The organism is Pseudopontixanthobacter vadosimaris (assembly GCF_012979275.1).
In the GTDB taxonomy this organism is placed as follows: domain Bacteria; phylum Pseudomonadota; class Alphaproteobacteria; order Sphingomonadales; family Sphingomonadaceae; genus Pseudopontixanthobacter; species Pseudopontixanthobacter vadosimaris.
This window is the reverse complement of the sequence record NZ_JABASZ010000003.1, coordinates 1-54,549: the sequence shown is the minus strand read 5'-3', so window position 1 is coordinate 54,549 and position 54,549 is coordinate 1. Positions and strand designations below refer to the sequence as shown.

Annotated in this window: 57 protein-coding genes and 2 tRNA genes (1 of these 59 only partly in view); 27 read left to right on the top strand and 32 right to left on the bottom strand. The window is 63.0% G+C overall.

The features are described from left to right. A protein-coding gene (locus HG250_RS00805) for an aspartate kinase (RefSeq protein WP_420821299.1) crosses the window boundary here: on the top strand, positions 1-1,275 show its 3' portion. 6 nt of this gene lie to the left of the window's left edge; 1,275 of the gene's 1,281 nt are visible here — the last part of the coding sequence; its start codon lies off the left edge, out of view; it ends in the stop codon at positions 1,273-1,275. A 33-nt stretch (positions 1,276-1,308) separates the two neighbouring features. Here HG250_RS00805 and HG250_RS00800 read toward each other — a convergent pair whose 3' ends face one another. After that, complete coding sequence (locus HG250_RS00800) at positions 1,309-1,761, bottom strand: hypothetical protein (protein ID WP_170001868.1); 453 nt, start codon at positions 1,759-1,761, stop codon at positions 1,309-1,311. A 166-nt stretch (positions 1,762-1,927) separates the two neighbouring features. Between HG250_RS00800 and HG250_RS00795 the strand changes: the two genes are divergently transcribed. Next, entirely contained in the window at positions 1,928-2,953 is a 1,026-nt protein-coding gene (locus tag HG250_RS00795) for an NAD(P)H-dependent flavin oxidoreductase (protein ID WP_240956828.1), read from the top strand. Between the two features lie 22 nt (positions 2,954-2,975). On the opposite strand, the gene HG250_RS13065 is transcribed toward HG250_RS00795, so the two are convergent. After that, entirely contained in the window at positions 2,976-4,595 is a 1,620-nt protein-coding gene (locus HG250_RS13065; RefSeq protein ID WP_170001866.1) for an AIM24 family protein, read from the bottom strand. Positions 4,596-4,768: 173 nt separating this feature from the next. Between HG250_RS13065 and HG250_RS00785 the strand changes: the two genes are divergently transcribed. The 4 genes from HG250_RS00785 to HG250_RS00770 all read left to right on the top strand — a co-directional run bounded on the left by HG250_RS00785 (position 4,769) and on the right by HG250_RS00770 (position 7,669). Continuing rightward, positions 4,769-5,653 (top strand): dienelactone hydrolase family protein, encoded by an 885-nt coding sequence (locus HG250_RS00785; RefSeq protein ID WP_170001864.1) that lies wholly within the window; start codon positions 4,769-4,771, stop codon positions 5,651-5,653. A gap of 129 nt (positions 5,654-5,782) precedes the next feature. After that, positions 5,783-6,022 (top strand): hypothetical protein, encoded by a 240-nt coding sequence (locus HG250_RS00780; RefSeq protein WP_170001862.1) that lies wholly within the window; start codon positions 5,783-5,785, stop codon positions 6,020-6,022. Between the two features lie 139 nt (positions 6,023-6,161). Then, the gene (locus tag HG250_RS00775; RefSeq protein ID WP_170001861.1) at positions 6,162-7,187 is read left to right on the top strand and encodes an SPFH domain-containing protein; all 1,026 of its coding nucleotides are present in this window, start codon (positions 6,162-6,164) and stop codon (positions 7,185-7,187) included. Further along, positions 7,187-7,669 carry an NfeD family protein gene (locus HG250_RS00770; protein WP_170001859.1) on the top strand — a complete coding sequence of 161 codons (483 nt, stop codon included), beginning with the start codon at positions 7,187-7,189 and terminating at the stop codon, positions 7,667-7,669. Before HG250_RS00775 ends, HG250_RS00770 begins: the two co-directional genes overlap by 1 nt. Before the next feature lie 33 nt (positions 7,670-7,702). On the opposite strand, the gene HG250_RS00765 is transcribed toward HG250_RS00770, so the two are convergent. Next, positions 7,703-8,653, bottom strand: coding sequence for a complex I NDUFA9 subunit family protein (locus HG250_RS00765; protein WP_170001858.1), 951 nt, complete (start codon positions 8,651-8,653; stop codon positions 7,703-7,705). 217 nt (positions 8,654-8,870) lie between these two features. Here HG250_RS00765 and HG250_RS00760 point away from each other — a divergent pair. Further along, positions 8,871-8,957 (top strand) — tRNA-Leu (locus HG250_RS00760). Between the two features lie 584 nt (positions 8,958-9,541). Beyond that, positions 9,542-10,057, top strand: coding sequence for a lactoylglutathione lyase (gene gloA / locus HG250_RS00755; RefSeq protein WP_170001857.1), 516 nt, complete (start codon positions 9,542-9,544; stop codon positions 10,055-10,057). Between the two features lie 86 nt (positions 10,058-10,143). On the opposite strand, the gene HG250_RS00750 is transcribed toward gloA, so the two are convergent. The 9 genes from HG250_RS00750 to HG250_RS00710 all read right to left on the bottom strand — a co-directional run bounded on the left by HG250_RS00750 (position 10,144) and on the right by HG250_RS00710 (position 20,067). After that, complete coding sequence (locus tag HG250_RS00750; RefSeq protein ID WP_170001856.1) at positions 10,144-10,938, bottom strand: MipA/OmpV family protein; 795 nt, start codon at positions 10,936-10,938, stop codon at positions 10,144-10,146. Positions 10,939-11,083: 145 nt separating this feature from the next. Beyond that, positions 11,084-11,746: a serine hydrolase domain-containing protein gene (locus HG250_RS00745; protein WP_170001854.1), complete on the bottom strand. Its 663-nt coding sequence runs from the start codon at positions 11,744-11,746 to the stop codon at positions 11,084-11,086. 50 nt (positions 11,747-11,796) lie between these two features. Further along, positions 11,797-12,777: an NAD(P)H-dependent flavin oxidoreductase gene (locus HG250_RS00740; protein ID WP_170001852.1), complete on the bottom strand. Its 981-nt coding sequence runs from the start codon at positions 12,775-12,777 to the stop codon at positions 11,797-11,799. Between the two features lie 16 nt (positions 12,778-12,793). Beyond that, the gene (locus HG250_RS00735) at positions 12,794-14,452 is read right to left on the bottom strand and encodes an acyl-CoA dehydrogenase family protein (RefSeq protein WP_170001906.1); all 1,659 of its coding nucleotides are present in this window, start codon (positions 14,450-14,452) and stop codon (positions 12,794-12,796) included. A gap of 8 nt (positions 14,453-14,460) precedes the next feature. Next, a complete protein-coding gene (locus HG250_RS00730) occupies positions 14,461-15,645 on the bottom strand; it encodes an acyl-CoA dehydrogenase family protein (protein WP_240956827.1) in 1,185 nt (394 codons plus the stop codon). Further along, positions 15,638-16,843, bottom strand: coding sequence for an acetyl-CoA acetyltransferase (locus tag HG250_RS00725; protein ID WP_170001850.1), 1,206 nt, complete (start codon positions 16,841-16,843; stop codon positions 15,638-15,640). Before HG250_RS00725 ends, HG250_RS00730 begins: the two co-directional genes overlap by 8 nt. A gap of 26 nt (positions 16,844-16,869) precedes the next feature. Next, positions 16,870-18,315: an OB-fold domain-containing protein gene (locus tag HG250_RS00720; protein ID WP_240956826.1), complete on the bottom strand. Its 1,446-nt coding sequence runs from the start codon at positions 18,313-18,315 to the stop codon at positions 16,870-16,872. Further along, a complete protein-coding gene (locus HG250_RS00715) occupies positions 18,312-19,151 on the bottom strand; it encodes a MaoC family dehydratase (protein ID WP_170001848.1) in 840 nt (279 codons plus the stop codon). The genes HG250_RS00720 and HG250_RS00715 overlap by 4 nt, the downstream gene beginning before the upstream one ends. 4 nt (positions 19,152-19,155) lie before the next feature. Further along, positions 19,156-20,067 carry an SDR family NAD(P)-dependent oxidoreductase gene (locus HG250_RS00710; protein ID WP_170001846.1) on the bottom strand — a complete coding sequence of 304 codons (912 nt, stop codon included), beginning with the start codon at positions 20,065-20,067 and terminating at the stop codon, positions 19,156-19,158. 108 nt (positions 20,068-20,175) lie between these two features. Here HG250_RS00710 and HG250_RS00705 point away from each other — a divergent pair, with 108 nt between their 5' ends. Further along, complete coding sequence (locus HG250_RS00705; protein ID WP_170001844.1) at positions 20,176-20,907, top strand: IclR family transcriptional regulator; 732 nt, start codon at positions 20,176-20,178, stop codon at positions 20,905-20,907. A gap of 181 nt (positions 20,908-21,088) precedes the next feature. Here the strand turns inward: HG250_RS00705 and HG250_RS00700 are convergent, their stop codons facing one another. From HG250_RS00700 to HG250_RS00685, 4 genes are read right to left on the bottom strand one after another with little or no spacing between them, the layout of a single operon-like run. Then, positions 21,089-23,320 (bottom strand): xanthine dehydrogenase family protein molybdopterin-binding subunit, encoded by a 2,232-nt coding sequence (locus HG250_RS00700; RefSeq protein WP_170001842.1) that lies wholly within the window; start codon positions 23,318-23,320, stop codon positions 21,089-21,091. A gap of 10 nt (positions 23,321-23,330) precedes the next feature. Next, entirely contained in the window at positions 23,331-24,347 is a 1,017-nt protein-coding gene (locus HG250_RS00695; protein WP_170001840.1) for an FAD binding domain-containing protein, read from the bottom strand. Beyond that, positions 24,344-24,868, bottom strand: coding sequence for a (2Fe-2S)-binding protein (locus tag HG250_RS00690; RefSeq protein WP_170001838.1), 525 nt, complete (start codon positions 24,866-24,868; stop codon positions 24,344-24,346). Before HG250_RS00690 ends, HG250_RS00695 begins: the two co-directional genes overlap by 4 nt. 10 nt (positions 24,869-24,878) lie before the next feature. After that, positions 24,879-25,046, bottom strand: a complete 168-nt coding sequence (locus HG250_RS00685) for a hypothetical protein (RefSeq protein WP_170001836.1) — start codon at positions 25,044-25,046, stop codon at positions 24,879-24,881. Between the two features lie 568 nt (positions 25,047-25,614). Here HG250_RS00685 and HG250_RS00680 point away from each other — a divergent pair. Then, complete coding sequence (locus HG250_RS00680; RefSeq protein WP_205763478.1) at positions 25,615-25,956, top strand: hypothetical protein; 342 nt, start codon at positions 25,615-25,617, stop codon at positions 25,954-25,956. Between the two features lie 149 nt (positions 25,957-26,105). Here the strand turns inward: HG250_RS00680 and HG250_RS00675 are convergent, their stop codons facing one another. Continuing rightward, on the bottom strand, positions 26,106-27,215 hold the full coding sequence (locus HG250_RS00675) for a hypothetical protein (protein WP_170001834.1): 1,110 nt from the start codon (positions 27,213-27,215) through the stop codon (positions 26,106-26,108). Continuing rightward, the gene (locus tag HG250_RS00670) at positions 27,212-27,952 is read right to left on the bottom strand and encodes a hypothetical protein (RefSeq protein WP_170001832.1); all 741 of its coding nucleotides are present in this window, start codon (positions 27,950-27,952) and stop codon (positions 27,212-27,214) included. Before HG250_RS00670 ends, HG250_RS00675 begins: the two co-directional genes overlap by 4 nt. A 58-nt stretch (positions 27,953-28,010) precedes the next feature. Here HG250_RS00670 and HG250_RS00665 point away from each other — a divergent pair, with 58 nt between their 5' ends. From HG250_RS00665 to HG250_RS00645, 5 genes are all read left to right on the top strand, one after another. Beyond that, complete coding sequence (locus HG250_RS00665; protein ID WP_170001830.1) at positions 28,011-28,745, top strand: hypothetical protein; 735 nt, start codon at positions 28,011-28,013, stop codon at positions 28,743-28,745. Positions 28,746-29,086: 341 nt separating this feature from the next. Next, positions 29,087-31,201 carry a TonB-dependent siderophore receptor gene (locus HG250_RS00660; protein WP_170001828.1) on the top strand — a complete coding sequence of 705 codons (2,115 nt, stop codon included), beginning with the start codon at positions 29,087-29,089 and terminating at the stop codon, positions 31,199-31,201. Then, on the top strand, positions 31,201-31,776 hold the full coding sequence (locus HG250_RS00655) for a hypothetical protein (protein ID WP_170001826.1): 576 nt from the start codon (positions 31,201-31,203) through the stop codon (positions 31,774-31,776). Before HG250_RS00660 ends, HG250_RS00655 begins: the two co-directional genes overlap by 1 nt. A gap of 11 nt (positions 31,777-31,787) precedes the next feature. Next, complete coding sequence (locus tag HG250_RS00650) at positions 31,788-33,065, top strand: PepSY-associated TM helix domain-containing protein (RefSeq protein WP_240956825.1); 1,278 nt, start codon at positions 31,788-31,790, stop codon at positions 33,063-33,065. Between the two features lie 548 nt (positions 33,066-33,613). After that, positions 33,614-33,907 carry a hypothetical protein gene (locus HG250_RS00645; protein WP_170001822.1) on the top strand — a complete coding sequence of 98 codons (294 nt, stop codon included), beginning with the start codon at positions 33,614-33,616 and terminating at the stop codon, positions 33,905-33,907. 354 nt (positions 33,908-34,261) lie between these two features. Here the strand turns inward: HG250_RS00645 and HG250_RS00640 are convergent, their stop codons facing one another. Together HG250_RS00640 and HG250_RS00635 are read right to left on the bottom strand one after the other, a co-directional pair. After that, complete coding sequence (locus HG250_RS00640) at positions 34,262-34,483, bottom strand: hypothetical protein (protein ID WP_170001820.1); 222 nt, start codon at positions 34,481-34,483, stop codon at positions 34,262-34,264. Continuing rightward, positions 34,480-34,653, bottom strand: a complete 174-nt coding sequence (locus tag HG250_RS00635) for a hypothetical protein (protein WP_170001782.1) — start codon at positions 34,651-34,653, stop codon at positions 34,480-34,482. The genes HG250_RS00640 and HG250_RS00635 overlap by 4 nt, the downstream gene beginning before the upstream one ends. Between HG250_RS00635 and HG250_RS12795 the strand changes: the two genes are divergently transcribed. Further along, positions 34,652-34,981 (top strand): HoxN/HupN/NixA family nickel/cobalt transporter, encoded by a 330-nt coding sequence (locus tag HG250_RS12795; protein ID WP_205763479.1) that lies wholly within the window; start codon positions 34,652-34,654, stop codon positions 34,979-34,981. The two genes, HG250_RS00635 and HG250_RS12795, sit on opposite strands and share 2 nt — an antisense overlap. Positions 34,982-35,067: 86 nt before the next feature. Here HG250_RS12795 and HG250_RS00620 read toward each other — a convergent pair. Further along, positions 35,068-35,159 (bottom strand) — tRNA-Ser (locus tag HG250_RS00620). A gap of 158 nt (positions 35,160-35,317) precedes the next feature. Between HG250_RS00620 and HG250_RS00615 the strand changes: the two genes are divergently transcribed. Further along, a complete protein-coding gene (locus tag HG250_RS00615; protein WP_420821298.1) occupies positions 35,318-36,157 on the top strand; it encodes a DUF1134 domain-containing protein in 840 nt (279 codons plus the stop codon). A gap of 72 nt (positions 36,158-36,229) precedes the next feature. Further along, positions 36,230-37,405, top strand: coding sequence for an amino acid aminotransferase (locus tag HG250_RS00610; protein ID WP_170001818.1), 1,176 nt, complete (start codon positions 36,230-36,232; stop codon positions 37,403-37,405). A 25-nt stretch (positions 37,406-37,430) separates the two neighbouring features. Here HG250_RS00610 and HG250_RS00605 read toward each other — a convergent pair whose 3' ends face one another. Genes HG250_RS00605 through HG250_RS00575 form a run of 7 tightly spaced genes read right to left on the bottom strand, consistent with a single transcriptional unit; the run spans position 37,431 to position 42,024 of the window. Then, the gene (locus HG250_RS00605) at positions 37,431-38,054 is read right to left on the bottom strand and encodes a riboflavin synthase (RefSeq protein WP_170001816.1); all 624 of its coding nucleotides are present in this window, start codon (positions 38,052-38,054) and stop codon (positions 37,431-37,433) included. A 48-nt stretch (positions 38,055-38,102) separates the two neighbouring features. Beyond that, entirely contained in the window at positions 38,103-39,080 is a 978-nt protein-coding gene (gene ribD / locus HG250_RS00600) for a bifunctional diaminohydroxyphosphoribosylaminopyrimidine deaminase/5-amino-6-(5-phosphoribosylamino)uracil reductase RibD (protein ID WP_170001898.1), read from the bottom strand. Then, the gene (locus HG250_RS00595) at positions 39,080-39,544 is read right to left on the bottom strand and encodes a hypothetical protein (protein ID WP_170001814.1); all 465 of its coding nucleotides are present in this window, start codon (positions 39,542-39,544) and stop codon (positions 39,080-39,082) included. Before HG250_RS00595 ends, ribD begins: the two co-directional genes overlap by 1 nt. 49 nt (positions 39,545-39,593) lie before the next feature. After that, positions 39,594-40,136 (bottom strand): DUF4402 domain-containing protein, encoded by a 543-nt coding sequence (locus HG250_RS00590; protein ID WP_170001812.1) that lies wholly within the window; start codon positions 40,134-40,136, stop codon positions 39,594-39,596. A 49-nt stretch (positions 40,137-40,185) separates the two neighbouring features. Further along, the gene (locus HG250_RS00585) at positions 40,186-40,908 is read right to left on the bottom strand and encodes a M48 family metallopeptidase (RefSeq protein WP_170001810.1); all 723 of its coding nucleotides are present in this window, start codon (positions 40,906-40,908) and stop codon (positions 40,186-40,188) included. Further along, complete coding sequence (locus HG250_RS00580) at positions 40,901-41,404, bottom strand: YcgN family cysteine cluster protein (protein WP_170001808.1); 504 nt, start codon at positions 41,402-41,404, stop codon at positions 40,901-40,903. The genes HG250_RS00585 and HG250_RS00580 overlap by 8 nt, the downstream gene beginning before the upstream one ends. Then, positions 41,392-42,024: an SCO family protein gene (locus tag HG250_RS00575; protein WP_170001806.1), complete on the bottom strand. Its 633-nt coding sequence runs from the start codon at positions 42,022-42,024 to the stop codon at positions 41,392-41,394. Before HG250_RS00575 ends, HG250_RS00580 begins: the two co-directional genes overlap by 13 nt. Positions 42,025-42,167: 143 nt before the next feature. On the opposite strand from HG250_RS00575, the gene HG250_RS00570 reads away from it, so the two are divergent. The 5 genes from HG250_RS00570 (at position 42,168) to ssb (ending at position 46,218) form a co-directional block, all read left to right on the top strand. Next, complete coding sequence (locus HG250_RS00570) at positions 42,168-42,794, top strand: ankyrin repeat domain-containing protein (protein ID WP_170001804.1); 627 nt, start codon at positions 42,168-42,170, stop codon at positions 42,792-42,794. After that, positions 42,791-43,474 carry a COQ9 family protein gene (locus tag HG250_RS00565; RefSeq protein ID WP_170001802.1) on the top strand — a complete coding sequence of 228 codons (684 nt, stop codon included), beginning with the start codon at positions 42,791-42,793 and terminating at the stop codon, positions 43,472-43,474. The genes HG250_RS00570 and HG250_RS00565 overlap by 4 nt, the downstream gene beginning before the upstream one ends. Positions 43,475-43,564: 90 nt before the next feature. Then, positions 43,565-43,804 carry a FeoA family protein gene (locus HG250_RS00560; protein ID WP_170001800.1) on the top strand — a complete coding sequence of 80 codons (240 nt, stop codon included), beginning with the start codon at positions 43,565-43,567 and terminating at the stop codon, positions 43,802-43,804. Beyond that, positions 43,801-45,657 carry a ferrous iron transporter B gene (feoB, locus tag HG250_RS00555; protein ID WP_170001798.1) on the top strand — a complete coding sequence of 619 codons (1,857 nt, stop codon included), beginning with the start codon at positions 43,801-43,803 and terminating at the stop codon, positions 45,655-45,657. Before HG250_RS00560 ends, feoB begins: the two co-directional genes overlap by 4 nt. A gap of 15 nt (positions 45,658-45,672) precedes the next feature. Then, positions 45,673-46,218: a single-stranded DNA-binding protein gene (gene ssb, locus HG250_RS00550; protein WP_170001796.1), complete on the top strand. Its 546-nt coding sequence runs from the start codon at positions 45,673-45,675 to the stop codon at positions 46,216-46,218. 38 nt (positions 46,219-46,256) lie between these two features. Here ssb and HG250_RS00545 read toward each other — a convergent pair whose 3' ends face one another. After that, the gene (locus tag HG250_RS00545; protein WP_170001794.1) at positions 46,257-46,775 is read right to left on the bottom strand and encodes a YceD family protein; all 519 of its coding nucleotides are present in this window, start codon (positions 46,773-46,775) and stop codon (positions 46,257-46,259) included. Further along, positions 46,772-47,284 (bottom strand): ubiquinol-cytochrome C chaperone family protein, encoded by a 513-nt coding sequence (locus HG250_RS00540; RefSeq protein ID WP_170001792.1) that lies wholly within the window; start codon positions 47,282-47,284, stop codon positions 46,772-46,774. The genes HG250_RS00545 and HG250_RS00540 overlap by 4 nt, the downstream gene beginning before the upstream one ends. 233 nt (positions 47,285-47,517) lie before the next feature. Here HG250_RS00540 and HG250_RS00535 point away from each other — a divergent pair, with 233 nt between their 5' ends. From HG250_RS00535 to hslU, 3 genes are all read left to right on the top strand, one after another. Beyond that, positions 47,518-47,982 carry an outer membrane protein assembly factor BamE gene (locus HG250_RS00535; protein WP_240956824.1) on the top strand — a complete coding sequence of 155 codons (465 nt, stop codon included), beginning with the start codon at positions 47,518-47,520 and terminating at the stop codon, positions 47,980-47,982. Between the two features lie 70 nt (positions 47,983-48,052). Further along, positions 48,053-48,637: an ATP-dependent protease subunit HslV gene (gene hslV / locus HG250_RS00530; RefSeq protein WP_170001790.1), complete on the top strand. Its 585-nt coding sequence runs from the start codon at positions 48,053-48,055 to the stop codon at positions 48,635-48,637. A gap of 16 nt (positions 48,638-48,653) precedes the next feature. After that, a complete protein-coding gene (gene hslU, locus HG250_RS00525) occupies positions 48,654-49,955 on the top strand; it encodes an ATP-dependent protease ATPase subunit HslU (RefSeq protein ID WP_170001788.1) in 1,302 nt (433 codons plus the stop codon). A 10-nt stretch (positions 49,956-49,965) separates the two neighbouring features. On the opposite strand, the gene HG250_RS00520 is transcribed toward hslU, so the two are convergent. Continuing rightward, positions 49,966-51,792 carry an ABCB family ABC transporter ATP-binding protein/permease gene (locus HG250_RS00520; protein WP_170001786.1) on the bottom strand — a complete coding sequence of 609 codons (1,827 nt, stop codon included), beginning with the start codon at positions 51,790-51,792 and terminating at the stop codon, positions 49,966-49,968. Between the two features lie 92 nt (positions 51,793-51,884). Here HG250_RS00520 and HG250_RS00515 point away from each other — a divergent pair, with 92 nt between their 5' ends. Beyond that, a complete protein-coding gene (locus HG250_RS00515) occupies positions 51,885-52,796 on the top strand; it encodes a glycosyltransferase family A protein (protein ID WP_170001784.1) in 912 nt (303 codons plus the stop codon). Here the strand turns inward: HG250_RS00515 and HG250_RS00510 are convergent. Further along, on the bottom strand, positions 52,702-54,237 hold the full coding sequence (locus HG250_RS00510; protein WP_240956823.1) for a lipopolysaccharide biosynthesis protein: 1,536 nt from the start codon (positions 54,235-54,237) through the stop codon (positions 52,702-52,704). The two genes, HG250_RS00515 and HG250_RS00510, sit on opposite strands and share 95 nt — an antisense overlap. Positions 54,238-54,549: the final 312 nt, after the last annotated feature.

The following is a 54,549-nucleotide window of genomic DNA, read 5'->3' as shown; positions in this document are numbered from 1 at the left end:
CGCATCGTGATGAAATTCGGCGGCACGTCGATGGCCGGAACGGAACGGATCCGCCGCGTGGCCAATATCGTCCGCCGCCAGGCCGCGAACGGCAATCAGGTGGCGGTCGTGGTCAGCGCCATGGCGGGCGAGACGGACCGGCTGGTGAATTTCTGCCGCGAGGCGAACGCCCTTTACGACCCCGCCGAATATGATGTGGTGGTGGCCAGCGGCGAACAGGTCACATCGGGCCTGCTGGCGCTGACGCTGCAATCGCTGGGCTGCAAGGCGCGCAGCTGGCTCGGCTGGCAGATGCCGATGAAGACCGTGTCCGCCCATGCCAGCGCGCGCGTCGCCAGTATCGATGCCGCGTCCATGATCTCCGCGATGGAGCGGGGCGAGATCGCCGTCATTCCGGGGTTTCAGGGCGTGTCCGAGGAAGGCCGCGTCACCACGCTGGGGCGGGGCGGATCGGATACCTCCGCCGTCGCCGTCGCTGCCGCCCTGAAGGCGGATCGCTGTGATATCTACACCGATGTCGACGGGGTCTACACCACCGACCCGCGCATCGTTGCCAAGGCCCGCAAGCTGAAGGCGGTGACGTATGAGGAGATGCTGGAACTCGCCAGCGTCGGCGCGAAAGTGTTGCAGACCCGCTCGGTCGGCCTTGCCATGAAGGAAGGCGTGCGGGTGCAGGTCCTGTCCTCCTTCGTCGATGACGATGCCACCCCTGCCGACGATCTGCCCGGCACGCTGATCGTGTCGGACGAGGAAATGACCCGAATTCTGGAGGATGGCCACATGGAACGCCAGCACGTAACCGGCATCGCGCATGACAAGAACGAGGCGAAGATCATCCTCACCCGCGTTCCGGACAAACCCGGCGCGGTGGCGCATATCTTCGAACCGCTGGCCAATGCCTCGATCAATGTCGACATGATCATCCAGAACGTCGGCCGCGACAAGGGCGAGACCGACGTCACCTTCACCGTGCCGCAGTCCGACCTCGCGCGGGCGCAGGCCCTGCTGGAGGACAAGCGCGGCAATATCGGGTTCAACCGCATCATCACCGACAGCCATATCGCCAAGATCAGCGTCGTGGGCGTCGGCATGAAGAGCCATGCGGGCGTCGCCGCCACCATGTTCCAGGCGCTGGCCGATCGCGGCATCAACATTCAGGCGATCACCACCAGCGAGATCAAGGTCAGCGTGATGATCGACGAGGACGAAACCGAACTCGCCGTTCGCGTGCTGCACACCGCCTATGGGCTGGATGCTGCGGACGAGGCTGCCTGAGCGCGTCGTCGGACGCTTTTGGCCGCAGGCCGGTCAGACCTCCCCGCCGACCGGCGCCGCCTGCCGCAGGGTGACGACGATCGCCTGCGCCGCGGCCCGCCGAGCCTGTTCGTCATTCGCCTGATGGGCGGCGACGAGGGCGTCGAGTTCCGGCATCAGGCGCGCGGCGAGGCCGTCCGGCAAGTCTGCGGCCCTGTTCCGCACCAGGTCCTGCAATTCGGCGATCCATTCGCCTTCGTCGTTCAGCGGGGCGGGCTGGCTCAATTGCTGCGCCAGCACCCCGGCGCGCGAGATGATCTGGTTTGCCTCCAGCGCTTCGGCAGTGATGCCGGTCGCCGCATCGGGAGCATCGGCAGGCTGGACGGCATCCACCTCCGTCTCGCCAAGCTCCTGCCCGCTGTCGCAGGCCGCCAGCGCGAGACTGCCGGCGGCGAGTGCCGCGAGGGCGATGAAGGGGGCGGGGCGGTTGATGGTGGTTCGGGCCATATCGATATCATCCTCTGACGGGTGTTTCGTCTTGCCAACGCATGGCGGCGGGTGAGTTTCCGCAAAAAGCGGCGCGCTTGCAGGCCGGGGTGGCTTTGCCTAAGCGCCGGAACCAAGAATCCCGCGCCTTCATGCGCCGGACGGAACGCAGGACGGTACCGGACAGATGAGCGATCAGGCGACACAGGATTTTGCGAAGAGCAAGGCGTTGATGCGGCGCGGTGCCGAATTTCTCGGCAGCAAGTATGCGATCATGTGCGGGGCGATGAGCTGGGTGTCGGAACGTAATCTCGTGTCCGCCATCAGCAATGCGGGCGGCTTCGGCATCATCGCCTGCGGAGCGATGACGCCCGATCTGCTCGACCGCGAGATCGCGGCGACGCGTGCGCTGACCGACAAGCCCTTCGGCGTGAATCTTATCACCATGCACCCCGATTTGACCGACCTGATCGCTGTCTGCGCGAAGCATGACGTGACGCATGTCGTGCTGGCCGGCGGTATTCCGCCCAAGGGCAGTGTCGAGGCGATCAAGGCTTTCGGCGCGAAGGTCATCGTGTTCGCCCCCACGCTGGCGCTGGCGAAGAAATTACTGCGTTCCGGCGGCGATGCGCTGGTGATCGAAGGCATGGAGGCGGGCGGGCACATCGGCCCCGTCTCCACCAGCGTGCTGGCGCAGGAATTCCTGCCCGAGATCGGCGAAGACCACCTCGTCTTCGTTGCCGGCGGCATCGGCCGGGGCGAGGCGATTGCCGGATATCTGGAAATGGGTGCGGTGGGCGTGCAGCTTGGCACCCGCTTCGCCTGCGCGACGGAAAGCATCGCCCATCCCGATTTCAAGAAGGCGTTTTTCCGCGCCAATGCCCGCGATGCTGTCGCCAGCGTGCAGGTCGATGCCCGGCTGCCGGTGATCCCCGTCCGCGCCCTGAAGAACAAGGGAACGGAAGCCTTCACCGGCAAGCAGCGCGACGTGGCCGGTGTCCTCGACCGCAAGGAAATCGAGATGGCCGAGGCGCAATTGCAGATCGAACATTACTGGGCAGGTGCCTTGCGCCGCGCGGTCATCGACGGCGATGTCGAGAATGGCAGCCTGATGGCCGGCCAGTCGGTCGGCATGGTCAAGGCGGAGGAACCCGTCGCCACGATTATCGCCGATCTGATGGGCCAGTGCGAAGAGGCTCTGCAGCGGCACTGAGGCCCGGATCGGGAGCGCGGAACTAGAGGCCGAAAGCCTTCAACCCGGCATCCACCATGCCTTCCAGCCCGCCGCGAACCCCGCCGCGCTGGGAGGCCAAGGGCGATTCCTCGACGATCAACACGCCTTCGCCGCCGCGAACCCTGTCTTTCAACAAGCTCTCCTTGCCGAGAAAATAGGGCCAGAAGGTCTCGTTGCGAGTGACGGAATAGGCAAGATCGGCAGAAAAGCCGACCATCTGCTCCTGCCCAAGGATGCGCCCTTCCGCCGCCGGCTCCACCCGCACGCCGCGTCCGCCTTTCAGCACCAGCCGCGCGGGGCCGTGGAACACCAGGAAGCGCAATTGCATGGTCAGCCAGGCGTTGAGCGAAAACAGCCGCCAATGGCTGGTGATCCGCATCGGTGCATTCCGCTGCTGCACCACCGCCGCCAGCGCGCGCGGCTGCAATACGCAGGCGGAACCGGCGGGCAGGTCGATGATGGCCACCTCGGCAAAGGCGTTCTGCGTATCCGAGACGGTCAGTTCCTGCCCGTCGCCTCTGATCCGGGTGAGGAACATCATGCCGCTCGCCATGCTGGACAGCGGGTGTCTTGCATCCAGCAGCCATTTCGTGCGGCTTTCCACCGCTTCGGACAGGGTCTGCAGATAATTCTGCCGTACCAGCAATTCCTCGCCGGGCTGGAGGACGATCGCGGTCGACACGGCGGAAGGTGTGCTCTGCCTGACAGGCGGCCCGCGCCCGCCGGGCACTGCGACGCGGATGGCACCCCTGCGCATCGCCATGGGTGCAAGCACGAACCAGAACAGCAGCCGGATAGCATAGGGCGCCAGTAATATGCCGATCAGCAGCAGCGCCGCTTTCTCCATAAGATCGCGCAGGGTGGCCTGGCCTGCGCCCGAATTCACCTGCCGCAGCGCATCGGCGGATTGCGCCGCCAGGGCATCGTAGCGGGCATTTGCCTGCATGAGAGTACGCGCCGCAGCGATCCCAGCCTCGCGCCGCGAGGACAGCGTTTCGGCCAGCCTGCATTGATCGTCGCGCCGTTCTTCCAGCTGCGGGCCCTGACCGTAAATCCAGTCCCGCGCCGTACGATCCACCGGGTTGCGGCGATTGTGATTCTGCAAATCCCTGGCGGCACGGGTGCAGCGCGCCTCTGCCGTGGCGATCGCCCGCTGCGTAGGTACCTGCGCCAGCGGAGCCAGCGCCGCGCTGGCTGCCTGGCGGCTGCGCGCCGCCTGCAGCAGGCCGATTTCCCGTGTCAGCAGGCCGATCTGCAATTTGCGCCGATAGTTGTCGACAATGCGGCTGGGGCGAACCGAGTCCAGCCAGCCGCCGCCCTCCCTGTCCTCCGCCTGCAAACGATCCAGATCGGATTGCGCTGCCTTCAGGCGAGCGGCGACGGCATCGCCCGGCAGGGTTTCGATATTCTCGCCCAGCGCTTCCCAGCGGCTGACGGAAGCGGCCAGCGCGCTCCGCGTCTGCGCGCCCAGGCTCTCGCCCGATGCGATGTCCTGCCGGAGCGATCCCTGGCCCACATAGGTCGAGGCCGTGGGCCAGACGAGGACGTAGAAACCCAGCGCCGCGACGATGGCCAAATAGAGCAGGGTCCGCCGGCCAAGCCAGCCCAGAACAGATTTCACCCGGTCACCTTCTTGTTCGGCATGCCTTACAGACTCGCAAATGCCGCGGGTCGGGGCAAGCGAAACCGCAGCGGACGAACCATCGCCGAAGCCGCTGCTGGACGCTGCCGGCCAGCCTGCTACCATCCGCAGCAGCCATGCAAACCGGAATGGTGGCGGAGGGAGCAGCGACGATGTGCGATGAACAGGATCTGGCGGGTTTCGACTGGAAGGCGCTGAACCGCAGGCAATTCGCCGGTTTTGGCGTGGCCGGAGCCGCGGCTTCGCTGACCGCCTGTTCCGCGACCGGCACGATGCTGGATGGCGACGAAGCGACTGGCAGGCTGACCGAAAGCACGGTGGCCTTCGCCACGCCCGACGGGCAGATGGATGCCTTCTTCGTCCATCCTGCCGGCGAACGGCACCCCGGCGTGCTCCTGTGGCCCGACATCGCCGGCCTGCGCGAAGCCTTCATGGTCATGGCGCGGCGGCTTGCGAGTGAAGGCTATGCCGTTCTGGTCGTAAACCAGTATTATCGCAGCCGGCGCGCGCCGCTATGGAACGATTTCGCGGCCTTTCAGCGCGACGACGGGTTTGGGAAGGCGGGCGCCTTGCGCAAGATGCTCGGCCCGCAGGCGATCATGCGCGATGCCACCGCGGCCATCGCCTGGATGGACGGGCAGGAGGCGGTGGACACCACGCGCGGCATCGGAACGCAGGGCTATTGCATGGGCGGGCCGTTCACCGTCTATACCGCCGCTGCCGTTCCGTCCCGCGTAAGAGCGGCGGCGTCGCTGCATGGCGGCGGGCTGGTGCGAGAGGGCGAGATGAGCCCGCACCGGCTGCTGGACGACAGCAAGGCCGCGTATCTTTTCGCCATCGCGCAGAATGACGATGCCAAGGATCCGCAGGTCAAGACCGCGCTGCGGCAGGCGGCGCAGGCAGCGGGCGTTCCGGCCGAGATCGAAGTCTATCCCGCCGATCACGGCTGGACGGTGCTGGATTCCCCCGCCTATGACGAAGCGGCGGCGGAGCGGGCGTACGGCCGTATTCTGGCGCTTAACCGATCGCAGCTTTGAGCATGCGGCGCATTGCCAGCCGGCCATCGAGGCATTGACAAATGCACCTTGCCAGCAGCATTGCGGGCCGATGACGCAGGGAACGATTCTGCAAAACCAAAAACACTGCATAGGGTTCAGGAGATTATCATGAAATTTGCCGGTCATTCTGCCATCGCCGCCGCTGTCGCGCTTGCTGTAGCCCCGGTTGCTGCACAGGCAGCATCGATCGACCGCGTGGCTGCGCCCGTCGGCGAATCGATCGTTTCGCAGATGGGCGGCGATGACAGTTCCGCTCGCGTGGTTGTTCTCGTCGGTTTCGCTGCGCTCATCCTCGGCCTGCTGACCATTATCGACGATGATGACGATGACGACGCAATCAGCGTCTGAATCTTTTAGCCTAAGCTAACTTGCAAGAAGGGTCGCACGCTGGTGCGGCCCTTTTTGTTTTGCTCGCTTTTCGGCATCGCTTTTCCTTGGTCGGCGCCCCTGCCTGATGTAGGCTGACGGTCGAGAGAGGGTGTAATCAATGCTATATGTAATCCTTGGCCTGTTCGTTCTGCTGCTGCTCATCTTCCTGCTGATGGCGGTGCGGGTGGTGAAGCAGGGTTTCGTCTATACGATCGAACGGCTGGGCAAATTCACTCTCGCGGCCGAACCCGGACTCCATCTGATCTTTCCCTTCATTGACAGGGTGGGGCACAAGATCAACATGATGGAACAGGTGCTCGACATTCCGGGGCAGGAGATCATCACCAAGGATAACGCCATGGTCGGTGTGGATGCCGTGGTGTTCTTCCAGGTCCTCGACGCCGGCAAGGCTGCCTACGAGGTTTCGGGCCTGCAAAATGCGATCCTCGCCCTCACCACCACGAATCTGCGGACCGTAATGGGCAGCATGGACCTGGACGAAACCCTGTCCAAGCGCGACGAGATCAATGCCCGCCTGCTGTCGGTGGTCGATCATGCCACCTCGCCCTGGGGCATCAAGATCACCCGCGTCGAGATCAAGGATATCCGCCCGCCGATCGACATTTCAGAAGCGATGGCACGGCAGATGAAGGCCGAACGCCTGAAACGTGCCGAGATCCTGGAGGCGGAAGGCGACCGGGCCAGCCGCATCCTGCGCGCCGAGGGCGAGAAGCAGAGCGCCATCCTGTCAGCCGAGGGCAAGCGCGAGGCGGCGTTTCGCGATGCCGAGGCGCGCGAACGCGCTGCCGATGCCGAAGCGCAGGCCACCCGCTCCGTTTCCGAAGCCATCGCGCAAAACGGCAATCAGGCGATCAACTATTTCATCGCGCAGGAATACACCAAGGCGCTGGGCAAATTCGCCACATCACCCAATGCCAAGACGATCCTGTTCCCGGTCGAGGCGACGCAACTGATCGGTTCGCTGGGCGGGATCGGCGAATTGGTGCGCGACATCGCCAGGCCCGACGGGGCGCAGACCGGCGAAGTGGCAGGCACGCCGATTCCCGAACGGCCCCGCGTCACGGTGCCCCGTACGGATTTGCGGACCGACGGGCGCAGCGGCCACCGGACGGATCGTAGCTGATGGATTTCACCGGCATCGAAGCCTGGCATATCTGGATTGCGCTGGGGCTGGTCCTGGCCGGCCTGGAGCTGGTGGTGCCGGGCGTCTACTTCCTCTGGCTCGCGGTCGCCGCACTGGCGACCGGCGTTCTGGTCTGGTCGATCGATCCCGGCCTGATCATGCAGATCGTCGATTTCGTGTTCCTTGCCCTCATCGCGGTATTTTCAGCCAAGCGGTTCCTGCGCGACCGGCCGATCCAGAGTTCGGACCCGCTGCTGAACAACAGGATGGGGCGATTGGTCGGTCAGACCGCAGTGGTTACGCAGCCGATCAGGAACGGTTCGGGCCGGGTCAAGCAGGGCGACAGCGAATGGATGGCGATGGGGCCAGATCTGGGTGCGGGCACATATGTGCGCGTCACCGGCAATGATGGTGGAACCCTGCTGGTCGAACCGCTCTCCCTGACAGGCGATGAAGGGACGCTGCCGGCCGGGTCTGCCTGAGCAGATTTTGCGGCGCCGATCAGCCAGCGCCGGTCAAATCGTGTCGCGGGTCTTGTCGGCAAAGCGCCCGTTCTTGCGGTAGCGTACCATCCAACGATCCAGAAACAGGCTAAGCGGCCTTGCCTCGATCCCCATGTCCTCAAGGCCGGGATATTTGCCTGACGGCATGTTCCCTTCCTTCAGCATCAGCCACTGATCGGTGCCCATGGGCGAGCCCGGCAGCTTGGCGAAGAACCCCGCAATTCCGTCGGGCACAGGCACGAAGCTGCGGCTGCGGTCCTGGGCCTTCGCTATCCTGCGGTTCAGTTCCATCATCGTGATCGGTTCCGGTCCCGCGATCTCGTAGAGCTTGCCGCCGTGGCGCGCAGGGTCCGACAGGGCGGCGGCGACGGCATCGGCGGCATCGTCGACATACAGCATCTGCAGCGGAGCATCCGGCGCGAAAACCGGCATGACGGGGAAGGCCTGGATCAAACCAGCAAACATCGTGATGAATTCGTCGTCTTCGGCAAACAGGATCGGCGGGCGCAGGATAGTCGCACCGGGAAAGGTTTCGCGAACCCTCCTTTCGCCCAGCGCCTTGGCGCGGGCATAGCCCGAGGCACTGCCGGCGTCGGCACCGATAGCGCTGATCTGCACGAGCGCGCTCGCCCCTGCCTCATGCGCCGCCTGCGCGACATGGCCGGCACCTTCTCCCATCAGGCGGTCGAGATTGCCGGAGAATGCGCCGACCAGATTTACGGCGGCGTCGGCACCATGCATGCTGGCCCGCACGCTCTGCAGGTCGGTAATGTCGCAGCGGGCAAATTGAAGCTGACCCAGATTGGCGAGGGGCTTCAGGGTAAACGCCTTTTCCGGGTTGCGACTGGCTATCCGCAGGCGCGCCCCGCATTCCAGCAGCGCCTGCGCGATATGGGTGCCGAAAAACCCGCTGCCCCCGAACAGGGTGACCAGCTTTCCATCCAGAGTATCGCGTTTGGCCATAATGATCGTTCGACATCCGCTAGCGTTCTGATCGGCGCGCAGGGGCGCAGCACCCGTAATCGGACCGGAGGCCCTTGGCAGCGCCATGCCGCAATGACCGGTAAGTCGCAACAGTTGAGGCAAGATTGCACGATGTATGATTGACAGGACCGCCGATGCTAAGCTATCGGCCCGTTCCTACCCGCGGACCGGCGCCCTAGGCCCGATCCGCTCCGGTGCCCAGATGGCGGAATTGGTAGACGCACCAGCTTCAGGTGCTGGCGCTCGCAAGGGCGTGGAGGTTCGAGTCCTCTTCTGGGCACCATTTCTCTAAAGCTATTGAATAAGCTGCCATTATCGAGGTCTTTCAGGGCGTGTTTGCTGCGATCACTGCTGCGGTTCGGTGCCCGTGGGTCCGGCGCGAGCAAGATAAATGCAAGTAGAAATGGTTCGCGCGGCCATTACGGTTCAATTCCGGTTTCACGTCCAGAGGCATGACGCTTCGTGGTGATCGTTCCTATGTTCATCGATATTCCCGGTCGAAATCCGGCCGCTCGTCGGTCGCACCGAGGTATGGCACTCCGATTGATCCGACGCTGCTTGACGGATGAGGGTGATCTGGCCACTTCGGTTTTTGGTGAGGCTTTGGCACCAATATCGAGATGAACGAGGTGCTGACCCTTGTGCGTGCCTACTCCCTCTACATCGACACTTCCGGTCCAATGCGGCATCATATCGTAGCATCGATATCGTCGTCGGCCCTTGGTGCGACTTGCCAGGCGGTTGTGCGAAATAGAAGCTGCTACGGAACTTCTCATGCTGATCGCCAGTAGGTCAGCCATACGGGCTGCACGGGCATCGCACGGATCGTTCGGTCAGGCGCTCGATCATCAATAGAAAGGCTGCACCATGAAACGACCCGCCGGCACTGAACATTTCGTGCTCAATCAGACCATGCTCCGGGTCCGCGATCCTGACGCTTCGATCGCCTTTTATCGTGACATACTGGGCATGACATTGTTGCAGCGGCTCGATTCTCAGGAGATGCAATTCTCGCTCTTCTTCCTCGCCTATCTTGCTGACGGAGAGACCATTCCGACGGATCCGGCAGAGCGGGCGCGCTTCATCTTTTCGCGCGAGACGACGCTGGAACTCACCCATAATTGGGGCACCGAAACGGATGCGAACTTCGCTGGCTATCACAATGGCAATGATGAACCGCGTGGTTTCGGCCATCTGGGAATCAGCGTTCCCGATGTCGAGGCTGCGTGCGCCCGGTTCGAAAGGCTGAAGGTGCGCTTCATCAAGCGCCCGGAGGAGGGACGCATGAGCGGGGTCGCCTTCATCGCCGATCCCGACAATTACTGGATCGAAATCCTGTCACCCGGCGGCATGGCGCCGGCCCTGGGCTCCGGCGCCGCCTGACACAGGACCGACCGCTGGGCCGATCACGGGATCGATCCCTGGGCCGATCACACAGGGCCGATTACAGGGCCGATCCGGCGCGGCACCTATCGGACGCCGCTGCCGAAAGTATAGGTCAGTGCCGCACCGCCCGCGATCTGGTCGCGCGAGCCGAACTGGAGCACTACCGGGGAATCTGCAGGATCGGCAATCAGCCGGTCATATTTCACGTAGCTGTAGATACCCCAGCGCGGCGTGAACTGCCTGATGTAGCCGACCGCCACACCGGCCGATTGCAGCCCGCCATCGGCATCATAGGCGGGGAGGCCGAACGAGGCGTCTTCGGGCCGGACACCGAAATAGGAATCCTGATAGCGGCTGTCGGTCAGCGTCAGGCGCGGTCCCACGGACAGCAATTGCCGATCGCCGTCACGCATTATGTAATCGGCGCTGAGCACCGAGATGAAGCCGTCATGTCCGCCGATACCCTGCCGCGCTTCGGCCCGCAGCCGCAGATTGTCACTCAACGCATATTGCGCGAAAGCGCCCAGTTCGACGGTGAGGCCGACTTCGGGCAAGATGCCGCCGACTTCGCTCGACTTGCGCTTGCCTTCCAGGCCTATCGACGGGCCGAATGTCAGATTTCCGCTACGGGCGAGAGTGAATCCGAAACTTTCATCCGGAGCCTCGAACGCGAATTCCGCATCGCCGCGCGTCCTGCTGGCGTCGATCAGGGGGCGCAGGACGAGATCGTCGGAGCCGGGGTAGCTCGGCACCAATTGCGGGCCGAGCGCAACCCTGACGCGGCGGGGTTCGCCATCGTTCAGATCCTGCGCCGATGCCTGCATCGGAAGGAGAATGGCTGCGCTGGCAAGAAGGTAACGGATCGGCAGAAGCTGCATGATGATTGGTCCTGTTGTTCGGCACCCGCATGGGCTTTGATCTGCCTCTACCCAATCTTTCTCGTGATAACTACCTCTTGCTCTACCCGTGGTGACTGCGATGCAGGGGCAGAGCCGCGGTCAGGTCCGAAACTGATCGTGTCTTTCAGTCCACTTTCGTAAGAGGCATGCTGTTGCCATTCTGTGTAAACATCGCGCGGGCGATGCGGCCGCCCTCCTCGATGAACACCACCTCGTCGCCCTGCGCGACCCGTGGCGGAGCGTCGGCCACGGGGCCGGCCTCGGCAAGTGGCGCGCCCGCCAGAAGGTGCAGCGCAATGTCCTGCACCGCAGGTTCCACTGCACTGTTGGTCAGCATGACGATCGCGCGCTGGCTTTCGGGTTGCAGCGCCATGTAGGTCCGGAAACCCCCGGTGCCGCCGCCGTGCATCAGGATCGTGCCTGTCGGGGCGGGCAGCAGCATCCAGCCAAGCCCGGCCCGAAAGCCCGGCGCATCACGCGGTTCGGCGAGCGCCAGTCGCATGGCCGGGGCGATCGGCGATTGCGGATCGAGCGCGGCCTGCAGAAACTTCACCATGTCACCGGCTGTCGAACGCAGCGCACCGGCACCCGCAAGGACTGGCAGGTTCCACGCAGGCGTCGGCCGGTTGTACTCGTCCCGCCCGGCAGCGAACCGCGCCTTCTGGGCCGGGGTCAGGGTGATGGAAGTATCGTGCATCCCTAGCGGATCGAGAATGCGCGCGCGCACCAGCGGTTCCGCCTCCCCGGAAATGGCGGCGGCGAAGTCAAGCTGACACCGTTCCGGCAACCGGGGGGGGGGGCTACAGCAATTTCGACATCGCGGAATAGCCCGCCTGCTCAGGACAGCATGGCCTGCAACCTGCCCCGAACGATCTCCTCCGCCTCACCGACGACACGGTCCATTAGTTCCTGGCAGGTGGGAATGTCGTGAATGAGTCCCTGCACCATGCCCGCCCAGAACACGCCCTTGCTCAGATCTCCGGTATCGAGAACCTGCTTGCCCGCTGCGCCGGCCACTAGTTCCTTCACATCGGCGAATGTGGCGCCCGGCCGTTCGAGGCGGCGGACCACTTCTTCCGAAACGGCGCTCTTCCCCACCCGCGCAGTGTTCTTCAGACTGCGAAAGATCAGGAAGCTGCCGCGCTCGTCATTATCGACATAGGCCTGCTTCACATTGTCGTGGATGGGTGCCTCTCGCGTGGCGCAGAAACGCGTGCCCATGTTGATCCCGTCGGCCCCCAGGCTTAACGCGGCGACCAGACCGCGACCATCTCCGAAACCGCCGCTCGCAAGAATAGGGATCTTTACCTTGTCGGCTGCTGCCGGGATCAGGATCAGGCCCGGGATATCGTCTTCACCCGGATGTCCGGCACATTCGAAACCGTCGATCGAGATGACGTCGCAGCCGGCCTTTTCGGCACTGAGCGCATGACGCACCGCGGTGCATTTGTGCAGGATCGTTATACCGTGCGGCTTCAGCATGTCCCAGATTTCGCGCACTGCCTGCGTTCCGGCCGTTTCGACGACCTTCACCCCGCCATCGATGATCGCCTGTGCGTAGCCTGCGTAATCGGGCGGATTGATTGTCGGAAAGACGGTAAGGTTCACGCCGAACGGCTTGTCGGTCATTGCCCGGCAGCGCTCGATTTCCTCTCGCAGGGCATCCGGGCTGGGCTGCGTCAATGCGGTGAGCAATCCCAGTCCGCCTGCATTGGAGACCGCGCTGGCCATTTCGGCATAGCCGACATTCTGCATCCCACCCTGAACGATCGGGTGCTCGATGCCGAGCATTTCGGTAATCCGTGTCTTGAAAGCCATGTCGTTTCCCCCGTGTTCAATTCCGGCGTGCGGCCAGTCCCCGGCCCACCACCTGTGCCTGGATCTCCGCGGCACCTTCGAAAATGTTGAGAATGCGCGCATCGCACAGCACCCGGCTCGCCTCGTATTCCAGCGCGTAGCCATTGCCGCCGTGTATCTGCACGGCATTGTCGGCATTGGTCCATGCGACCCGCGCGGCAAGCAGTTTCGCCATCCCCGCCTCGATGTCGCAGCGGCGCCCGTCATCCTTGGTGCGCGCGGCGGCATAGGTCAGTTCGCGGGCCATCAGCAGCTCGGCGGCCATCAATGCCAGCTTGTCCGACACCCGCGGGAAGCCGATCAACGGGCCACCGAACTGGCGGCGTTCCTGCGCATAGCGCAGGGCAAGGTCGAACGCGTTCCAGCCGACCCCGATCGCGCGAGCGGCCGTCTGTATGCGCGCGCCTTCGAAGGTCTGCATCAACTGCTTGAAACCCTGGCCTTCCTGTCCGCCCAGAAGGCTGTCCTTCGCAATCACGAAGCCGTCGAAGGACAGGGCATATTCCTTCATGCCCCGATATCCCAAGACCTCGATCTCCGATCCTGCGAGGCCTTCATCGGGAAACGGTGCGTCATCGGTGCCGCGGGTCTTCGATGCGAGCAGCATCGACAGCCCGCCATATCCCTTCACACCGGGATCGGTACGGCACAGGATCGTCATCAGATCGGCACGCGCGGCATGGGTGATCCAGGTTTTTGCGCCGTCGATCCGCCAGCTTTCGTCCTCCTGCCGCTTCGCCCGCGTGCTGACGGAGGCGAGGTCGGAACCGGTGTCGGGTTCGGTAAACACGGCGGTCGGCAACACTTCGCCGCTGGCGATGCGGGGCAGCCACGCCTGTTTCTGTTCCGGCGTACCGGCGGCCCCGATCAGTTCACCGGCGATCTCCGACCGTGTTCCCAGCGATCCTGCGCAGATCCAGCCGCGGGAGAGTTCCTCGGATACGAGGCACATTGCCAGCTTTCCGAGGCCGAGCCCCCCATGTTCCTCCGGAATGCAGACGCCGAACACGCCTAACTGCGCCATCTCATCGACCACCTCCATCGGAATGAGCGCATCGGCAAGGTGCCATTTGTGGGCGTCGGGCGAAATCCTGTCGCGTGCGAAATTGCGAAACTGCTGACGGATGAGGTCCATCGTTTCGTCGCCGAGCCCTTCATACGGAACCGCGCCTTCGGCGAGATGGGCAGCCAACGCCTTGCGCGTATCGGGCGTGCTCCCCTCCGCGATGAAGCGCGCCACGGCGGCGTTGGCGGTAAAGGCGGCCGCCGCCCCGCCGATGCCGAGCGTGGCCGGGCGCGCGAATTCGCTCTGGCTCATCGGTACGCCGCCCGAAAGCTGGGCGCAATATTCGCCGAAACCGATGCGTAGGGCAAACTCCTCGACCTCGCCGAAATTCCCGGCTTCCGCCGTTCGCCGCGCCCATTCGGCCGTCGCGCCAAGCGCTTCTACCGTGGTCGCGATCCAGGCGAAGCCGTGAACGAGATGCTGGTGCCGGTCGACGAGGCGCGGATCGATCGAGCCGTCCGTCGCCACGGTTTCCACCACCTTTGCACACAGCGCATCCGACAATGCGCGGGCCGCTTCGACTGCGCCCTGCGCATCATCAATCCAGTGGGACGTCCCTGCATCCTGCATCGCCGCGCTCACCTCGCCTGACCCGCGAATTGGCGCAGCATGTGTTTGGCGATCTGCAACTGGAGGATCTGCGTGGTCCCCTCATATATGCGGTAGACCCGCGCGTCGCGGAAGAACCGTTCGGCGTCATATTCGGCCAGGTAACCGGCCCCACCGTAAATCTGCACGACCCGGTCGACCACGCGGCCGCACATTTCGGATGCGAACACCTTGAAAGCCGCGGCCTTCACCAGCACGCTTTCGCCGCGATCCGCACGGGCGGTCACGTCGGCGAGCATGCATTCGGCGGCGTAGATTTCCGTCTCGCTTTCGGCCAGCATCTGCTGGATCAGCTGGAAGCTGGCGATCGGTTCGCCAAAGGCCTTGCGCTCGGCAGCATAGCCCATCGCGGAATCGAGCGCCCGCCGTGCATAGCCGGCGGATGCCGCGCCGACGGATATCCGCCCCGTATCGAGGCTCTTCATCGCGGTGATGAAGCCTTTGCCCTCTTCCATCCCCAGCAGCGCCTCTGCCGGCAGCTGGACGTCCTCCATGATGATATCGGCGATCTGGCTGCCGGACTGTCCCATCTTCTTGTCGGGACTGCTGACCGACACGCCGGGCGTATCCATCGGCACGATGAAGGCCGACACATGCGCGTTCTTCGGCAGCGCTTCCTTGCTCGTGCGCGCCATGATGAGGGCGATATCCGCCTGCGGCGCATTGGTGATGTAGCGTTTCGTGCCGTTCAATACCCAGCCACCATCGCTGCGTTTCGCGATCGTCGCCATGCCCGCGCTGTCGGACCCGCTGCCGGGTTCGGTCAGCCCGAAACTGGCGATCTCGCCCGCGGCGATGCGCGGCAGCCATTCGGCCTTCTGCTCTTGCGTGCCGCCGTGTTTGATCGCGGAATGGACCATTCCGGTATTGATCGAGATGATCGAGCGATAGGCCGGCATGGCGTAGGACAGCACGTGGATGGTCAGTGCGTATTGCGTCACATTCATGGCAGCGCCGCCATATTCCTCCGGCATGGTCAGGCCGAACAGGCCCATCGACCGCATCTCTTCCAGAATGGCATCGGGGATGCGATCGGTTTCGATGATCTCCCGTTCGGCCGGGATCATCCTGTCGCGCACGAAGCGTTTCAACTGGTCGAGGAATTGTTCGAAAGTCTCGGCGTCCATGCCGGGGTTTGCGGTTATGTCAGGCATCGGCGAGTCCTACGATTGCGATGGATGATACGTTCTGGTTGGGCATGCCGCCAAGATTGTGGCTCAATGCGAACCTGGGCGGTTCCTTGCGCTGGCGTTCTCCCGCGCGGCCGAGCAGCTGGAGATAGTTCTCGTAGATCATGCGAATGCCCGAGGCGCCGATCGGATGGCCGAAACATTTCAGCCCGCCATCGATCTGGCACGGTAACGCGCCATCGGCATCGAAGAAGCCGTCGAGAACATCCTTCCAGCCTTCGCCCTCTTTCGAGATGTGCAGATCTTCCATGGTGACGAGTTCGGTGATCGAGAAACAGTCATGCACTTCGAGCAGGCTGATCTGTTCGCGCGGATTGGTAATCCCGGCTTCTTCGTAAGCCTTGGTGGCCGCCTGGCGGGTGGTGTGGAAATAGCTGCCGTTCCAGCCGTTGCCCTGCATTTCCCATCCGTTCGACGTGGCAAGCTGCAGCGCTTTCACCATGACGAGATCGGTCTTGCCCCAGCTGCGCGCGATTTCGGGCGTGGTCACGATGGCGCAGGCCGCACCGTCGGACACGCCGCAGCAGTCATACAGGCCGAGCGGGGCTGCGATCATGGGCGCTTCCATCGCCTGTTCGACCGTGATCGGCTTGCGCAGATGGGCCTTGGGGTTCTTCGCGCCATTGGCGTGGCTCTTGACCGACACATGGGCCATGGCGCGTTTCAGGTCGTCCGCGCCGACGCCGTGCTGCGAGCGATAGGCGCTGGCGAGCTGGGCGAAATTGCCCGGCGCCGAACCGGTCACGCCGAACATGTCGTAATTGGTGCCGCGCGTGCGCACCGGCAGGCCGCCATAGCCCGTATCCTTGAGCTTTTCCGCGCCCAGCGCCAGCGCGACATCCGCCGCGCCGCTGGCCACGGCATAGACCGCGCCGCGAAAGGCTTCCGTGCCACTGGCGCAGTAATTCTCGACCTTGGTCACGCCGACATTGTCGAGGCGCAGCGCCATGGCGAGCGGAATGCCCGATGGGCCGATATTGATCGCATCGAACGCGGCGCCCAGCCAGGCGGCGTCTATTTCCGATGGGTCGATTCCCGCATCGGCAATCGCCTCCTCATAGGCTTCCAGCATCAGCTGGTCCTCGTCCTTGTCCCAGCGCTCCCCGAACTTGGCACACCCCATGCCGAGGATCGCCACCTTGTCCCTGATACCGCGTGCCATCGTGTCTCTCCTCGTTAGCGTCCCGTTCAAAAAGCGGGCGCAGCCTTCCAGAAATAGCGGCGAAACCCGCGCTTTTCGTCGATTGCCTTGATCCGGAACATCATCCGCATTTCATCGCCGACCTCGATCGCCTGCGGATCGACATCGGTGAACTCCGCCATCAGCCGGCCCCCGCCCTCGAATTCCACATTGCCGTAGCAGGTCGGGGGATCGGGCGAATAGGTCAGGCTGTCGGCAGTGTAGGTCATGACCCGCGCCGGTATCTCGGCCAGGGGATAGTCTTCCTGTGTCCGGATCGCGTGGTCGTTGGAGTTCACGCTCATTTCCGTCTTGGGAAACTGCACCGTTCCGGTCTTGGAGCATTTGCCCCCGACCAGCGCCATCGTGCCCTTGCGCTGACGCCACATCGCGGGAAGCGCCGTCTTCTCGTCATGTTCGGCCCGCATTCCGCGATCGAGCGCCAGATGACCCCGATGGAACAGATATTTCAGGTAATTGTCGCTCGCCTGCTTGCGCGCAAGCCAGCCCGAAACCCCCAGGCGGGGACGCGTCGTGCCGATCCGGTCGGTGACGCGCAGCAGGATCACATCGGCACCCTGACCGAAGGCGGACAGCAGGATCGTCTCGCCCGGCTTCGCTTTTTCCAGAACGGCGGCAAGCATCAAAAGCGGATGCGCCGCGCCCGCATGGCCCACGCTGCCATCCAACTGATCGGCCAGCGCATTCGGCGAGATCCCGGCTTTCCTGGCGAGCATTTCGGGTACGCCGCGCGCAGCGATCGGAACGATCAGGTGATCGACTAAGCCCCCCTCGATGCGGCAAGCGGCCAGCGCGTCTACGATGGCGTCGCCCATGATTTTCACATAACCCTCATCACGGACCCAGCGCGCTTCCCAATCGTAATCGGCTTGGCTGCCCGCTTCGCGAAAATGATCGACGAAATCGGCGGTCACGCTGTGCGTGCCGATCAGTTCGGCGATGACGTCCTTCGTCCCGACCAGCAGCGCCGCGGCGGCATCGCCCGAAGACATCTCACGCGCGGAAGCGGGTTTGGGTTGCGTCCGTTCGCCGGTGACTTGCAGAATCGTCTGGCCGGTCCCCTTGCTCATGCCGAAGGCCGCCATCAATTGCGAGGTCGCCACCCGCTGGCTCCCGCCCGCATCCAGCGCCCCCGTGACATCGCCGAGATTGAGTGCCTCCTTCACGATGCCGGCATTTTGCCGGTCCGCAAATGGCGCGGTGGTGGAGGCAAGCCAGACGGCGTCGATTTGCGCCCGGTCAAAATTCTCAAGGCAATCGCGCGCCGCCTCGACCGCCATCGTGCAGACGTCCTCGTCCCAGCCGGAGACGGCCTTGTCCCCCTTGCCGCGCGGACCGCCGAACCAGGCATTGGCCTTAGCGATAGCGGCCCGATCCAGCCGGGTGATGGGGACGTAAGCGCCATAGGCAGTGATACCGACTCCGGCCATCATCGAAACTCCGCATATCCGTTGTTGATCACCACCAGGTCGCGTTCCGCCGCCCGCGCCCGGAAAGAAGCGCTGCCGTCACCTTCGCGCCAGATTTCGGTGACGATCGTCTCGCCCGGATAGACCGGACTGGAAAAACGCACATCCATGCGGGTCAGCCGGGTGGGATCATTGTCGCACAGTTCGGCCAGCAAGGCCCGGCCGACGACGCCATAGGTGCACAACCCGTGCAGGATCGGCGCTGCGAATCCGGCCGCTTCGGCAACCGCCGGATCGATGTGGAGAGGGTTGTAATCGCCCGAAAGACGGTAGATTTCAGCCTGGTTCGCGGCGGTCGGCAAGGTGACGACGGCATCAGCCTCCCGGTCCGGGACCGGATGCGGACGCGGAGGTTCGCCGTCGCTGCCTCCATGCCCGCCATCGCCGCGCAGAAAGCTGCTCATCCGCACGGTCGCGAGATGCGTGCCACCATCCTCGTCGTAGATTTCGCGCGCGCTGAAGGCGAGCGATCCCTTGTCCGCCCCCTTGTCGTAGATCGCCTCGATCCGGGTTTCTCCGCGAACCGTCCCTTCCACCGGCAGGGGCGCATGAATGCGGGTCGACTGTTCGCCATGCAGCACCTTCTGCCAGGTCACGCCAAATGCGGGATCGCGCCAGAAGAACCCGGGATAGGCCAGCACCACCGCCATGGTGGGCAACGCTTCCAAAGTCTCTTCGTAGATGAAATCCAGCTGCCGCGCCCCGACCCCCAGCGCATAGAGCATCGTGTCGCGCGGCGTGATGATGTGGTGCGTGACGATGGGGTCCATCGCCAGCAGGGCTTGGGGATCGAAAGCCATCGCGTCAGATCGGGTCCCAGGAAAATACTTCGCCCGAACGCTGCAATTCGTGGAAGGTGGGGCGGAAGGCCGGCAGCAGGTCCGAATTGATTGATTCCGGCGTCCACCCTTCCGATCGGTGCATCGAACGGAGCGGGCGCGGGACGGAGAACAGAAAAATCTCGTTTTTTCGCACGCAGAAGATCTGGCCGGAAACGTCCCGGGCCTCGTCCGACAGCAGCGATACGGCCAGCGGCGCGATCTTGTCCGCGCTCATCGACTTGATCCGCTCCACCCGTTCGCGCTCAGCGTCGTTCTGCGCCGGGATCGTGGCGGTCATTCGGCTCCAGGCGAACGGAGCGATGCAATTCGAGCGGACGTTCGAGCGCGCCATGTCCAGCGCGATCGAGTTGGACAGGCCGACTACGCCCATTTTCGCCGCCGAATAATTCGCCTGGCCGAAATTGCCGATCAGGCCGGAGGTCGAGGTGAAATGGACGAACGCCCCGGAGCCCTGTTCCTTGAATTGCAGGGCGGCGGCCTTGGACACGTAGTAATAACCGTTGAGATTGATGCGGATGACATCGTCCCAGTCGACCTGGCTCATCTTGTGGAAGATGCGGTCGCGCAGGATGCCGGCATTGTTCACCACGCCGTCGATCCGGCCGAACTTCGCCACGCCATCCTCGATGATGCTGGTCGCACCCTGGGGATCGGATATGTCGGCCCCGTTCGCGATGGCTTCGCCGCCAAGCTTGCGGATTTCCTCCACGACATCATGCGCCAGACCGCCGTCTGCACCTTCGCCTTCCTGCGATCCGCCAAGATCGTTGACCACGACCCGGGCGCCTTCGCGCGCGGCGCAAAGGGCGATTTCCCGGCCGATTCCGCGTCCGGCACCGGTCACTGCAATCACTTTACCTGCAAGAATGGCCATGGCTTCGAATCTCCCGCTTTGTCTGTCGCAGTCCGGGTTGACTGCTTGCGCGCGATCTTTCAAGCATTCGAATAGATCCATTCGGTATTTCGAATAGGAAGGATGCGTATGCCCCGCTTGGTCAAGTCGGTAAGTCGCGCCGCGGCGATTTTGCGCCTGCTATCCGTGGGCGAGCCAAGGGGCGTGAATGCCGTTGCGCGCGAGCTTGCCCTTGCTCCGAGCACCTGTCTCGAATTGCTGCGGACGCTGTTGCATGAAGAGCTGGTGGATTTCGAACCGGGCCGCAAGACTTACGCCACGGTCTCCGATCTACGCACATTCTTCACAGAGTCTGCCGACGTGCTGTTAAGCGATGTGCTGCGAACGGGCTTGCGTCGGTTTGCGCGAGACCATCTGGTCACCTGTGGGATCTGGTCTCGCCTCGGCACGCGCGTGATCCTGAAAGAGGTGTTCGACAGTCCGGACAGCACCCGAATTCACCTTGTCGCGGGCCAAAGACTTCCGGTCCACCTTGGTGCGATGGGACGCTGCCTCGCCGCAGTGGAAGGCTTGGAGCGTGAGGAAGTTGCCGAGATTGTCACATCGCTGCGCTGGCAATCACCCCCCAGCGCAAGTAATTTCTCGCGCGATGTAGAAAATGCCCGTGTGCACGGCTGGGCGCTCGATGATGGGAACTATCTCCGGGGCATCGCAACGATTGCAGTCGCTCTTCCCAACCATAGCGGTAAGGTGAAGGGATTCGTTACCGCCACGGGGTTTGCAGGCCAGCGGGACATGAGTGAATACGCCAAAATGGGGTGGGAGCTGCAAGGCTTGGCGGGATGCAAGAAGAAATCCTAGGCTGAACGATCGAACCCGTCCTTTATCTTTGCACCCCAAATTGGCCTCTCCCAGGCCCGAGTGACAGTGTTCCTGCTATCCGGTGCTTGTTTCTTGGCAATCCCGTGCCGTGGCCGTTCCCTTCCTTCTCCCAGAACCGCTGAATCTTTTCCGCAGATTTGAGAAGACCAGGTTCGGTGTATCAAAGCAATTTGTCGATGGTGATTGGCAAATCGCGCACGCGCTTGCCCGTAGCGTTGAAAACCGCATTGGCGATTGCCGCGCCGGTGCCGACGATGCCCACTTCGCCTATCCCCTTCACGTCGATCGGAGAAAGCGCGTCGTCCTCTTCTACGAACAGGACTTCGATGTCACCGATATCGGCATTCACGGGAACGTGATATTCGGCGAGATTGTGGTTCATGAACCGGCCGATGCGGTTGTCGGTCATGGTTTCCTCTTCCAGCGTCTTGCCCACCGCCATGACGGCAGCGCCCATGATCTGGCTGCGCGCGGTCTGCGCATTCAATATCCGTCCCGCCGCCGCCGCGATGACAAGGCGAATTACGCGCACCTGCCCGAGTTCTTCATCGACCCGCACCTCGGCGAAGATCGCCGAGTGGGTGTAGCCGACATATTTCAGTTTCTTGAGCATGGGCGGTGTGCTGGTCTTCTTCGCCTCCAGCCGATCGAGCCCGCGTGCTTTCAGGATTTCGCCATAGGACAGGCCGGTGCCGCGATCGGCTTTCACTTCGATCCGCCCGTCTGCGAACACGACATCGTCTTTTGACAGTTTCGTAAAGGGTCCGTCCTTTATCTTGGCCGCGTGCTTGAACAGATCGTCCTGCATCGCCTCGCCCGCCAGCCGGACCGCGTTGCCGACCGTGGCCGCAGTCATCGACCCGCCCTCGATCGGCGCAAAGGGGAAGTCGCTGTCCCCCAGCTTTACGGTGATATCATCGACCGGTAGACCCAGCGTTTCCCCGGCAATCTGCGCGAGGATCGTATAGGTGCCGGTGCCGATATCCGCCGATGCGGTGCTGACTTTCAGCTTGCCGTCCGTGTCCAGGACGATGCGCACCGTCGCCACATTGCTGCGCGCTTCCCACACGCCCGTGGCCATGCCCATTCCGGCCAGTTCGCGCCCATCGCGGGAGCGGCGAGGTTGCGGTTCCCGCCGGGACCAGTCGATGGCCGCCGCGCCGCGTTCGTAACAGGCGCGCAGCGCCTTGGAACTGAAGCGCTTGTTCTCGTTCTCGTCTTCCAGCGAATAATTGCGCAGGCGCAGTTCGATGGGGTCGACATTGGCTGCATGGGCCAGTTCGTCCATCGCGGATTCCAGCGCGAATACGCCAAGCGCACCGCCCGGTGCCCGCATGTCCGAAGGGGTATAGGTATCGAGCCGGGCCAGCTTGTGCGACAGCGAGACGTTGTCGCAATGATAGAGCATTCCCGACCAATTCACGACCACTTCCTGATGATCCTCGAACGTCGATGTCCCCGCGATCGCATCGTGCTTGATCGCGGTCAGCGTGCCATCCTCGCGTGCGCCCAGCTTCACGGTTTGCAGCGTGTGCGGGCGATAGACATGAGTCCACATCTGATCACGGGTGAGCACGACCCTGACGGAGCGTTCCAAGGCCAGCGACGCCATCACGGCGAGAAACAGCTGGTATTGCGGGCGCAGTCCGGAACCGAAGGCGCCGCCCACGAAAGGCGTGGCCACCCGGACCTTGTCCTTCGACAATCCGAACACCCCGGCGACATAGCCCTGGCTGTTGGTAACACCCTGGATCTTGTCGTGAATGTCGAGCGAGCCGTCCGCATTCCACTGCACCGTCGTCGCGTGGGGCTCCATCGGGTTGTGATGTTCGATCGCGACGGAATACTCCGCCTCGACCTGGATCGGAGCCGCCGCGAACGCCTTGTCCGCATTGCCGCGGGGGGAAGGCGCTCCGGCGAAACCTGCACGACCCACCGGCGGTTTGTAAGCGCGTTCCTTCGCATGGTGGATATCGGTGGCATGGCCCGAAGGCTCGATCTGCGCCCGCACCAGCGCGGCGGCATCGCGGGCGGCCTCGAAACTGTCCGCCACGACCAGAGCGATCGGCTGTCCGCTGTAGAGGATATGCTCGTCGTGAAGCGGCCGGAATGGATGACCCGGGGGCGCGGTCTGGTCCTTGTATTTGAGGTCGAGCCACGCGGTGTTCGGACGGTTTTCGTGAGTGAACACTTCGATCACGCCGGGGAAACTGCGCGCAGCAGCAAGATCGAAACCGATGATCCTGCCGCGTGCAACCGCACTTGTCACGACATAACCATGGGTGAGATTGGGCGGGGTGAACTCTGCAGCGTAGCGCGCCTCGCCGGTTACTTTTAGCGGACCGTCGATGCGGTTTACAGGTTCGCCAATGGGATTGGGTGCGGTGGCCATATCGGTTCCTTCAGGCGATGCGTTTGTCGATTTGCGACTGCGGCGTTGCAGCCACGGCCTGGCCGATGGCCCGCACGATGGCGCGCCGGGCCAGCTCGATCTTGAATGCGTTGTCCTTCAATCCGCGCGCGCCATCCAGCAGCAGGTTCGCCGCTTTCGCACAGTCCGCCGGAGCCGCCGCCGTGCCTTCCAGCGCTTCCTCCGCACCGCGCACCCGCCAGGGCTTGTGCGCCACCCCGCCAAGGGCGATGCGGGCGATCTGGATGGTGTCCCCGTCCATCTTGAGGCCAACGGCCACGGATACGAGCGCGAAAGCATAGGAGAGCCGGTCACGCAGTTTGAGATAGGTGTAATGCTCGGGAAAACCGGCAGGAGGAAGCTCGACCGCGACGATCAACTCGTCGGCGGCAAGCGTGGTATCGTGCTGCGGCGTATCGCCCGGCAGGCGGTGAAAGTCCGCCATCGGAATGCGCCGGGAGCCGCCGGGCCCTTCGACCAGAACCTCCGCCTCCAGCGCCGCCATGGCGACACACATGTCGCTGGGATGCGTCGCCACGCAATCGTCGCTCGCGCCCAGGATCGCGTGGATGCGATTGACCCCGCCGATTGCCGGGCAGCCGGTACCTGGCTCCCGCTTGTTGCACGGCGTACCGGTATCGTAGAAATAATAGCAGCGCGTGCGCTGCAACAGATTGCCGCCCGTGGTCGCCGCATTGCGCAACTGCCCCGTCGCCCCTGCCAGAAGGGCGCTCGACAGCATCGGCCAGCGCGCCTGCACCCGTTCGTCATACGCCACCGTGCTGTTGGTAACTAACGCGCCGATCCGCAGGCCCCCGCCTTCCGTTTCCTCGATGGTGTCGAGCGGCAGCTTGGATATGTCGATGATCGAGCTGGGCCGTTCGACATTGTATTTCATCAGATCGACAAGATTGGTGCCGCCCGCGATGATCTTCGCCTCCCGGTCCGCTGCAAGTGCTTCGACCGCTTGTGACACTTCGGTCGGGCGGATATATCCGAACCGGTTCATTGCGCCGGCTCCTTGTCCCCGCGGCTGCCCTGGGCCACCTCTTCGATGGCATCGACGATATTGGGATAGGCGCCGCAGCGGCACAGATTGCCGCTCATCAATTCGCGGATTTCGTCGCGCGATCCGGTCCGGCCGGCTTTCGTCAGCGCCACCGCGGACATCAGCTGGCCCGGCGTGCAATAGCCGCATTGAAACGCATCGTGGTCGACGAACGCCTGCTGCATCGGGTGGAGAGCGTCGCCCCCGTCTTCCGAGAGGCCTTCCACGGTCGTCACCTCCGCCCCGTCGCGCGTTACCGCCAGGACGAGGCAGCTGTTAATGCGTTCACCGTCCACGATGACGGTGCAGGCGCCGCACTGGCCATGGTCGCAGCCCTTCTTGGTGCCCGTCAGGTCCAGCCGTTCGCGTAGCAGGTCGAGCAACGACACCCACGGCGCGACGTCCAGTTTGTGCTTCTGTCCGTTCACCGTCAGGGTAATGGCGATATCGGTTTCGCCGCGCGCTTGCGTCGTCGTGGTCATAGCAGTTCCTTCATGCCGCATGCGTGCGATTGGCGAAGCCTTCGGGGGGCAGCCGCCGCTCCGGATCGCGGCGGCGCAATGGTATGGATGCTGCCTTGAGCGCGAGTGCTGCGACGATTGTTGCCGCGAGCAACCCGCCGCCTGCAAGAACCGGGCGGCTGGCAACGGCATCAACCATTTTCTCGAGCCTGGTGCGTCGGCGCAATATGTTCATCTTGGCAAACTCCGGTAATGCTGCCCTTCGAAGGGCGTAGAAGGAATACGGATCATCGCCCCATCATCCTTCGTGAACCAGTTAACGCACCAAGATCGGTTTGGGTTCAAAAGTATCGATCGATCGATGTCTGTCAAACCTTTGCAGGTGCCGATATCGCGTAACGATCGTGCTGGATCAAGGGTGAGCAACAGCGGCTCGTCCTCCATGCGTCAGCACGGCATAGAGGCCCGACCCAAACCGATGAAGACGGCAATCTCTGGGCGAAGTCGGTAACCCGGAGGACGACTATCTTTATGATGAGGCAATCGAGGGCGGCTACATCCATCCTGGCGGCGACAGCGGGATGGACTGGAGCGAGGCGCGTTCCATCGGCGGGCCGCGCGTAAATGGGTGGAGCAGGCGAACCTCTTCGCCGCCGAGGAGGACGGTAAGGACTGGAGCTACATCTTGCTGGACGAGCGCGACGTTACGCAGGCGCTCACGCTCAACGCATTGATGGCGAAGGCCTGACCGCCATGTAATCCGGCTGTTGCTCGACAACCAGTATAGCTTCGCGTCCTTCTGGAAGCACCACGCCAGCAAGACCGGTGGCGGCGGTCGGGAGATCACCATCGAAGCCGCCAAGCGCGCCGCGAACCGCGCATTGGCGCAGCGGGATACCCCGGTCGTGCTGTCGATCCTGTTCGACCGGCTCCATGTGCTCAGGAACCAGCTGGTCCACGGCGGTGCGACCCGGAACAGCAACGCCAACCGCAATCAGGTCCGTGACGGCGCGGCGCTGCTCGGTTGCCTGCTTCCGGTGTTCATCGACCTGATGATGGATCACCCGGACGAGGAATGGACCATGCCCAACTATCCGGTGGTCGACTGACAGATCATGGCCGGGGATGGTTGGTCATCGAACGAGATCGACGCAGCCGGGGAGGAATATTTTTCCATGCTGGCTGCCGAGATTGCCGTCAGCTTGGCGGAGCAATACAATACAAATTTGATAATAGTGTCGAAGATTCCTGACATCGCTCAATCAGCTCTCAGCAGCAGAAGCGGCTCGTTCGTGTTCGCACGCGCTGCGGCGAGCCACTCGCGCGGCATCAAGCCGTCGCGCTCGAGCTGGGCAAGAGGCGCGGCGCGCGTAGCGGCCATGGCTTCTCGCTGACGCCAGCTTGCAGCCACGGGAACGGCTTCGGCTTCGGCAACGGAGAGCGCTTTCTCCCATTCCTGCGATGCGCGGTCGATACCCGCCGGTAGGCGCGCCAGAACCAGGTCGGCCTTTCCGATACTGCCGGTGAGGCTCTCGATCTGCCGGGCATTCTCGTTTGCCGCAGCCGTGGCGGCTGCACTTTCATTGCAGGCCATGAGACAAGCAACGCGCAGGCCGCCCGCCAGTGACATGGCATCAATCATCGGGTCGGCGAGCGCATATTCGGGCGGCATGTCGAGGAGCAGCTCACGGGCGCGATCCTCGAATCGTTCCTGGTGAGGGCGAGTTGCCAAGGCGATGCCGAGCCATACCTGCGCGGCGCGCCCCGTATCAGTCATCAGCCATGCTTCCTCGAACAGGTTCACCTGCGAACGCAGGAAGGCAAATTCCGCTGCAAGCTGATCCTGCCGGATGCGTTCAATTGCGGCGAGGATACGATCGGTCCCTTCGGTCAATGCGGACAGGTTCTCCTCCACCTTCGAGAGGCGGGCATTCATGATCCCGAAGCCGACGAGCGAGACCCCGATCCCGGTAGCGCTGAGGGCGAGATTGGCGATCCCGATATTCTGCAGCGCGCCCATGCCGGCAGCAAGCGCATCGACCTTTCCCTCGACGCGATTGACGCCCTGGCGAATAAATTCGTTCTGGACATTCGCGGCGACCGAACTCGCCAGCTGCGTTGCGGCGACGCCGGCTCCGATCGCGGGGTTACCTGTGGCGAGGGTGGTCCTGGCCAGCGTGGAGCCTGAAGCTTTGAAGGAATCGAGCAGGCTGCCGACGAGGCCGGTTTCCTGCAGGTAAGAATGGATTTTACCTTTTAGCGGCCCGGAAGCGTGGCGCACGACTGACCCGACGATCTGGAGCTTGCCAGAGGTGATTCCCGGTATTGCCTCTGCGGCTGCGTGAAAGGTTCCTCCAAGTGCACTCATCGTGCCATACTCCTCGCTTCGCTTCCCACGGTCTCGACCACCGATATCAGCTGGCCCATCAGCGGCGTCGGATCGCCGACAGGGGCCATCCACGCTGTGTCTATACGTGCTTGGGCGGAGTGTCGCAGGCGATCGTGAAGCCCAGTGCCGCTCTGCAGTTTCCGGCTGGCGGCATCGCTCGCCTCGCCCACTTTTTCCAGCGCCCAGCTACCCCATTCACGGGCGCTCTTCACAAGATCCTGTCGCGAAATTGCTGCCATTGCACCAGCGAGCCGACCAGTCGGCGCTGCCGCAAATACAGTTTCCGATGAATTCGTACCGGCAGCTTCCTCGATAGCTGGTAACCGCAAGGAGTGCAGGCTTGCGAGAAGAGCATCGGCAAGGTTGCCGTACTCTTCGTCGATCGCGCGAAGTTCTTCTGCCGCTCCTGTGAAAAGCCCCTCCAGTCCGCCAGAAGTGGCGACGCGCATGATGCCGTCGATCCTGTCGCGCGTAAAATTGGCCGGATCCCACAGCGTATCGGCCAGGCCTGCCTCGGATATATGATCCTCCACGCTGCGCTTCGCTTCAATTCCGGCCTTGTTGACGACGCGCCAGATGCCGAGCAGCAATTCGTCGCGCCAGTGCATTACAGCCTGCCGGCGGAGCAGCTTTTCGATGTCCATGAGTCCTCCCGGTTTCGGCTCTTCTTTCCGCATATCCGCAATGTATGCCAGTAGAGAAACGTCTATCTGCACAACGGCGACCGGTTCTGTCGCAGGCGATTGCGAATGAGTTACCAAGGAGTTCGATTGTATGATGTGGTTCCTTGGGCTGGTGCTGGCGGTCTTCGTGTGCGGATTTGTGGTCGTTGTCGGAATGGCCATCCTTCGGGCAATCATCGACTTGATGGCGCGGTTGATCCTTGCTGCGAGCGCGGCCATTGCAGTGGGCGTCGGCGCGGGCGTAATTGCGATGCAATCGGGTGCCGATGGCATGACGGTCGGCATCCTCGTCGTCCTGCTTGCGTTTCTCCCGGCTCTTTTGGTGGTCGGTAGATGGCGTAATCGGACCGGGAAAGCGATGGATGCTGAGCCTTCACATACTGTGCCAGGCGTCGAACTTAGCCCAATCCCTGCGAAGCCCATCGAACGCACCCTTTCCCTTAAGGATGCGGATTCATTAGCCAAAGCGTGGGATGACGCGTTGCGGATGGCGCCAGGTGAGGCGCTCGGGGACGATCGCGAGATTTGCGCGCGCTTCCTCGCTTCGTTCGAAGCGGCTGCAGATATCGATCCTGCAGCCACCGATCTGGCGACTTTCATCCGCCGTCACGTTCCTGGTCTCGTGGCCGAGACGCGAGCTGTCGTCGAGGGTGCCGAGCGCGACGAGCAGTGCGAGGCCATTGCAGCGATGGTGGCTAATTTGCGGCAGGTGACTGGTGATGCGCGCGCGGCTCTCGCCAGTCGGCATGTTACGGCACGCGAGCGGCTTGGAGCCAGGCGGATCCGGTTTGCGATGCGTGCTGCCGAGCGAAAGGGTCTGCAATGAGGCAATACGGCCTGTCCAAGTCACGCATTACCTCTTTCGAAGCAAAGGCGATGAAGGCTTGGGGCTGGCCGCGTGCCTGGAATTTTCCGAACGGAAGCATTGCGGTTCTAGAGTCCGCAACTGCCGGTATTTTCCTGACCCGACTCTGAGGGTGCTTCAACAGCAAGATAATTGCAGGGTTATCCAACCTGATTGGTCGCTATGGCCTCACTGAATTTCGTACTCCGCCCCCTCGTGAGCATCGTGTCGATCTAGCTTCCGCCATCATTTTCACCGCGTTGTTGCAATGATAACAACTCGCAGTAGCGGGATTTCGCGCAATGAATTGACGAGGAAATTAGATGAAAGCCTTTCTGACCCTTACAACCGCATCGATGGCGTTGCTGGCCGCGCCAATGGCGGCGGCACAAGAGGCTGATGAGGAAACGGAAGTCAGTCAAAGTGAAGACGCGATCACGATAATCGTAACCGGGTCGTTGAGCGATTTCGGCGCCATCAAGTCCGATACCCCGATAGTCGAGACGGCGCGATCGATATCGATCGAAACGGCCGACGACTTCAAAGAGAAAGGGTTCCAGTCGCTCGACGATGCGCTGACCTATATGGCGGGCGTCACGGCCGAGCCTTTCGGTTTCTCCACCCGTGGAGATTTCAGCCAGGTGCGCGGACTGGATGCGCCGGAATATCGGGACAATCTGCAATTCCTGTTCGGGTTCTACAATAACCCGCGGCCCGATCTTTATACGCTGGAACAGGTCGAGGTCCTCAAAGGTCCGGCCTCCGTCCTTTACGGCGCAGCATCTCCGGGAGGTATTATCAATGTCGTGACGAAGCGTCCTTTCGATGAGAATGCCAGTGAACTGCAGCTGCAATATGGCAGCTTCGATCGCAAACAGATCGCCGGAGACATCAATCTTGTCGTACCGGGTTCGGACGACAGGGCAATGTTTCGTCTGGTCGGTCTCTATCGCGACTCAGGCTCCCAGATCGACGAGGTGGATGATAACAAGCTGGTCATCGCTCCTGCCTTTACAGTCCGGCCGGCTGACGGAACGCAGATAACTGTTCTGGCAAACTACACGGAGCAGGACACCGATACCGCTCACCAGTTCTATCCTGTCAACGGAACGTTGCTGCCTCTCGCGGATGGGCGGGAAATCGATACGACGGAATATTTCGGCGCGCCCGATTTCAATGCTTATGATTCCGAAAGTTTCGCGTTGACAATCCTGGGCGAACAGAGGCTGACCGATAAGCTGTCTCTTGAAGGCGTCGCGCGATATGTCGATGCGAGTTCGGATTACCGGCAGGCATGGCCATCGTTCACCGGCAATGGCGTGCCCCGGTTCGATGCTGATGGGAACGCCGGCTGGACGTTCTATCTCTCCGACCGTCGCAGCGAGCAAATGGCGTTCGACGTCCGTGCCCGTGGTGACTTTTCGACAGGGGCAATCGAACATGAAATACTGGCCGGTATCCAATATCAGGACGTGATGACCGACGCCGACAATGCGTTCCTCTATGCGGCTGGCATCATCAATGTTTTCAACCCGCGATATACCGGTGCGTTGACGGTCGATCAGGTTCGTCAGTTTCAGACGAACGGTCCGCGCAATTATGTGCAGGAAACCGGCTATTACATCTCGGACCAGATCAGTTGGGGCGACTTGGTTGCGAATGCGGGTGTCCGCTTCGACGACGTGACCAACAGGGTCGAGGGCGGCGTAACGCAGGACGACGATGCAACGAGTTTCAGCGCCGGACTGTTGTGGCGCGGACCGGCGGGATTGTCGCCTTATGTCAGTTATGCCGAAAGCTTCGAACCCGTCGTCGGGACGGATACCGATACAAACCGGCAGCTTCTTCCGCAGGAGGGACGCCAATATGAAGCCGGCATCAAATGGCAACCGGTCGGCATCAACGCGCTGGTAACTCTTGCGGCGTTCGATATCGAGCAATCCAACCTGCCCAATCCCGGCGCGCTGGTGGGGGCAAGCAGCCAACAGGAAGGCGTTGCAAAGATTCGCGGTGCGGAACTGGAAGCCAATGCGCTTATCGGCGGGTTGAGGCTTGACGGAAATTTGAGCTATCTCGACGCCGAGGACCCTAACGGCCGCTCGCTGACGGCCATTCCCGAATGGCAGGCGTCACTCTTCGCGCTCTATCGGTTCGCTTCCGGCCCACTGACCGGATTTAGCTTCGGTGGCGGCGTCCGCCATGTGGGGGAAAGCGAAAGCAGCGGCTTGTCGGCCATTACGGGCGAGCTGCTCACCTACCGCGTAGACAGCTATACCGTGGGCGATCTGTCTGCGGGATATGAAAGTGGCCCGTGGGAACTGCGGGTGACGGCGCGCAACGTGACCGACGAGAACTATCTTACCACCTGCCTGGTGCGAGGTGACTGCTATCCGGGTGAAAGCCGGTCCGTGATCGGCACACTCGGGTATAATTTCTGATGGATGAAACGACGCAAATGTGCCTGGCGGCCGGGCTCGCGCTGACGAGCGTGGTGGTCCTGCGTATCTCCTGGGCCCGGCGGGACCGATCGTGGGTCTTGAACCTGGCCGGACGGCTCGGCTTTGCCTTGTCAACTGCCTTGGCCTGGGCAGCTTTCGGTGCATGGGGCGTGGCGGTCGTCATGCTTGTTGCAACGGGGGCCGCCATAATTCTCTTGGCGGTCGCAGCGCTGGAGCCGGCATCGGCCAGGCGCCGTAAGGAAAAGGCGCCGCGGATAGCGATAGAATCGAACACGGCGCGCACGACACAGGCACGTATTGTGACCTTTCTTATCGCGGGTCCGTTCGCCCTGATCGCGAGCCTCGCAGCGGCCCTGGCGGCGCGGCTTTTGGTCTTGGCCATGAACGGGACCGAAGCGGATGCCAATGTCACCGTCCTTGGTTTGGTCCCCCTGCTATGGGCGATATTGTCCACGATGGTGCTGATGAACGACAGGCGGCGGACGCAGATTGCGATAGCAGCGGCGATCACAGCCGTGTCCGCCCCGTTTCTTGTACTCGGGGGCGCCGTCTGATGGGTATCGCAATGGGTAAGGCCACCGTGCAGAAAGCGCTATCGGCTCATTCCGCGATCGGCCTGATCTGCTGCGCCTTGCTATACCTGATCTGCGTGACCGGGACGGCAATCGTGCTGTATGAGGAATGGCAGCGGTTCGAGCAGCCGGGCGCGCCGGAGATGGCTTCGATAGAGCCTGCCGCGATCCAGCGAGGGATCGAGAATGTCCTCGAAAGCGAAAAGGCACAGGCGACCACCACGCATCTTTTCGTTCATTTGCCGACGGACGCGCTGCCCCGCACGACGATCACTACCGATACGCAGGCGGTCCACATCGATGCTGCGGGCGGGATCGTGATGCCCGAAGAAAACGCTTGGGCCAAATTTGTCCTGGCGCTTCATTATCGGCTCAATTTGCCGGCGATCGTGGGCATGACCTTGGTCGGCGCGCTGGGGGCGATGATGGTCGCCCTGGCCATATCCGGCACAATGGCGCATCCGCGCATCTTCAGGGATGCGTTTCGTCTTCGCGCCCGCCGCAAGGACGATATCGCCACGGTCGACTGGCATAACCGGCTCGCCGTCTGGACGCTGCCATTCGGCATTGCCATTGCCCTGACAGGGGCGATAATCGGACTTTTCTACGTCTCCGGCTTCGGGATGGCGGCGACAGCCTATGGCGGAGATGTCGAACGTGTCACGGAAGCGATATTCGGCGAAGAAGGAGAGCCGGACCCAGCGCCTGCCGTCACGCCCGACATTCTGCCTGCTTTGAATTATATGACGGCGAATTTCGAGAAGGTAACACCGTATTACGTTATCCTGCATGATCCGCAGACAGCCGGGCAGCATATCCAGATCATTGGTGAACATCCGCAGCGACGGATATTTGGCGAATATTACGCGTTCGACGGTGATGGACAGTTCCTTTCTAGCGCTGGCCTTGCCGACGGTTCGATCGGGCAGCAACTGGCCGCATCGACTTACAATCTACATTTCGGAAACTTCGGGGGGCTTCCGGTCAAAATCGCCTATATCGTATTCGGACTGGCACTGAGCGCCATCGCGGCGACGGGCACCTTCATCTGGTTAAACCGACGTGAGCGGCGCGGGCTTCCCGCCAAGCGACTGCGTACGCTATGGTGGGCTGTGGTCATCGGCACTCCCCTTGGTCTGGTCACAACCCTCGTGGGGCGCTTACTTTATGGAAATTCCGCACCCTTCGTTAGTATATTCTGGGCAACCTTCATCTTGACCGCCATATCTGTAGCCGCATTCAGGTGGCGACGCGTTAGGCTTATCAAATGAAATCTTCCTGGGCGCGGGTTTGATTCACTCAGACGCGCACGCTTTCCGAACAATCGCTCGGCGCGATCGCGGTTCTGGTAGGGGCGATAGTCGGGATGTTCGGGCACCTTGCGGTTCGAGCGAGGCGGGATGATCGGCAGGATGCCCCGGATCGGCAGGCTTTCAGGGGGACCCGTCATAACCTTTGCCCGCCAGCAGTGCCTTGGGCTTCGCGTCCGGGATCGCCATCAGCGGCTCGGCGGCGGTGTAATCCAAAGCCTCACCGCCAGTCAGGATGAAGCCGACAGGCAGTCATTGATAATGTGCCTTGCACAGCTTCGCTTCCGCGCCAGGGTGGGCACAGCGATGGGTGCCGTGCTGTTAATCGGGTATCCGGCGATTTGATGTTTTATCGGCGTCAGAATATATAGGGCATGGTCGATAACCTAAAGACGGGATAACCTGAGTCATTCCGGTTACGCGGCAGGCCGCACGAAGAGAGAGTCTCCGCCATATCAACGCAAATCCGCTTCCCCCGGCCTAGAGACGACGAAAGATTCGCGTGGGGCTTGTCAGGCCCGGAGCCGACAGAAATCTGGGAACGGTTTTCCCCGGCTTATGAAGGCCAGTTGGAACGGCTGACATCCGCGTTAAGCGAGTTGGGGTTTGCCCCTGCAATCGGCGGCGCCGGATCGGAAGATGGCGAATATGTCCGGGCCGTATATCTGGAAAACGAACGCATAGTTTTCTTCCATCATCTGGAAGATCCTGCCGACGCGCGCTTCATATCATCACTCGACGATAGAGCACTACGCGAATGGATCATCGACTCATGGATAAGCGGTCAGCAACCTTTGGAATGAATGTGGATAGAACCAATGCGGAAGTGGGCCGCGTCGTGATACGTTGCCGGCATCGCTGCACGATGGGCGGCAATTCAGCGTTTCCCGTCTTGGCCACGGGCAAGACTTATTCGGCCGAATTGGCTACCATCGTTTCAATTTCCGTTGGCTTGGCGATATTCGAATCCGGGGTCTTGTAGACGGACATCCCACATAGGATCGACCATCGCCAATAAAACGGTGCTTTTCCAAGTCACTCCGCGTCTGCGCGCTCCTTAGCCTATCCGCCGACCCTTCTATCGCACCAGTCGATTTTTGCTGGTGTCTTCGTCATCTCCTCACCGGCCAGCTTCCGGGTCACCCGCTCAGACGGTTTTACGTCTTATCCATTTCGGCTCGTAATGCGATCAGGGCTTTCTCGACCTCCTTCAGTATGTGCGACCGATCCTCTCCGCCCATGCCTTCTTCAGAAGCACGCATATAGGCCTCCTTATCGTCACGCCAGGATTCCAGCATCTCGATCTTCGCGCCCTGGCTAAGATTGTGATCATCGAGCACTTGTTTCGGCGTGTCGTATTTTCCGTAATAGGCCATCATTGTCCTCCTTCCATGACGATCATTCCTTGTGCGGCAGCGATTGGAATTCCGATCCGGTGTTTCGAACCGTAGCGCAATTGTCCAGAATGAATATCAGGTACCGCCGTCAAACTGACAGTTTGGCCACACCACTGCATATGACGGCGAGAAATAACGGTGTTGCTGAGCATGCACGAACAAGAGCGGTCGATGATCTGCACCGCCGGCAAGCTAGCTCTGGAGCGCAAGGAACACGGCCTCAATGCGGCCATCGACCATGCGACCCGCAAACTGATGAACGATGGCGAGCGTCCGGTTTCGGTCGGTTTCCGATTTGCCCTCGGCCATTCCAGCGTCGTACCGCCAGTTCAAGCCGTCCGCGCCCATGCCAAAACATCGCTTCGGCTGGCGCTCGCATTACAGCATCGGCGCACCGCGAACCGACAACTTGCGGCGCTATGTCTCGAAGCGTCGTCGTCAACGGTCGCCGTAATTTCGATCATTGCCCTGCCAACTTGACGCCGAATCGTGCATTAAATCCCATGAGGGAAAGGATGGGGTAAGTTTGCCGATCTGGCTGTTAAATTGTCGATTTGAATGAACTGTGGCGGAGACGGAGGGATTCGAACCCTCGATACCGGTTACCCAGTATGGTTCCTTAGCAGGGAACTGGTTTCAGCCACTCACCCACGTCTCCGGATCGCAGCAGCGAGGGCGCGCTATAGCGACTGGTTTGCGGGGCGGCAAGGTGCCTGTTTGCTCTCGATCCAGGGATTTCGTCGCTGCGGTTCAGTGTTGCTTCACGTCGCTACCCCTCTGTATCAGGACGGAATGCATCGATACGGGACAGGTAACATGAGCCTCGCATTTTCGAAGATCGGCCGGATGGCAGCCGTGATTGCCGGAACGATCGGTTTCGCGGTTTCGCCTTTGGCTGCACAGGGGATCGAGCGTATCGACCCCGATCAGGCGATCGACGGCGACCTCATGCAGGGCCAGGTCGAGGTACCTGCCGAACGGCCCGGCGACGATTATGTGTTCGCCACCGATGGCACCTATCAGGCCGCAACGCCGGTCGGGCCTGAGGCGGGGGCGGAGGCAGGGGCCGACACCAACGTGGAAGCATGGACCGGGACCGAGGCGGCGCCGTCATCGTCCGAACCGGCTGCATCACAGGAAAATGCGCAACCTGCCGTCGCAGCGGCTCAGGGCGACACATACCGGCAGGACGATCTGATCGGCGCGGCACAGGGACTGTTCGGAGAAGGTGCCGAGGGCGTCGCCCGCATGATCGAGAAGCTGCTGGCCGAACAGGGCGAGCCCAACGGATACATCGTCGGCCGTGAAGCCGGCGGGGCTTTCATCATCGGCGCGCGCTATGGTTCGGGAACGCTGTATCACAAGGTCGAGGGCAAGATGCCGGTCTACTGGACAGGCCCCAGCATCGGCTTCGATGCAGGCGCAAACGCGGGCAACACCTTCGTGCTGGTCTATAATCTCTATGACACCGACGAGCTCTACGAACGGTTTCCGGCGGGCGAGGGCCAGGCCTATCTCGTTGGCGGCATGACGGCGAGCTATCTGCGCAAGGGCGATGTCGTGCTCATTCCCATCCGCGTCGGCGCTGGTCTGCGCCTTGGCGTGAATGCCGGATATATGCGCTTTTCGCGCGAGCAGCGGTGGTTGCCGTTCTGACGAAGCTGCGATTGGCCGGTCTCATCTGAAATTGCTGTTGCGGGGCTGCCTCCGGCTCGGCATGAGGCTGTCATGCTCGACAGACTAGATCCTCAGCCCGCCGATGCGCTGCTTGCGCTCATCAAGATGTATGCCGACGACCAGCGGCCCGGCAAGATCGATCTGGGGGTCGGGGTCTACCGCACCGACGACGGCTCCACCCCGGTATTCTCGGCGATCAAGTCAGCGGAAGCTCAGCTGCTCGGCGAACAGGACAGCAAGGCCTATCTCGGCCCGGAAGGCGACATGGGCTTCGTGCATGCGCTGATGCCCTATATCTTCGGCGAAGATGCGACCATGCATGGCCGTATCCGGGGCATGCAGACGCCGGGTGGAACGGGCGCGGTTCGCCTGGCGCTGGCGCTGGCAAAGCAGTCAGGCGTGAAGCGCGTTCTGATGGGCGTGCCCAGCTGGCCCAACCATGCCCAGATCCTGGCCGATGTCGGGATCGAGGTCGCATCCTTTCAGCATGCGGGCGCGGACGGCGCGGCCGATCTGGGCGCTTTGCTGGCGGCTCTGGACGGGGCCGGGCCGGGCGATGCCGTGCTGCTGCATGGCTGTTGTCACAATCCCACCGGAATCGATTATACGGACGATCAGTGGGACACGATCGCGGCGACGCTGGAGTCCTCCGGCGTTCTGCCGCTGATCGATGTCGCCTATCAGGGGCTGGGGCAGGGTATGGAGGAGGATGTATACGGCCTGCGCGCCGTGCTCCGGGCCGTTCCCGAAGCCCTGATCGCCTATAGCTGCGACAAGAATTTCGGGCTGTACCGCGACCGGGTCGGCGCTTTCTATGTCATGGCGCAGAAGGGCGACCAGCTGGACACGATCATGTCCAATGCCAATGCGCTGGCGCGGGCAAACTGGTCGATGCCGCCCGATCACGGCGGCGCAGCTGTCCGCATCGTGCTGCGGGATGCCGGTATGACCGAGGACTGGCGAGCCGAGCTTGCATCGATGCGCGAAAGGATGGGCGGCGTCCGTGCGAAACTCGCTGCGGCAGGAACGGCTGGATCGCTCGACCTGACGCCGCTCGGCATGGGGCACGGGCTGTTCGCGGTGCTGCCGCTGGACAAGCAGCAGATTGCCGCCCTGCGCCGCGACCACGGTGTCTACATGGCGGGATCGGGCCGGATCAACGTCGCCGGATTGCATAGCGGCAATATTGCCGATTTCATCGCCGCCCTGTCGGACGTTGCCGGCTGAGGCGACAGCCTGAACAGGCGCATGTTCAGGCGGTGGCCCGCAGGCTCTGCATACGGTGCAGATAGCGGGCCATGGTGTCGATCTCGAGATTGACGCGGTCCTCTGGCCCGAGCCGGCACAAAGTCGTGACCTCGGCGGTATGCGGGATGATGTTGAGAGTGAAGCGGACCGATCCATCCGCTTCGTCCGTCACCTCGTTCACGGTCAGCGATGCGCCATCGACCGTTATCGAACCCTTGGGCGCGATGAACGGGGCAAGTTCGGCAGGCGCCGAGATGGTGAGGCGGGTCGAATCCCCTTCCGCATCGGCGCCGGTCACCATCCCCACGGCATCGACATGGCCGGTAACGATGTGCCCGCCCAGCTCGTCGCCCAGACGCAAGGCAGGTTCCAGGTTCAACGGCCTGCCTTCATCCCACATGCCGGGCACGGTGCGCCGCACGCTTTCGGCGGAAACATCCACGGCGAACCAGGCGTCGCCTTTCGAACCGCCCCGTTCCACGACCGTCAGGCAGACGCCCGAGCAGGCGATCGATGCGCCGATCGCCATTTCCGCCGGATCGAACGGGCAGGCGATCCGGCACCGCAGGTCGCCGCGCTGCTGCCTATTGCGAATTTTACCGAGAGCGGTGACGATGCCGGTGAACATGGAATTTCCTGCCTGTCTGAATGCAGCCCTGCCGGCGGGCCGCCGGGCCTATGCGCTGCGGATCCGTTCATAGGCGGTGAAGCGGTCACTGCCAAGCTGGCGGCTGTCGCTGACAGCCCAGCGCTCATGTGCTGCGGCAAGATCGGAAAGACCGATGTCGCCCAGCGCCTGCCGGCCAGCGCCGATGAGAACAGGTGCCTGGTAGAGGTGCAGAGTATCGACCAGATCGCCTTGCAGAAAGGCGGCAGCGGTCTGCGCTCCGCCTTCGACATAGAGATATTGCACATCGCCAAGCTGGTGAATGCCGGAAGGCGAGCCAATAGCCTCGATGCCGCCGGGGGCCGCCTTTCGCGTCAGCACCAATCGGCGAGGGCTGCGGGCTTTCAACCCGGGCAAGCGCACGTCCAGCGATGGCCGGTCTGTTCGCCATGTCTCTCCCCCTACCAGAATGGCGTCGGCCATGGCGCGCCGCGAATGAACGTGGCGACGGGCATCTTCGCCGGTGATCCAGCGGCTTTCGCCATTTTCAAGCGCGATGCAGCCATCGAGGCTGGTCGCTAATTTCAGCGTGACATGGGGCCTGCCATAGCGCGCGCGGCAGAGGTAGCCGGCAAGGCTGCTGCGAACCGGGGGTCTGTCCAGCACGGTGACCGCGACCCCGGCAGCGACCAGGCGGGCGATGCCGCTTCCGGCCGTACGCGGATCGGGATCTTCCAGCCCGATAACGGCGCGCTTCAATTCTGCGGCGCTGCACAGATCGGCACAGGTCGGCCCGCGCGGTGAGGCATGGGCGCAGGGTTCGAGCGTGGTGTAAAGCGTGGCGCCGGCGGCATTCGGTCCGGCCTGCGCCAGCGCGACGGCTTCTGCATGGGGCCGGCCGCCGGCCTTCGTCCATCCGCGCCCCTGAACACGGCCATCCCTGACGATGATTGCGCCCACAGAGGGGTTGGGGCGGCTGAGCGGGCGGGCGCGGATGGCAAGGCGCGCCGCTGCATCCAGCCATTCCGCATCGCCATGCAGATACATCACTGCGCCGAATCGGGGGCGGAAACGGCACCGGCCGCATTGCGCGCCTGCGCTGCCGGAGCGTTTGCGGCTGCGGCCTGCTCGGCGGCGCGTTCCGCCGCAGCTTCCCGTTCGATCCGTTCCACATCCATGCCCGACATCTCACCCAAAGTCCGGTACATGTCGCGGATACGCTCCTGCCGCTCTGCCGCAAGCCGCGTGATTTCATCCTGCCGTCGCTGATTTGCGATGTTTGCAGCAACGATCTCGGCCTCGGTCCGGTCTGGCGCGAAGCTGGTGATATAGGTGACCACCGGCCGTTCCGGCGGCAGCACCACCCGTTCCTGAGTGAACAGATACAGCAGGGTGAATGTAATCAGCATCGATATGCCGAGTGCGGGCCAGCGATAGGGGTTGGGCCTGCGGAACTCGGTCCAGAAATCGGCAATGCCGGGGCCGGGGTTCAATCGGGAGAGGAAACGCATGGAGATGCATATAGCGACACAGGCTTAACCGCGCCAGTATCGCGCGGGATCAGTCGTAATCGACCTGTATCGGTATTCGCCCGCGCAAGGTACCGCCCGATGCCACCGCCGCCGTGGTGTAAAGCGTGCCGGTATAGGTGAAGTCCAACTGCCCATTGGCGTCCAGAGTGGGCAGCGCACGCAGGCTGGTCTTGAATTCGCGCAGTTCCGCACGGCCGCCGCGCGCATCGCTCAAGGTGACACTACCGGGGAAATCGATGCGCACGGTGCGCAGCGGTCGCCCACGGACGGTGGCCCGGCCCTGCACCGTCAGGCCGCCGAAATCGTCGAGATCGCCGAAGACCATCTTGCTGCCCGTCGCCAGATCGAGGATGACGCGTCCATCGCCGCTGCCGATGATGAGAAGCCGGCCGAAATCCATGTCGCTCTGGATTTCCAGGTCGAGTGCGCGGTTGTTCGGCCTGCCGCCCCCGGTGCCGTTGGGCGGGGGATTGGTATCGCAGAAGCTGCACTTTCCCTGCGCTAGGACCGGCGCGCCCGCGCCGCTGGCCAGAATGGCGGCGGTCAGGACGAATGGAAGGGCGAAGCGCATTGCTCCTTGTCGCCGATTACGGTTAATTTTGTCTTACTGTCGGATGACGTCAACCAAAGCTGGCGTAAAGCCCCGGTCCCGAGGCTTTCAGCCAGGCATTCGCCTGCGTGAGGTCGCCGCCATAGATGCGTTCGAGCAGGGCATGGAATTGCGGCGAATGATCGAAATGCACCAGATGCGCGATTTCGTGCGCGACGACGCTGCGCCGCACGCAGTCGGGTGCCTGGACCAGCCGCCAGTTCAGGCGCAGCACGCCGTCCGACGAACAGCTGCCCCAGCGCCGCCGGGCGCGGGACAGGCGCACAGGCGGCATGGGAACCCCGGCAGTCTGCGCGTATTCGGCTGCATCGGCGGCGAACAGCGGCAGCGCCTGTTCTTCCAGCCAGCGTTGCAGCCGCGCCGGGATCGTCTCGGCAGGGCCGCCCAGCGTCACCGTATCGCCTGACGAGTTCGGCTTGCGCGGGTGGGACACATCGTGACGGATCAGCAGCGATCGTCCGCGAAATTGCAGCGTGCCGCCGCAGGCCGGGGGCGTGCTCCGCGGAAGCGCCTCGGCCTGGCGGGCCAGCCAGTCGCTGCGGCTGTGCGCGAAGGCGACAGCCTCGGCGGTCCGGCCCCAGCGCGGCAGGGTGACGCGAACCTCGCTGCCGTCCGGCGAAAGGCGCAGGATCATCCGCCGCGCGGTGGCATGGCGAATGATGGCAATGGGCAGCACGCGGCCGGCGACGCGGATTTCAGGGTGCTGGCCGCGCCCGAGCAGCCAGTCAATCATCTACCGCCCCGGCATCATCCGCATCGGCATCGTCCGCATCGGTATCGCCCGCATCTGTTTCGTTCCAATCGACGATATGCTGTTCGAGCGGGCCGGCCCGCGTTTCGCAGATGACGCGGCCTGCGACGGTCGCGCCCGCTGCCATGGCCGATTGGGCATTCCCGGTCAGCAGGGGATGCCATGCAGGCAGCGGGCGATCTTCCGCGCGAAGGCGATAGGCGCAGCTTTCGGGCAGCCAGTTGACGTCCTGCACCAGTTTCAGCGTCAGCCGCATGCAATCGGGCACGAAAGCCTTGCGGTTGCGGTAATCGCTGCAACGCGCCGTACTGCGGTCCAGCAGCTTGCAGGCGACATTGGTATCCTCGATCTCGCCCGTGTCGGGGTCTTCGATCTTGTGCAGGCAGCAGCGCCCGCAGCCATCGCACAGGCGCTCCCATTCCTCCCGGTTCAGATCGGCAAGCGGGCGTTCCCAGAAACGGTCCCTCAGCGCACCCATTTCGCCAGTTCCGCTTGCACCGCCTGCGGCCCCTGATCGGTCGGCAATGTGGCGATCGGTTCGCCGTCAGGACCGAACAGATAGGCGATGTCGGAATGATCCATAAGATATCCCCCGCCCGGCTGGTCTTCCCCGCGCGCATTATAGACGCGGAAATTATCCGCCGCCTGCGCCACCTGTTCCGGCGTGCCGGTGAGGCCGATCAGCCGGTCGGAGAAAGCGGCGGTAAATTCGCCCACGATTTCCGGCGTGTCGCGTTCGGGGTCGATGGTGATGAAGATCGGCTGGATCCGTTCGCCCAGCGCAGGCTCGTCCTCGGCAAACAGGCGATAGCCCTGCATCATGCGCTGGACCGAGGTGGGGCAGATATCGGGGCAATAGGCATAGCCGAAATAGACGATGCGGTATCGCCCCTGGAAATCGGACCAGTTCACCGTCTCGCCGTCCGAGCTGACAAGCGTGAACGGCCCGCCGATGGTCGCACCCTGCAACGGCGGTTCATCCCCCGGCGCGTCCGCCCCTTGCGGCGTACAGGCACCAAGCGCCAGCGCGGTCAGGGCGCCCAGCAGTCTGGCGGCGTAACGGGTTGCGGGCGAAGGGGGCATGGCGTGCTGGTTCATGGTCTGCTAACTGGTACAGGACAGAGGTTTGGACAAGGGCCGTACTGATGCCGTGCCCTGTTTTGCGGTTCGGCATTCAGCGGTTTGGCCCTGACGGTAATAGCACGAAAGAGACGAAGCGGATGGCAATTCATTTTCGCAGGATGAGGCGGCTCCGGCGCACGGGCATCGCGGGCGCGGTGCCGGCACTGGGGCTTGCGCTGATGCTGGTTTCCCAGCCTGTTCAGGCGCAGATGTCCGACGGGTATGAATTTCTCAAAGCCGTGAAGGACCGCGACGGAACGGTGGTCGTCAACGCGCTGGCGGAACCGGGCAATACGCTGGTCAACACGCGCGACATTTCCAATGGCCAGGGCGCGTTGCATATCGTGACGGCACGGCGCGACACGCAGTGGATAAAATTTCTGACGGCACGGGGTGCCAATCCGAATCTCGCCGACAAGGACGGCGTCACGCCGCTGGTCATCGCCTCGAACATCGGCTTCGTTGACGGGGCGGAAGCCTTGCTGGATGCAGGCGCCCGCGTCGACGTGACCAACAGCGCCGGTGAAACGCCCTTGATCGCCGCGGTGCATCGCCGCGACATGGCCATGCTGCGCCTGCTGCTCGACAAGGGGGCAAATCCCGACCGGGCCGACAATTCGGGCCGCACCGCGCGGGATTACGCGCAGCTTTCCGGCGGGTCGCTCGCGCTGGTCGAGATCGAGAAGGCCGATGCGGCGCGTGCGTCGGCTGGGCAATCCGCACGAATCTACGGTCCGACGCGATGATCGAGCGACTGGACCCGACGGAGATGAACCCTGCCGACCTGACGCTGGAGGAACTGCGGCCGGTGCTGGCACCCGCCATCGCCGATGCCGCAGTCTTCGATGGCTGGGGCGATACGGCGCTGGAAATGGCGGCGCTGGATGTCGGCGTGGACGTAGATGTGGCGCGGCTGGCTTTTCCCGGCGGCGCGATGGACATGGTGGATGCGTGGATTCGCTCTATCGACCTGGCCATGGTGCTGGCGCTGCCTGCGGCGGCGCTGGCGGCCATGCCGATTCGCGAAAGGATACGCGCCCAGATCCAGTTCCGACTGGACGCGCTCCTCGGCCGCGAAGAGGCCCTGCGCCGCGCGATGGCGATCATGGCCTTGCCGCAAAATGTATCCCGATCATTGAAGACGGGCTGGCGGAGTGCCGACGTCATTTGGCGTCAGGCAGGCGATACCGCGACGGATTACAACCATTATACCAAGCGCACGATCCTGGCGGGCATCTATGCCGCGACGCTGGCCGTGTTCATGGAAGACGACAGTGCCGACAAGGCCGACACCCGTGCCTTCCTCGACCGCCGAATCGCCGGGGTCATGAAATTCGAAAAAGCGAAGGCGCGCCTGCTCGGCGGCGACAGGGAAAGTTTCAGCGTGATGCGGTTCCTCGGCCGATTGCGCTATCCGGCGCGCTGATCCGGCCCGCTGACCTGGCCGGTGATCTGTACGAAAGGCACTAATGCGAATTGTTTGCAATTAGCGTCCCGATCGCCTAGCTGCACATCCATGACTCTCGAAAATCTGGAAGCAGGTACTGCTGCGGTGATTTCCTCCGTCGACTGGAGCGTCCTTGCTCCTGAAGAAGGCAAGCGCCTGCGGGCGCTGGGCCTCGACGAAGGTGCCGAGATCAAGGTCATCCATCGCGGCGTCTTCGGCGGGCGCGATCCGCTGGCCCTGACCATCGGCCGAATGACGATCGCCCTGCGCCGCGCCCATGCCGCCGCCATGCAGGTGGAACCGGCATGAGCCGCATCCGTACCGCCGCGCTGGTCGGCAATCCCAATGCCGGCAAGAGCGCCCTGTTCAACGCGCTGACGGGCGCGCGGCAGAAGATCGCCAATTATCCGGGCGTGACCGTCGAGCGCAAGGCAGGCCGGATCACCTTGCCCTCGGGCGAGCCGGCCGAACTGATCGATCTGCCCGGCAGCTATTCCTTTGACACGACCAGCCCGGACGAGGAAGTGACCCGGCGGGTCGTGCAGGGCGAGTTTCCGGGCGAGGCGCGGCCCGAGGTTCTGATCCTCGTCCTCGATGCCGCGAATCTCGAACAGCACCTCGTCTTCGCGCAGGAAGTCATCGCTATCGGCCGCCCGGTCGTCGTCGCTCTCAACATGGTCGATCTGGCCGAACGCGACGGGCTGATCCTCGATGCAGCCGCGCTGGAACAGGCGCTGGGCGTGCCCGTGGTGCCCACGGTGGCGGTGCGCCGCCGGGGGCTGGACGAATTGCTCGCCGCCGTCGGCGAGGCGAAAATGCGCACCGATATCGATGGCGGGGAAGCGCATCACGGCTTCAACCTGTCGCTGCCCGAACGCCGCCTCGCCGCCAAGAACATGGCGCGCGGGGCGATCCTGTCGGAAACCTCCGAACGGCGCCTGCATGCCGGGCTGGACCGGGTGCTGCTGAACCCCTGGCTGGGTCCGGTCATATTGTTCGGTTTCTTGTTCGTCATGTTCCAGGCCGTTTTCGCGTGGGCGACGCCCTTCGCCGATGCGCTGGATGCCGGAATCGGCGCCCTGTCCGATGGTGTCACTGCGGTGCTGCCGGCGGGACTGCCGCGCGATTTCCTGACGCAGGGCGTACTTGCCGGCGTCGGCTCGGTCATCGTCTTCCTGCCGCAGATCGTCATATTGTTCGCCTTCATCCTGATGATGGAGGCGACGGGTTACATGGCGCGGGCGGCCTTCCTGATGGACCGGATGATGCAGGGCGTCGGCCTGTCGGGGCGCAGCTTCATTCCGCTGCTGTCCAGTTTCGCCTGCGCCATTCCGGGCATCATGGCCACGCGCAGTATCGCCGACCCCAAGGACCGGCTGACGACGATCCTCATCGCGCCGCTGATGACCTGTTCCGCGCGCCTTCCGGTCTATGCCGTCATCATCGCGGCCTTCATCCCCGCAACCAGCGTCGAGCCGGGCATCGGATTGCAGGGGCTGGTGCTGTTCGCCTTGTATGTTGCAGGAATCGTCGGAGCGATGGTGGTCGCGCTGGTGCTGCGGCGTTCTGTGACGGCGGGCGGCGCCAGCGGCTTCATCATGGAGATGCCGCGTTACCAGATGCCGCGTTTGCGGGATATCGGAATCGGATTGTGGCAGCGGGCATGGGTGTTCCTGCGCCGGGCAGGCACGATCATCTTTGCTGCCACGGTGGTCCTGTGGCTGCTGCTCAGCTTTCCGCGGGCGGAGCCGGGCGAAAGCCAGGTGGATGCCAGCATCGCGGGCACCATAGCCGATGGCCTGAACGTCGTGCTGGAACCGATCGGCTTCAATCGGGAGATCAGCCTTGCCCTGATCCCGGCCATGGCGGCGCGCGAGGTCGCGGTGGCGAGTCTTGCCACGACCTACGCCATCGATGCCGATAATGAGGAGGAGGAAGCCGAAGGCCTGACCGAGACATTGTCCGGCCGCTGGAGCCTGCCGACCGCGCTTGCATTCCTCGCCTGGTTCGTCTTTGCCCCGCAATGTCTGTCGACCATCGCGGTCGCCCGACGCGAAACGAACGGTTGGAAGTGGCCAATCTTCATGCTCGTTTACCTGTTCGCGCTGGCTTATGTCTTCGCGGGAATCACTTACTGGAGCGCAGTGGCGCTCGGCCTTTAGCGAGAGGAATCAATCATGGCAGGCAGCCTGAACAAGGTCATGCTGATCGGCAATCTGGGTGCTGATCCCGAAGTCAAGAGCTTCCAGAATGGCGGCAAGGTCTGCAATCTGCGGATCGCCACCAGCGAGAACTGGAAGGACAAGAACGGAGAACGTCAGGAAAAGACCGAATGGCACACTGTCGCCATTTTCTCCGAAGGGCTGGTCGGGGTTGCCGAACGATTCCTGCGCAAGGGCAGCAAGGTCTTCATCGAAGGCAAGCTGCAGACCCGCAAATGGCAGGACCAGTCGGGCAATGACCGTTATTCGACCGAGATCGTCCTGCGCGGGTTCGACGGAACGCTGACGATGCTCGATGGGCCCGGTGGTCAGGGTGGCGGCCAGGGCGGCGGCGGCGGTCAGGGCGGCGGCTGGAACCGGGGAGGCGGCGGTCAGGGCAGTGGCGGGGGCCAGAATGGCGGCTCGTCAGGCGGCGGCTGGAACCAGGGCGGCGGATCGGGCGGCTCGTCTTCCGGCGGCGGATCGAATTACGACGATCTCGACGACGATATCCCGTTTTGATCGACCTCTGAACCGCCGGCAGTCCCAACTCTGCCGGATTACTTCCCCTTGAGTGCGGCCAGTGCGGCAAAGGGGCCGCTCGGCTGGTCGTCGGCCGCCAGGCCTTTCTCCTGCCGGACCCGGTCTGCATCGGGTCCGCAGGCGAAGGGGTCGATCGCCAAGGCAAGGCTTTGCGCGATGGCTTCCCCGAGGTCGAAACTCTCGCCCTCGTAAAAGATTTCGTCCAGCTCGCTTGCTTCCAGCTCGACCTCTTCCTCCGCATCATGTAAGCGCGCGGGAAGGAACCGGAACGACAGCGGTTCGGCGATCCTGACCGGCAAATCCTCGCCCGACACGGCGCAGCTTTGCACCACATCGGCCTTAAGGGTTCCTGTTGCGGTAATGGCGTCGCCATCGTGGTCGAGGGCGATATCCGCACGCAGCGAATTGACAGCCACGATATCGAAGCGGCGGGCAAGCGCGGCGCGTTCGCCGGGTGCGGCTTCCAGCGCCTGCGTGGCTTCGGGCAGCTGGCGCGTCCGCACTGGCCGGGAAAATTCGTTCGTCACATCATTCATCGGGCAATCCTCCCTTCCAGCAGATCCGCACCCTCCGTGCGGTCCAGCCGGGCGGCTATCTCTCGCAAGCGGCGCGCCACGCAGGCGGGCGATCCGCCTTCCGACAGGCTGACGTTGCGGGTGACGGCGTCTTCCAGTTCCCGTTCCGCCGCCAGATTGTCGCGATAAGCGCCGAGCCGTCCACCCATCACGCTCATCAACCGGCCGAGATGCTTGCCGACGACCACATCACCGACGCCGCTTTCGCGCAATTGCCCGTCCATATCGTCGACGAAAAGCTCGGTCAGGCGCACCGATGGTTCGACCAGCTCAGGCTCGCGCTCCATTCGCAGCAGCACCAGGGCAAGCGCTGCGGTCACCATGTCGAACCGTCCTTCCACCGTGTCGGCCACGCCGCATTCGGCATAGAAATACGGATCGCGGCCGAGTTCGACCGTCGCATGCCACAAGGGCGCGAGATCGCGGCGCGGGTCGCGGCCAAGGCCGAGCAGATTGGCGAGAAATGACATGATCGGTGATGTTCCACTGGTTCGCGCATGGCGCAAGGTTCATGGACCCAGATGCGATCGTTCACCGTCAATTCAAGCCGCCCGGGGCATCGCGGGCGCAAGGGCATGTGGCAAGGCGAGCCGGCGCCCTCCCGCAGTCATGTTGCATGGCCGGTTGCTTGGCCGTAAGGCGGCTGCCGGAAGACACGGCGTCACGGCCTGGGCCGGACCAGATGATGAAAAGGTTACGATTAATGCGTGCAGCACTGGCGATGAAACTGGCTTTGTTGCTTGGCGCAGGACTGGCGGCGAGCGGCTGTTCGTCGATTCGCGAAAATCGGGGTTACATCGTCGACCAGACGCTGACCCAGTCGGTGCAGCCGGGGATCGACAATCGCCAGTCGGTGCAGGCCACGCTGGGCCGGCCCACCTTCACCAGCCAGTTCGGCGAACCAGTGTGGTATTACGTGTCGAGCGTGACCGGCCGCCGCCCCTTCGTCCGCCCGAAGATCGAGGAACACAGCGTGCTGGCGATCCGGTTCGATCCTGCGGGCAATGTCGTCGCGGCGGATCGCAGCGGCCTCGAGCAGGTCGTCTACCTGACCCCCGATGGCGACGAAACGCCGACTTTGGGCCGCGAGCGCAGCTTCTTCGAGGATCTGTTCGGCAATATCGGCAGCGTCGGCGCGCCCGGCATGGGCGCGCCCGCGGGACCCTGATCGGCGGTTCCGCGACAGGCCGGCGGAACGCGGCGCTTGATTGCCTTGCTGCCAGCCCCATATCGCGGCCATGGACGATAACAGAGCGAGCCACGGCCTCATCCAGTGGCACGGAACTACCATCATCGGCGTGAAGCGTGGCGGCAAGACCGTCATCGCTGGCGACGGGCAGGTTTCGATGGGTAATACGGTCATGAAGCCGAATGCCCGCAAGGTGCGCCGCATCGGCGAAGGCGGGCTGGAGAACGGCAAGGTCGTGGCCGGTTTCGCAGGCGCAACCGCCGATGCTTTCACCCTGTTCGAACGACTCGAGAAGAAGCTGGAGCAATATCGCGGCCAGCTTCTGCGCGCCTCCGTCGAAATGACGAAGGACTGGCGCACCGACAAATATCTGCGCAATCTGGAAGCGTTGATGATCGTGGCGGACAAGGAAAACCTTCTCGTCCTGACCGGCAATGGCGATGTGCTCGAACCCGAAAGCAAGAACGACACGATTATCGCCGCGATCGGTTCGGGCGGCAATTATGCGCTCGCTGCCGCGCGGGCGCTGTCCGATTACGAGGACGATGCCGAGACCATCGCGCGCCGCGCCATGCAGGTCGCCGCGGACGTATGCGTCTTCACCAATGAAAATGTCACGCTCGAAACTGTCTGAGCAGTAACGGAAAATCATGATAGACAATCTGACCCCCCGTGCCATCGTCGCCGCGCTGGATGAACATATCATCGGCCAGAAAGAGGCCAAGCGCGCGGTTGCCGTCGCCCTGCGCAACCGCTGGCGGCGCCAGCGCCTTGCCCCGGAACTGCGCGACGAGGTCACGCCCAAGAACATCCTGATGATCGGCCCCACCGGCTGCGGCAAGACCGAGATCAGCCGCCGTCTGGCCAGGCTCGCCGAGGCACCTTTCGTCAAGATCGAAGCAACCAAGTTTACCGAGGTCGGCTATGTCGGCCGCGACGTCGAACAGATCGCCCGCGATCTGGTGGAAGAAGCCATTCGCCTTGAAAAGGACCGCCGCCGGGAGGCGGTGCGCGAAGCGGCATCGAAGGCCGCGATGGACCGGCTGCTGAATGCTCTCGTCGGTGAAAACGCCTCCGAAGCGACGCGCGAAAGCTTCCGCCAGCGCGTCATCGACAATTCGATGAACGAAACGGAAGTCGAGATCGAGGTCGAGGAAGCCCCTGCCATGAACATGGACATTCCCGGCATGGGCGGGAATATCGGCATGATCAATCTCGGCGACATGATGGGCAAGGCGTTCGGCAAATCGAACACCAAGCGCCGCAAGCTGAAAGTGCCCGATGCCTGGGACAGGCTGGTGGACGAGGAAGCCGAAAAGCGGATGGACCAGGACGATGTCGCCCGTGTCGCGCTGGAGAATGCCGAGACAAACGGCATCGTCTTTCTGGACGAGATCGACAAGATCGCGGTTTCCGACGTGCGTGGCGGTTCCGTCAGCCGCGAAGGCGTGCAGCGCGACCTGCTGCCGCTGATCGAGGGCACCACCGTCGCCACCAAATATGGCCCGATGAAGACGGACCACGTGCTGTTCATCGCCAGCGGCGCGTTCCATGTTGCCAAGCCGTCCGACATGCTGCCCGAACTGCAGGGCCGCTTGCCGATCCGCGTGGAATTGCGCGCACTGACCGAAGAGGATTTCGTCCGCATCCTGGCGGAAACGCGCGCCAATCTCGTGGAACAGTACAAGGCGCTGATCGGCACCGAGGACGTGACGCTGGAGATCGGCGACGATGCCGTGCGCGAAATCGCCCGTATCGCCGCGCAGGTGAATGAAAGCGTCGAGAATATCGGTGCCCGGCGCCTGCAGACCGTCATGGAGAAGCTGCTGGAGGAACTCAGCTTCGAAGCCGAAGACCATGCAGGCGAGACGATCTCCATCGACGCCGCTTACGTACGCGACCGGCTGGCCGAACTGGCGCAGGACAGCGACCTCAGCAAATATATCCTCTGATGCTGCCCAGCTAGGCCGTCGCGGTTTCGGGTTCTGCCGCTTCTTCGCTTTGGGATTCCTGCCGCTGCCACATGTCGGCATAAAGGCCGTCGGCGCGCAGCAATTGCGCGTGCGTGCCGCTTTCCGCCAGCATTCCGCCGTCGAGCACCAGGATCTGATCTGAGTCTGCAATCGTCGAAAGCCGATGCGCGATGGACAGGCTGGTGCGGTTTGCGGAAACCTTGTGCAGCGTGGCCAGAATATCCTGCTCGGTCCGCGAATCCAGCGCGCTGGTGGCTTCGTCCAGCAGCAGGATGGGCGGGTTCTTGACGAGGGTGCGGGCGATGGCGACGCGCTGCTTCTCGCCGCCGGACAGTTTCAGACCGCGTTCGCCCACCTCGGTATCCAGCCCGTGCGGAAGGCGGTTGATGAAGGGCAGGATCGCTGCACCGCGCGCCGCAGCAACGATCTCGTCATGCGTCGCACCCTCGCGGCCATAGCCGATGTTATAGCCGATGGTGTCGTTGAACAGCACGCTGTCCTGCGGCACGATGCCGATATTCTGCCGCAGGCTGGCCTGAGTCACGCCGGCGATGTCCTGCCCGTCGATCAGGATGCGTCCGCTCCACGGATCGTAGAACCGGAACAGCAGGCGGGCGATTGTGCTCTTGCCTGCGCCCGACGGGCCGACCAGCGCAACATGACCGCCCGCCGGAACCTCGAAGGACAGCCCGTGCAGGATCGTGCGGCCCCGGTCATAGCCGAAGGTGACGTCGTCGAAGGTGATCGTCGGTCGGCGGACCAGCAGCGCGGGTGCCCCGGGTGCATCCCGGACCTCGACCTCGGTATCGATCAGCTTGAACATGGCCGCCATGTCGATCAGCCCCTGGCGAATGGTGCGATAGACCCAGCCCAGCATGTCGAGCGGGCGGAAAAGCTGTGTCAGATAGGTCTGCACCGCGACCAGGTCACCCACGGTGAGACGGCCCCTGCTCCATTCCCAGACCGTGAAGCCGAGCGCGGCGATCATCAGCAGATTCATGATCAGCGCCTGCACGACGTTCAGCAGGCCCAGCGAATTCTCGCTCTTGCGCGCGGCCTCGGCATATTCGCGGGCGGAACTGGCGTAGCGGGCGTGCTCGCGATCCTCCGCGCCAAAATATTTTACTGTCTCGTAATTCAGCAGCGAATCCACCGCCCGCGACAGGGCCGTCCCGTCCAGCTCGTTCATGCGGGCGCGCAATTTCGTGCGCCATTCAGTAATCCAGCGGGTGACGGCCATGTAGAGAACCACCGTGATCCCGGTCGCCATGACCAGCTCGACCCCGAACATGGTGTAGAAGATGACGGCCACCGCGATCAGTTCGATAATGGTCGGCGCAATGTTGAACAGCAGGAAATACAGCATCGAATCGATGCTCTTGGTGCCGCGCTCGATCGTCTTCGTCACCTCGCCCGTGCGGCGCGACAGATGGAAGCGCAGCGACAGGCGGTGCAGGCGGGCAAAGACGTCTTCCGCCAGTTGCCGCGTGGCGTCCTGCCCGACCTTCTCGAACACGACGTTTCGCAGATTGTCGAACATGGTGCTGGAAAACCGGCCCGCTGCATAGGCGATGACGAACAGGAACGCGACCGTCATCGCCGGGTCGCCGTCCAGCGCCATCGTATCGACGACGCGCTTAAGGGCCAGCGGGGTCAGCAGCACGATGGCCTTTGCCGCCAGCACGATCAGCATGGCGATAACGATGCGAATGCGAAGGTCGGGCCGGTCGGCCGGCCACAGATAGGGAAGGAACCGGCGCAGCGTTTTCCAGCTGTCGTGGTCGACGGGTGTGGGTGTGGCACTATCGGGAGGCATTGCGGGTCAAGATGGGTGGCGGCACGGCTTACCGCAATGGTGCGGTACTTTGTGCTTCGTTCCGGCGCCTTTCGCGCCTTATAGAAGCGGGCATGGAACTTCCCTCCGGCAGCACTGCCTATGCCGAACCCCGATCCAGCATAAAGGGCGCGGCGAAAGCGGTGGTGGTCGTCCTTGCGCATAATGAGGAGCGGCGTATCGCGGCATGCCTCTCCAGCCTGGCGGAGGAAGGTGCCGCTGCTATTCATGTCGTGGTCAACGGCTCGGCGGACCGAACGGCGCAGATCGCGCGGGAAATGCGGCTGGCGAAAGTCCATGTCTATGAGGAAGCGGGAAAGGCGCGCAGCTGGAACCGCTTTATCCTGGACAGCCCGGATCCGGTGCCGCCGGTGCTCGCATTCGTGGATGGCGACGCGCAGATCCTGCCCGGCTCCATCGCTGCGCTGGCACATTGTCTGGAACAGGATGCAGGGGCCAATGCCGCCGCCGGCATGCCCTTGAACGGACGGCATGTCGAGGCATACAGGGCCAGTATGCGGGCGGAACACGGGCTTTTCGGCGACCTCTATGCATTGCGCGGCAGCTTCGTGGAAAGGATGCGCGCATCGGGCATCCGCCTCCCGGACGATCTGATCGGTGATGACAGCCTCGTCGGCGCTCTCGCCAAGACGGATCTCGGCCACGAGGATAATTGGCAGGATATGCGGATCGCCGTCTGCGAAGATGCGGGGTTTCTCTGCCAGCCAACGGCTCTTTCTCTGGCCGGGCTGCAAGGCCAGTCGCGGCGGATGATCAATTACAGCCTGCGGCATTTACAGAACAAGATCGTCAGCGACATCATGCGCGGACCCGGCCCCGCCGCGCTGCCGCAGCGCATGGCGGATCTCTATCCGCGCTACCTGGAAGGGTTCACACCTCGCCGGCACCCGCGGTGGGCGTGGTTCGATCGGCAGGCGCTGGCACGGATGCGCTGCTCTGCCGCAACATCGCCCATGTTTCCCTGAGCATTCGCGGCCAGAACAGCGCCATGCAGCCGATATAGGCCGCCGCACCGGCAATCACCATCAGGGCCAGCATCGCCGGTGCAGGCCATCCCGTCGCGAGCCACTCTACGGACAACACGGCAAGGCTCATGAGCGCGCAGGCGAGCATGATCGGCAGCATCTCCTGCAGCAAATCGCGCAGGCCCAGCTTCACGCGCGGCAGGGTGAGGGCGAGAGTGATCACCAGCAGCGCCGGCGCAGCGATCCACCACGCATGTACAAGCCCGGATGGACCGTTCCGGATGGCGATGAGGAACAGCACGGGAAAGATTACCGCACCGGCCGCGCTGGTCATCATGTAGATGCGCGGCAGGCCCATCGCATTCGTCACGGGGCTGCACACGATCTGCAGCGCCATCGCCGGCATGGCGATGGCAAGTCCCGCCGCAATTGGCGCCATCTCTGCCCATTTCGGCCCGAACAGGGTCAGCACCGCATAGGGAGCCGTCAGCGCCAGCCCGGTATAGAGCGGAGCCGTCACCAGGAACACCGTGCGCAGGGTGCGCAGGAAGAAGGGCGCCAGCGGCTGCTGCGCCTTGTGCAATTCGGCATAGGCCGGGAAGGCGACCTCGTTCACCGGCGGGAGGAAACGGCCCGTGATGATCAGGGTCAGGAACAGCGCTTCGGAATACAGCCCCAGATCATGCGGATTGAAGGCGCGCCCGGCGATGAAGATGTCGGCCTGGCTCTGCAGGATCCAGAAAAGCTGGCAGATGGTGAGCGCCCCGCCGAACGAGATGATGTCCCACGCACCGCGAAAATCGAACACCGGCCAGACCAGCAGGCGTGCGGCGATCGTCAGTCCGATCGCACGGGCGGCGAACCCTGCCAGCGGGGCGAACACAAGCGCCCATACTCCATACCCGAGCCACGCCAGGATCAGTGCCGTCAGGGCCGCGATTACGGCGGCTCCCATGCTGACCCAAGCCTGGCTGCGGAACAGGATGCGCCTCGCCAGCAGGGCCGAGGGGAGGGCAATGAACGGCGTGGTGAGGAAAAGCAGCGCCTGCACCTGTAACATCGGCTCGACCAGCGGCTGCCCGTAATAGCCCGCTGCCACAGGCGCGATCGTGTATTGCGCGGCGGCGAGTGCCCCGTTCAGCAGGATCAGCAGCCCGAAGACCTGCCCGATCCGCCGCTTGTCGATATGGTCCGTCTGGATGAGCGAGGTGGCGAAGCTGTAGCCATTCAGGAAGTTCAAGGCCGCCAGGATGACCTGCGTCATTGCGAACAGCCCGTAATCGCTGGGATCCAGCAGGCGCACCACCGCCAGGGTAGAACCCCAGGTGATGATCTGCGCCAGGACCTGACTGCCCCAGCGCCAGGCCATGGCACTGCGGACGCGCGATCCGAACCCGTCTGCCAGCGCTGCCTCGCCTTGATTCTGCGTGCCGAAATCCATGCGGGCGCAGTAAGGATCAAAGGGGAAGGTTGGACAGCATTATTTGCGCGTCTGATTCTTTGCACATCTGCAATGTTCGCCGCCGGCGTCCATCAGCCGGGCCTTGTGCAGATGGCCGGGGCCATCTGTGCAAACCTGGAAACTAACGCGATTCTCCCAGTTTGCGGCCATTTTGAAATAAAATTGCAAAAACCCGTTGACCCGAATCGAGGTGATCCATATATGCCTTTTCACCGGAGCGGCGCAGACGGTTTTTACCGGCTTCGCGGTTTTGGTCGCCAACATATCGGGACAGGTGGACCTTCGTTTTAG

Excerpts from the sequence above, each read along its gene's own strand:
- HG250_RS00800 (WP_170001868.1), bottom strand. The coding sequence starts at position 1,761 with ATGGCCCGAACCACCATCAACCGCCCCGCCCCCTTCATCGCCCTCGCG.
- HG250_RS00795 (WP_240956828.1), top strand. The coding sequence starts at position 1,928 with ATGAGCGATCAGGCGACACAGGATTTTGCGAAGAGCAAGGCGTTGATG.
- HG250_RS00785 (WP_170001864.1), top strand. The coding sequence starts at position 4,769 with ATGTGCGATGAACAGGATCTGGCGGGTTTCGACTGGAAGGCGCTGAAC.
- HG250_RS00780 (WP_170001862.1), top strand. The coding sequence starts at position 5,783 with ATGAAATTTGCCGGTCATTCTGCCATCGCCGCCGCTGTCGCGCTTGCT.
- HG250_RS00775 (WP_170001861.1), top strand. The coding sequence starts at position 6,162 with ATGCTATATGTAATCCTTGGCCTGTTCGTTCTGCTGCTGCTCATCTTC.
- HG250_RS00770 (WP_170001859.1), top strand. The coding sequence starts at position 7,187 with ATGGATTTCACCGGCATCGAAGCCTGGCATATCTGGATTGCGCTGGGG.
- HG250_RS00765 (WP_170001858.1), bottom strand. The coding sequence starts at position 8,653 with ATGGCCAAACGCGATACTCTGGATGGAAAGCTGGTCACCCTGTTCGGG.
- gloA (WP_170001857.1), top strand. The coding sequence starts at position 9,542 with ATGAAACGACCCGCCGGCACTGAACATTTCGTGCTCAATCAGACCATG.
- HG250_RS00750 (WP_170001856.1), bottom strand. The coding sequence starts at position 10,938 with ATGCAGCTTCTGCCGATCCGTTACCTTCTTGCCAGCGCAGCCATTCTC.
- HG250_RS00740 (WP_170001852.1), bottom strand. The coding sequence starts at position 12,777 with ATGGCTTTCAAGACACGGATTACCGAAATGCTCGGCATCGAGCACCCG.
- HG250_RS00735 (WP_170001906.1), bottom strand. The coding sequence starts at position 14,452 with ATGCAGGATGCAGGGACGTCCCACTGGATTGATGATGCGCAGGGCGCA.
- HG250_RS00730 (WP_240956827.1), bottom strand. The coding sequence starts at position 15,645 with ATGCCTGACATAACCGCAAACCCCGGCATGGACGCCGAGACTTTCGAA.
- HG250_RS00725 (WP_170001850.1), bottom strand. The coding sequence starts at position 16,843 with ATGGCACGCGGTATCAGGGACAAGGTGGCGATCCTCGGCATGGGGTGT.
- HG250_RS00720 (WP_240956826.1), bottom strand. The coding sequence starts at position 18,315 with ATGATGGCCGGAGTCGGTATCACTGCCTATGGCGCTTACGTCCCCATC.
- HG250_RS00715 (WP_170001848.1), bottom strand. The coding sequence starts at position 19,151 with ATGGCTTTCGATCCCCAAGCCCTGCTGGCGATGGACCCCATCGTCACG.
- HG250_RS00710 (WP_170001846.1), bottom strand. The coding sequence starts at position 20,067 with ATGGCCATTCTTGCAGGTAAAGTGATTGCAGTGACCGGTGCCGGACGC.
- HG250_RS00705 (WP_170001844.1), top strand. The coding sequence starts at position 20,176 with ATGCCCCGCTTGGTCAAGTCGGTAAGTCGCGCCGCGGCGATTTTGCGC.
- HG250_RS00700 (WP_170001842.1), bottom strand. The coding sequence starts at position 23,320 with ATGGCCACCGCACCCAATCCCATTGGCGAACCTGTAAACCGCATCGAC.
- HG250_RS00695 (WP_170001840.1), bottom strand. The coding sequence starts at position 24,347 with ATGAACCGGTTCGGATATATCCGCCCGACCGAAGTGTCACAAGCGGTC.
- HG250_RS00690 (WP_170001838.1), bottom strand. The coding sequence starts at position 24,868 with ATGACCACGACGACGCAAGCGCGCGGCGAAACCGATATCGCCATTACC.
- HG250_RS00685 (WP_170001836.1), bottom strand. The coding sequence starts at position 25,046 with ATGGTTGATGCCGTTGCCAGCCGCCCGGTTCTTGCAGGCGGCGGGTTG.
- HG250_RS00675 (WP_170001834.1), bottom strand. The coding sequence starts at position 27,215 with ATGAGTGCACTTGGAGGAACCTTTCACGCAGCCGCAGAGGCAATACCG.
- HG250_RS00665 (WP_170001830.1), top strand. The coding sequence starts at position 28,011 with ATGATGTGGTTCCTTGGGCTGGTGCTGGCGGTCTTCGTGTGCGGATTT.
- HG250_RS00660 (WP_170001828.1), top strand. The coding sequence starts at position 29,087 with ATGAAAGCCTTTCTGACCCTTACAACCGCATCGATGGCGTTGCTGGCC.
- HG250_RS00655 (WP_170001826.1), top strand. The coding sequence starts at position 31,201 with ATGGATGAAACGACGCAAATGTGCCTGGCGGCCGGGCTCGCGCTGACG.
- HG250_RS00650 (WP_240956825.1), top strand. The coding sequence starts at position 31,788 with ATGGGTAAGGCCACCGTGCAGAAAGCGCTATCGGCTCATTCCGCGATC.
- HG250_RS00640 (WP_170001820.1), bottom strand. The coding sequence starts at position 34,483 with ATGATGGCCTATTACGGAAAATACGACACGCCGAAACAAGTGCTCGAT.
- HG250_RS12795 (WP_205763479.1), top strand. The coding sequence starts at position 34,652 with ATGCACGAACAAGAGCGGTCGATGATCTGCACCGCCGGCAAGCTAGCT.
- HG250_RS00635 (WP_170001782.1), bottom strand. The coding sequence starts at position 34,653 with ATGCTCAGCAACACCGTTATTTCTCGCCGTCATATGCAGTGGTGTGGC.
- HG250_RS00615 (WP_420821298.1), top strand. The coding sequence starts at position 35,318 with ATGAGCCTCGCATTTTCGAAGATCGGCCGGATGGCAGCCGTGATTGCC.
- HG250_RS00610 (WP_170001818.1), top strand. The coding sequence starts at position 36,230 with ATGCTCGACAGACTAGATCCTCAGCCCGCCGATGCGCTGCTTGCGCTC.
- HG250_RS00605 (WP_170001816.1), bottom strand. The coding sequence starts at position 38,054 with ATGTTCACCGGCATCGTCACCGCTCTCGGTAAAATTCGCAATAGGCAG.
- ribD (WP_170001898.1), bottom strand. The coding sequence starts at position 39,080 with ATGTATCTGCATGGCGATGCGGAATGGCTGGATGCAGCGGCGCGCCTT.
- HG250_RS00595 (WP_170001814.1), bottom strand. The coding sequence starts at position 39,544 with ATGCGTTTCCTCTCCCGATTGAACCCCGGCCCCGGCATTGCCGATTTC.
- HG250_RS00590 (WP_170001812.1), bottom strand. The coding sequence starts at position 40,136 with ATGCGCTTCGCCCTTCCATTCGTCCTGACCGCCGCCATTCTGGCCAGC.
- HG250_RS00585 (WP_170001810.1), bottom strand. The coding sequence starts at position 40,908 with ATGATTGACTGGCTGCTCGGGCGCGGCCAGCACCCTGAAATCCGCGTC.
- HG250_RS00580 (WP_170001808.1), bottom strand. The coding sequence starts at position 41,404 with ATGGGTGCGCTGAGGGACCGTTTCTGGGAACGCCCGCTTGCCGATCTG.
- HG250_RS00575 (WP_170001806.1), bottom strand. The coding sequence starts at position 42,024 with ATGAACCAGCACGCCATGCCCCCTTCGCCCGCAACCCGTTACGCCGCC.
- HG250_RS00570 (WP_170001804.1), top strand. The coding sequence starts at position 42,168 with ATGAGGCGGCTCCGGCGCACGGGCATCGCGGGCGCGGTGCCGGCACTG.
- HG250_RS00565 (WP_170001802.1), top strand. The coding sequence starts at position 42,791 with ATGATCGAGCGACTGGACCCGACGGAGATGAACCCTGCCGACCTGACG.
- HG250_RS00560 (WP_170001800.1), top strand. The coding sequence starts at position 43,565 with ATGACTCTCGAAAATCTGGAAGCAGGTACTGCTGCGGTGATTTCCTCC.
- feoB (WP_170001798.1), top strand. The coding sequence starts at position 43,801 with ATGAGCCGCATCCGTACCGCCGCGCTGGTCGGCAATCCCAATGCCGGC.
- ssb (WP_170001796.1), top strand. The coding sequence starts at position 45,673 with ATGGCAGGCAGCCTGAACAAGGTCATGCTGATCGGCAATCTGGGTGCT.
- HG250_RS00545 (WP_170001794.1), bottom strand. The coding sequence starts at position 46,775 with ATGAATGATGTGACGAACGAATTTTCCCGGCCAGTGCGGACGCGCCAG.
- HG250_RS00540 (WP_170001792.1), bottom strand. The coding sequence starts at position 47,284 with ATGTCATTTCTCGCCAATCTGCTCGGCCTTGGCCGCGACCCGCGCCGC.
- HG250_RS00535 (WP_240956824.1), top strand. The coding sequence starts at position 47,518 with ATGCGTGCAGCACTGGCGATGAAACTGGCTTTGTTGCTTGGCGCAGGA.
- hslV (WP_170001790.1), top strand. The coding sequence starts at position 48,053 with ATGGACGATAACAGAGCGAGCCACGGCCTCATCCAGTGGCACGGAACT.
- hslU (WP_170001788.1), top strand. The coding sequence starts at position 48,654 with ATGATAGACAATCTGACCCCCCGTGCCATCGTCGCCGCGCTGGATGAA.
- HG250_RS00520 (WP_170001786.1), bottom strand. The coding sequence starts at position 51,792 with ATGCCTCCCGATAGTGCCACACCCACACCCGTCGACCACGACAGCTGG.
- HG250_RS00515 (WP_170001784.1), top strand. The coding sequence starts at position 51,885 with ATGGAACTTCCCTCCGGCAGCACTGCCTATGCCGAACCCCGATCCAGC.
- HG250_RS00510 (WP_240956823.1), bottom strand. The coding sequence starts at position 54,237 with ATGGATTTCGGCACGCAGAATCAAGGCGAGGCAGCGCTGGCAGACGGG.